Below are 57671 nucleotides of genomic sequence, written 5' to 3' on the forward strand. Positions count from 1 at the left end.
AATACGGCTGGTTTCAGCCACCGCAACACCCCGCCTGTACCCCCGATCGCCACGATTGGGGGTACAGCCATGTCTGCACCCGAACGGGCGCTCGCGTTGTCGCAGGTCTTGCCAACTTCCCACGTTAGGGCGGATGTTGTCGGGGTAAGTGAGTGCTGTGTCCGTGGCTTCCGCAAGTGCCCGGAAGGCCATTTGAGGCGGCAGTTGCACCCTGCGCAGGCGACAACTCGCCCCAGATGGCACAATCTGTGCATGGAACACGACGGCCAACTCCAGCTCTATGCGGCGGTCGCGGGCCAACTCAAGGAAGCGCACACAAAAGTGCGCGCACTGCAAGTCCCGGAGGGCGTACGGATGGCGCTGACCCGGAAGCTGCTGGTCATTACGGCCGCGGCCAAACACGACGTGGCCGACGCGGCGCGGCGGCTCGAGCGGTTCAACGCGGACCTCGACGGGGGTCGATTCCCCGAAGAAGAACGCTGACCGGACCGTCCGAGACGACCGAGTCCGTTGCGGCACAAGGGTGATAAGCCCGTTTCGTGTTTGATTTGCGGTATATATCTGCCTAACGTGCGAAAAAGCTTGAACACATTCGTTCTGGCGATGTCTCCGAAGGGGAAGACGTGAACAAGGCGCAGCTCGTAGAAGCGATTGCCGACAAGATGGGCGGCCGCCAGCAGGCCGCCGAGGCTGTCGACCATGTCCTGGACGCCATCGTCCGCGCGGTCGTCGCGGGTGAGCGGGTCTCGGTCACCGGCTTCGGGTCCTTCGAGAAGGTGGACCGCCCCGCCCGCTACGCCCGCAACCCGCAGACGGGCGAGCGGGTTCGGGTCAAGAAGACCTCCGTGCCGCGCTTCCGTGCCGGCCAGGGCTTCAAGGACCTGGTGAGCGGCTCGAAGAAGCTGCCGCGCGGCGGCGAGGTCGCGGTCAAGAAGGCGCCCAAGGGCAGCCTGACCGGCGGCGCTTCGGCGACGGTCAAGAAGGCGGTGGCGAAGAAGACCACCGCCAAGAAGGCGACGGCGGCGGCGAAGAAGACCACCGCGAAGAAGGCGGTGGCCAAGAAGACCACCACCGCCGCGGCGAAGAAGACCACGGCGACGGCGAAGAAGACCACCGCCAAGAAGACCACGGCGACGGCGAAGAAGACGGCCGCGAAGAAGGCGCCGGCCAAGAAGGTCACCGCCAAGAAGGCGCCGGCCAAGAAGTCGACGGCGCGGAAGGCTACCGCCAAGAAGACCGCCGCGCGCTAGGGCGGGGCCCGCTGCAGGGCGGGGGCGGGACACTCACGCGACGGGCCGGACTCCCTTGGGGAGTCCGGCCCGCGGTGTTTTTGAGGGGCGGGTTGCGTTTCGGGCGCGGGCCGGTGGGGCTTCTCGCGCAGTTCCCCGCGCCCCTGACGGGGCGCCTACGCCTCAGAACGTTTGCAAGGTCACCAGGGTCACGCGAAAGCCCTCGCCTTCGCCCTCAGCCTCGATCCGTACTCGCTGCCCCGGCCTGAGCAGGCGCAGTCCGCCCGCCTCGAAAGCTGCCCCGTCGAACGGCACCGGTGTCCCGTCGTCCAGGAGGACCTGGCCGCTGTGCGTCTCGGGGTCGTACGTGTATGCGGTCGCCTGCATGAGCGCAGCCTACTGGTCCGGGATCAGGAGGCGGGCCGCCACCGCGGCCGTGCGGGGGCCCACGCCCAGGGCCAGGGCGGCGCGCAGGTCGGCGCCGGTGTCCACGTCCTGGCGTACCGAATCCACGCCCGCCAGGCGCAGTTCTTCGGCGCCCGAGGCGGCGTGCCGGGCGCGGGAATCCAGGCCGAATGCGGGCGCCAATTCATGACCGGGGGCCGCCGCCAGCAGGGTGGTGCCGATTGCCGCGGCATCCGGGAGAAAAGCGCGCGGGAATTCCGCGGCCGCATCGAGCACCCGGGCCAATTCCAGCGGGCGTACCGCCGGCAGGTCGGCGTTCAGGGCCGCCACGGGGCTTTCCGGACGCGATGCCCGGACGGTCGCCGCGCCGTGCCGCAGCGCCGCGTTGAGGCCGCTGCCCGGCGGGTCCGGGACGATGCGCGCACCCAGCGCCGACAGCTCGCGACCGGCCAGCGTGTCGTCCGTGACGACCGCCACATCCTTCACCGACTGGCAGGCCAGGGCCGCCGCCACCGTGTCCTGGGCGAAGGCCAGGGCCAGCGACGGACGCAGACCGTCCGCCGCGGTGTCCGCAAGCCTGCTCTTGGCCCGAGCCAGCGGCTTGAGCGGGATGACCAGGGTCCACTGCACAGTCGTACCGTCCCTCCCTTGTTGCCTCATTGTCACCCGGGCTCACGGGGTGGTGACGACGCCGAGGCGTACGGTGTTCTCGACAGGCCGGTGGGCCGGGGCCACACTTCTTCCCGATCCCAGACCGGGAAGAAGTCCTAGAGGAAGGTGTCCGCGTGCCCCGCCGGAGAATCGGCTTCTGGTACCGCTTCGCTGCGGTTCTCTGCAAACCTCCGCTGGTGGTTCTGATCAAGCGGGACTGGCGTGGAATGGAGAACATTCCGGCCGAGGGTGGATTTATCACCGCGGTGAACCACAATTCCCACATCGACCCCTTCGCCTACGCCCACTATCAGTACAACACCGGCCGCGTTCCGCGATTCCTCGCGAAGAGCGGCCTTTTCAAGAAGGGATTCGTCGGCGCCGCCATGCGGGGCACCGGCCAGATCCCCGTCTACCGCGAGTCCACCGACGCGCTCAGCGCCTTCCGGGCCGCGATCGACGCCGTGGAGCGCGGCGAGTGCGTCGCCTTCTACCCCGAGGGAACGATCACCCGGGACCCGGACCAGTGGCCGATGACCGCCAAGACCGGTGCCGCCCGCGTCGCCCTCCAGACCAGGTGCCCGGTGATCCCGGTCGCCCAGTGGGGCGCCAACGAACTGCTGCCGCCGTACGCGAAGAAGCTCAACCTGCTGCCCCGCAAGACGCACCACGTCCTCGCGGGCCCGCCGGTCGACCTCACGCGCTTCTACGGCAAGGACATGACCCAGGACGTCCTCAAGGAGGCGACCGAGGTCATCATGGCGGCCATCACCCGCCAGCTTGAGGAGATCCGCGGCGAGAAGGCTCCCGAGACCCCCTACGATCCACGCCAGGTGCGGATCGAGCAGCGGCGCCGGACGCGTGCGCAGAGCGGTCTGGAAGAGGAGAGCGGCAAGTGAGCAAGCCTGCCAAGGCGGCGGTCTTCAGCGCGGGTTCGTGGGGTACGGCCTTCGGGATGGTGCTCGCCGACGCCGGGTGCGAGGTCACTCTGTGGGCGCGCCGGGCAGAGGTGGCGGAGGCGATCAACTCCGGCCGTACCAACCCCGACTACCTGCCCGGCGTGGAACTCCCCGAGAACCTGCGGGCCACCACCGACCCCGCCGAGGCGGCCGACGGCGCCGACTTCACGGTCCTGTCGGTGCCGTCCCAGACCATGCGGGCCAACCTCGCCGAATGGGCGCCGCTGCTCGCGCCCCGCACGATCCTGGTGTCCCTCATGAAGGGCATCGAACTCGGCACCACCATGCGGATGAGCGAGGTCATCGCGGACGTCGCCAAGGTCGACCCGAACCGCACCGCCGTGGTCACCGGCCCCAACCTCGCCCGGGAGATCGCGGCCCGCATGCCGGCCGCCGCCGTGGTGGCCTGCACCGACGAGACGGTGGCCCAGCGGATCCAGGCGGCCTGCCACACGCCGTACTTCCGGCCCTACACCGAGACCGACGTGGTCGGGTGCGAGCTGGGCGGCGCGGTGAAGAACGTCATCGGTCTCGCCGTGGGCATCGCCGACGGCATGGGGCTCGGCGACAACGCCAAGGGTTCGCTCATCACCCGCGGCCTCGCGGAGACCGCGAGGCTCGGCATCGCCCTCGGCGCCGACCCGCTGACCTTCTCGGGACTCGCCGGGCTCGGCGACCTGGTGGCCACCTGCTCCTCCCCGCTCTCCCGCAACCACACCTTCGGCACCAACCTCGGCAAGGGCATGACCCTGGAGGAGACCATCGCGGTCACCAGGCAGACCGCCGAGGGCGTCAAGTCCTGCGAGTCGGTGGCGGATCTGGCCCGCCGGCACGGTGTGGACATGCCGATCACCGAGACGGTCGTGGACATCGTGCACGAGGGCAAGCCCCCGGTGGTCGCGCTCAAGGAGCTGATGTCGCGCAGCGCAAAGCCCGAGCGACGCTGAGCGAACCCCCCTGTTTTTTGCTCGTTCGCCTTCAGGGCGCCAAAGCCGGTGTCGAGACCACGATCGTGCTCAGCCCTTCGGGCCTCCGCGCGCTCGCGCCCTCGACACCGGCGCGCCCCTTCGGCTCACTCGCGCCCCGCCGACGCTGTCTCGGGGCCCTACCAACGGGTACTCTCAACGCGATATGAGCACCGAGAACCTCCCCCAGAGCCCTGAGCAGCCCGCTCGTAAGCCGCGTGTGGCCGTCGTGTTCGGGGGCCGCAGCTCCGAGCACGGGATCTCCATGGTCACCGCCGGCGCCGTCCTGAGCGCCATCGACCGGACCAAGTACGACGTCCTGCCGATCGGCATCACCCGGGAAGGCCGCTGGGTGCTCACGGCCGACGAACCCGAACGCATGGCGATCACCGAACGCCGTACCCCCGAGGTCGCCGACCTCGCCGAGTCCGCCGAGGGGGGCGTGGTGCTCCCCGTCGACCCCGCCAACCGCGAGGTCGTCTACAGCGAGCCCGGCTCGGTGCCCAAGGCGCTCGGCGAGGTCGACGTGGTCTTCCCGGTGCTGCACGGGCCCTACGGCGAGGACGGCACCCTCCAGGGCCTCCTGGAGCTGTCCGGCGTCCCGTACGTCGGCTCGGGCGTGCTCGCCTCGGCCGTCGGCCAGGACAAGGACTACATGAAGCGGGTGTTCGCCTCCTTCGGGCTCGCCGTCGGCCCGTACCTGGTGATCCGCCCCCGCGAGTGGCAGCAGGAGGAGTCCGCCGCCCGCAAGCGGATCGTCGACTTCGCCGGCGAGCACGGCTGGCCGCTGTTCGTGAAGCCCGCGCGCGCGGGTTCGTCGATCGGCATCACCAAGGTCGACGACCTGTCCGGCCTGGACGAGGCGATCGCCGAGGCCCAGTCCCACGACCCGAAGATCCTGATCGAGGCGGCCGTCCGCGGCCGTGAGATCGAGGTCGGCGTCCTGGAGTTCGAGGACGGCCCGCGTGCCTCGGTCCCGGCCGAGATCCCGCCGCCCTCGGAGCACGCGTACTACGACTTCGACGCCAAGTACATCGACTCCACCCCCGGCATCGTCCCGGCCCCCCTCACCCCCGAGGAGACCGCCGAGGTCCAGAAGCTCGCGGTGGACGCCTTCGAGGCCGCGTCCTGCGAGGGCCTGGTCCGCGCGGACTTCTTCCTCACCGAGGACGGCGGCTTCGTCATCAACGAGATCAACACCATGCCGGGCTTCACCCCGATCTCGATGTACCCCCAGATGTGGCAGGCGACCGGTGTCACCTACCCGGACCTCATCGACCGCCTCCTCCAGGCAGCCCTGAACCGTTCGACTGGCCTGCGCTAGAAAACGCCCCGAGCTGAAGCGCCCCGTCAGGGGCGCGGGGAACTGCGCGAGCAACCACTGACGACCCGTAGCCGACAAGCGACCTTGAGTCCTACGGCGCTTAGTCGGCAATCCCTTCCGGCACCGCTTTTTTGACGGCAGGCGCCAGACTCACCAACGGCGCCATGCCATCCCCGGTCCGCCCCGCGGGAATCGTCACCTCGACGTACGCCTTCCGCAACGTCGTGGTGAACCGAAACGATTTGTCGGCCCGCTGCTCCAGCAGCCACCCCACCCCGTTCACCTCCACCCCGTCGGCTTCCGGGTCGGCCATCTTCGCGGGTCGCGAAACACCGCAGCGCAGTATGATCGCCGGGTCGCCGCCCCAACCGGCGGTCAGCGCGGAGGCCGGTTCCGGATCCCGTCGGCCCAGCTTGTCGACCTTCGCCGGCAGTACCCGGTCAAGGCGATCGCAGAGCGTCGCAACCGCCCCGCCCGGACTGGGAACCGTCGCCGACGGGGCGTCGTCTGCTGATGAGCAGCCCGCTGCCGCGATCATCAGCACGGCGAGCGCGGGCAGACCGGACGGCCGGTGACGGAAGAAGTTCACCGGCCAAGGGTAGACGGGGGCTACAGATGGACGACCGGGCAGGTCAGGGTGCGCGTGATGCCGTCCACTTGCTGGACCTTCGCGACCACCATGCGACCGAGTGCATCGACTGTCTCGGCTTGCGCGCGCACGATGACGTCGTACGGTCCTGTCACATCCTCGGCCTGGATGACTCCGGGGATCTTGCTGATCGTCTCGGCGACGGTCGACGCTTTGCCGACCTCCGTCTGGATCAGGATGTACGCCTGTACCACGGAACCTCCAGGGCGGCCACGAGGATCATGTGGGGAAAAGGAACGCCACGGTATCGCGTCGCCGCACACCGCGGGGAGACCTGCGCGGACAGGGGCTTGCGCGCCAGGGTGCAGGCACGACACAAGTTGACGGTCACCTCGACCGTATCCAGGACCACGGTGACGCGCGAGCGGGCCCGGCAAGGCAGAGAAGGGGCGTAAGGGCAATGAAGGGCACTGTTGGTGAGCTGGGGGAGTTCGGGCTCATCAGGGAGCTCACCTCCCGTCTCACCACCACTCCGGCGGTCCGGGTCGGTCCCGGCGACGACGCCGCGGTGGTCGCCGCGCCCGACCGCCGGGTGGTGGCGAGCACCGACATCCTGCTGGAGGGCCGGCACTTCCGCCGGGACTGGTCCACGGCCTACGACGTGGGCCGCAAGGCGGCCGCACAGAACCTCGCGGACATCGCCGCCATGGGTGCCGTGCCGACCGCCCTGCTGCTCGGCCTGGTGGTGCCCGCCGAGCTCCCGGTGACCTGGCCCAGCGAGCTGATGGACGGCCTGCGCGACGAGTGCCAGGTGGCCGGCGCCTCGGTGGTCGGCGGCGACGTGGTCCGCGGCGACACGATCATGGTGTCGATCACCGCGCTCGGCGATCTGCGCAACCAGGAGCCGGTCACCCGGGCCGGCGCCCAGCCCGGCGACCTGATCGCCGTCACGGGCTGGCTGGGCTGGTCCGCGGCCGGCTACGCGGTGCTCTCCCGCGGCTTCCGCTCGCCGCGGGCGTTCGTGGAGGCGCACCGCCGCCCCGAGCCGCCGTACCACGCGGGCCCGGCCGCCGCCGCCCTCGGCGCCACCGCGATGTGCGACGTGAGCGACGGGCTGATCGCCGACCTCGGGCACATCGCCGAGGCCAGCAAGGTGCGGATCGACATCCGCTCCGGCGCGATCGACATCCCGACCCAGATGAACGACATCGGCCAGGCAGTCGGCGTCGACCCCATCCAGTGGGTGCTGACCGGGGGAGAGGACCACGCGATCGTCGCCACCTTCCCGCCGGACGTGAAGCTGCCCGCCCGCTGGAAGGTCATCGGCGAGGTCCTGAACCCGTCGGCGCTGCCCCAGGTGACCGTCGACGGGGCACCCTGGACCAGCAAGGGCGGCTGGGACCACTTCGGGGACATCGAGTCATGAGCCTGCCGCGCGTGCTGACGGTCGCGGGTTCCGACTCGGGCGGCGGGGCCGGGATCCAGGCCGACCTGAAGACCATGCTCGCGCTGGGCGTGCACGGCATGAGCGTGCTCACGGCGGTGACCGCACAGAACTCCGTGGGCGTGCAGGGCGCCTGGGAGCTGCCGGTGGCGGCCGTCCGGGCCCAGTACCGGAGCGTGGTCGACGACATCGGGGTCGACGCGGTGAAGACCGGGATGCTCGCCACGGCCGAACTGGTCGAGACGGTGGCGGAGTTGATCGCCGGTACCGACACCCCCGTGGTCGTCGACCCGGTCGGGATCTCCAAGCACGGCGACCCGCTGCTCGCCGACTCCGCCCTGGACTCGGTCCGCACCCGGCTCCTCCCGCTGGCCACCGTCGCCACCCCCAACCTCGACGAGGTCACCCAACTCACCGGCGTGCGCGTCGAGTCCGAGGCGGATCTGCGCCGGGCCGCGGCGGCCGTGCTGTCGTACGGCCCGACCTGGGTGCTGATCAAGGGCGGGCACCTGCCCGGCGAGGCCGTCGACCTGCTCACGGACGGCACGGACGAACTCCTGCTGCGCGCCCCCCGGCACGACAACCGGCACACCCACGGCACGGGCTGCACCCTCGCGTCCGCGATCGCCGCGCAGCTCGCGAAGGGGCAGTCCGTGCCGGAGGCGGTCACGGCGGCCAAGGAGTACGTCACCGGGGCGATCGCGGCCGGGTTCGCGCTCGGCGCCGGGATCGGTCCCGTGGACCACGGCTGGGCCCTCAGGCCCGGGACAGCGCCGGGTACTCCCGCAGCTTGATGCCGGTGGCCGCCTTCTCGGTCAGCCGCTTGAAGAAGCGGGCCATCGGCCGCGAGGCGAGCACCCGGTACATCCGGTCCCGGGCGCGGATGCGCCGCTCGGTCGGCGGGGCGAAGAACGGGCCCGCGTTCCCGGAGATCTTCTGGCAGCCTTTGGCGAAGTCCCGGATCCGGGACTCGTACTCCGCGAAGGCGGTACGGAAGTCACCGCCCGCGAGGGCCAGTTCACCGGCGAGGACATAGGCCCCGACGATCGCCACGCCGGTCCCCATCCCGCCCATGGTCGCTCCGTACCCGGCGTCCCCGAGCAGTGCCACCCGCCCCTTCACCAGGCGGTCGACATGGATCTGCGCGATCGCGTCGAAGTACAGGTCGTCGGCCTCTTCGAGGGCCTTGAGGACGGCCGGGGCCTCCCAGCCCATCCCGGCGAAGCGGTCCGCCAGAATCCGCTTGACCGCCGTGACGTCCCGGCGGTCGTACGACAGCTCCTCGGACCGGAAGACCAGCAGCGCGCCCGCTCGGTCCGGGTCGCCGTCGTAGTTGCCGAGGACGAACGCGCGGCCGGGCTCGCTGTAGACGCGGCCGGTGCGGTCCAGGCCCAGATGGTTGGGGATGTCGAAGCCGGCCACGTAGTGGTCGAAGAAGCGCAGGTAGCGGGACTCGTCGCCGAAGACGAGCCGACGGGTGTTGGAGTGCAGTCCGTCGGCGCCGACGACCAGGTCGAAGCGGCGGGGCGCGCCCTTGTCGAAGGTGACGGCCACGCCCTGCGGGTCCTCCTCGACGGACGCGATCGAGTCGCCGAAGACGTACTCGACGTCGTCCCTGGTGCGCTCGTACATGATCTGCGCCAGGTCCCCGCGGGGGATCTCCACATCGCCGCTCATCAGCTCGGCGGGCAGGTCGACGCGCGGGCTGCCGTCGGCGTCGACGACCGTCTGGCGTCCCATGCGGGTCTGGCGGGCGTGGATCTCGTCCCAGATGCCCATCGAGGTCAGGACCGTGCGGTGGACATGGCCGCGGAAGTCGACCGCGAAGCCGCCGCCGCGCAGGCCGGCCGCCTTCTCGACGACGGTGACGCGGGCGCCGAGCCGGGCGAGGTTGAGGGCGAGGGCGGGCCCGGCGACGCTGGCGCCGGAGATCAGGACGCTGAGGTGTGCGAGGTTCTCGGTCGTGTGCTGGGCCGTGTGCTGGGCCGTGTTGTGCGTCGTGTTCTTCGTCATGCGAGGAGCTTCGGCGGGGGCGCTGACCGTCCCCCTACCGTTCGCTGACCGCCGCTGACCGCTGCCGTCGGCCCTGCTCGAAGGCCCGGTCGTACGCCTCGGCGGACAGCTTCGCCCGTGCCTCCCGCTCCACGCGTACGACGTCCGGGTCGCCCTCGGTCCGGCCGCCCCGCAGGCCCGTCGCCGCGCCCAGCAGCACCGCGGCCCGCTCGGCGGAGCCGGCGGCGGCCGCCAGCGCCTCGGCCGTGTCGGCGAGTTCCAGGTCGCCCGGTCCCTCCACGGCCAGCTCGGCGGCCTGCCGGAACCAGTCGCGGGCCTCCTCGGCCTGCCCCTCGGCGGCGGCCGTGCGGCCGAGCCCGATGAGGCTGCGGACGGTCTCGCCGACGCTGAACCAGTTGGCGGCGCACTCCCGGAGGGCGTTCTCGTAGTGCACGCGCGCGCGTGCCGTGTCCCCGGAGAGCCGGGCCGCGTCGCCTAGGCCGCGCCGGGCGGCCGCCACCTTGTCGGGGAGCCCGGCGCCCCGCGCGAGCGCCAGCGCCTCGTCGAAGTGGGCCAGGGCGGCGGCCGTGTCGCCCCGGTGCAGCAGCACGGTGGCCCGGGTGCGCAGCAGGTCGGCGGTCTCCTCGGGGGCGGCCAGTTCCCGTGCGTACGCCAGGCCCTCGTCGAGCAGTTCCAGGGCCCGCCCGGAGTCACCGCGCGTATGGGCGATCATGCCGAGCGGGTCCAGGCAGTTGGCCATGCCCCAGCGGTCCCCGGTGGCCCGGTATCCCGCCATCGCCCGGGCGAAGCACTCCGCGGACTCCCCGGGACGGCCCGCGAACTGCGCCCGGAATCCGAGGCCCACGTCGAGCAGGGCGCGTGCCCAGGGGGAGCCGCCGGCCAGGGTGAGCGCGTGCGCGTCGGTGGCGGGCCGCGGACCGGCCGCGACCGCCCACAGCACGAGGATGTACGGCAGCCGCAACGGCCCCCGATACGCGTCCAGGACGGCGTCCACGCGCGCGATGAGCTCCGGTTCGTCGCCCGCGCCGGAGAGCGCGTTGATCACGCACAGCACGTACTCCTCCTCCAGCCCGGACGGCGGCGCGTCCCCGACGGCGGCGAGCAGCTCCCGTGCCGTCGCCACCCGCTCGCCGTGCACTCCGCGCAGCCGCCAGAACCAGGAGAGGGGTCCCATGAGGCGCAGGGCGCCGCCGGTGTCGCGGCGCATCAGGTGGCGCAGAGCCGTGTCCAGGTCGGCCTGCTCGGCGGCCAGCCGGTCCAGCCAGGGCAGCTGCCCGCCGGCGCGCAGCCGCGGCTCGGCCTCCTCGGCCAGCCGCAGGAAATAGCCCGCGTGGGCGTCCCGGAGGTCCTCCGGGTCGGGCAGGCTCTCCGCGGCGAAGGCCCGGATCGTCTCCAGCATCCGGTAGCGGCCCTCGGACACGTCCAGGAACGACTTCTCGACCAGCGAGGCCAGCACGTCCTCCGGATACGGCAGCCCGCACACCGCCTCGACGGCCGCCAGCGTCGCGCCCCCGGAGAACACCGTCAGCCGCCGCGCCAGCTCCCGCTCCTCCTCGTCCAGCAGATCCCAGCTCCACTCCACGACCGCGCGCAGGGTGCGGTGCCGGGGCGCCTTGGAGCGGTCGCCGCGGGACAGGAGGCGGAAACGGTCGCCGAGCCGGTCGTCGAGTCGGTCGGCGAGTTCGTCGGGGGTGAGGGTGCGCAGCCGGGCCGCGGCCAGCTCGATGGCCAGCGGCAGCCCGTCCAGGGCGGTGCAGATGCCGGCCACGCGCGCGTGCCCGTCGAATCCGGGGCGCACGGCGCGGGCCCGGTCCAGGAAGAGCCGTACCGCGGGTTCCGGCGGCAGCGGGGGCACCGGGACCAGGACCTCGCCGGTGATGCCCAGCGACTCCCGGCTGGTGGCGAGCACCCGCACCCCCGGGCAGGCCGCGAGGAGCAGGGCGGCGACCCCGGCGGCCGCCTCGACCAGGTGCTCGCAGTTGTCCAGGACCAGCAGCAGCTCGCGCTCCTCCAGGGCGGCCAGCAGCCGGTCCGTGATGTCGGCGGCGGGGCTGCGCAGGCCCTCGCGGACACCGAGGGCGGCCAGCACGGCGTACGGGATCCGGGAGCCGTCGGTGAGGGGCGCGAGTTCGACGAAGCAGGCGCCGGGATGGCGCTGGGCGGCCTCGATCGCCAGCCGGGTCTTGCCGGCCCCGCCCGGGCCGGTCAGCGTGAGCAGCCGGGAGTCGGCGAGGCCGGCCGCGATCCGGGCGAGTTCGGGTTCGCGGCCGACGAAGCGGGTGAACTGGGCCGGGAGGCGGGGCCGCTCGGGCGCCGCGCCCCTGAGGAGCTCCAGATGCAGCGCGGACAGCTCGGGGGAGGGGTCGGCGCCCAGCTGGTCGGCGAGCGTGCCGCGGGCCTCCTCGTACACGGTGAGGGCCTCGGCGGGCCGCCCGGCCGTGTGCAGGGCCCGCATCAGCTGCCCGTACAGCCGCTCGTCCAGCGGGTGGGCGGCCAGCAGCGCCCGCAGCTCCGGTACCAGCTCCGGACCGCCGCCGAGGGCCAGGTCCGCCTCGATCCGGTCCTGTACGGCGGCCAGCCGCAGTTCTTCGAGCCGTGCGGCCTCGGCCCGCGCGTCCGGGAGGTCGGGCAGCGCGGGGCCGCGCCACAGGGCGAGGGCCTCGCGGAGCCGGGCGGCGGCGGTCCCGTGGTCGCCGGCGGCGAGGGCGGTGCGTCCGGCCGCCGACCAGGTTTCGAACTGGTGTGCGTCAACGGTGTCGGGAGAGACGGCGGCCCGGTACCCGGTGGCGGTGGCCTCGATCTCCGCGTGCGGGGTCAGCCGCCTGCGCAGCCGGGAGACCTGCGACTGGAGCGCGTTGGCGGCCCCGGCGGGCGGCTCGGTGCCGTACAGCCCGTCGGTGAGGCGCCGGGTGGAGACCGACCGGCCGGCGTCCAGGAGCAGCAGGGTGAGCAGGGCGCGGGGGCGGGGGCCGCCAGGGTCGAGAGGGGTGCCGTCGTCGGTGCGTACGTCCAGGGGGCCCAGGATGCCGAAGCGCATGGGGTCAGCTTGTCAGGGCCCGGTTGGCCGGGGTCCGGAATTTCGGGCATGGCAAAAAGCCGGCCCACCCGGGGGTGGACCGGCTCTGTGCAGCGAACCAGCGGTGGCCGCGCGCTCAGCGACAGTGCGTCAGCGCGAGACCTTGCCGGCCTTGATGCACGAGGTGCAGGCGTTCACGCGCTTCGGCGTCCCACCGACCACGGTACGCACACGCTGGATGTTCGGGTTCCAGCGGCGGGACGTACGGCGGTGCGAGTGCGAGATGTTGTTGCCGAAGCCCGGCCCCTTGCCGCAGACGTCGCAGTTGGCAGCCACGGGTCACTCCAAAGACTTCAGATGCACTTACGGTTGAATCCCGGCATGCCGGGATCGAGATCCAGGAATCTGAGATCTTGAGTGGCGTTGCCAGGGGAATGGCCCGATCAGATCGGGCAACCGGAGCAGCATACAACGGCTGCGTCCGTTAGACGAAACTAGCATGGCAGCTCAGGGGCCCGCCCCCGGCCCTCTTCCGGCGGACACCCCTCCGGGGTCTACGCTGCGTCCACGTCCGGCCAGCTCAAGGAGGCGCAGGTGGCGCAGGTGCCGCAGACATTCTTCGATGCTCTCGCGGTACGCACCTGGTGCGGACTGTCGCTCGGAGCGCTCGGCCGGGCGCGCGAGGAGATCGACGCGATCAACGTCTACCCGGTGGCCGACGGCGACACCGGTACGAACCTCTACATGACGGTGGAGTCGGCCGCGGGGGCCGTGGAGGCCGTCTTCGCGGGCTATGAGCTGGGCGAGGAGGTGCCGACCCTGGCCGACGCCGTCCGCGCGATGGCGCACGGCGCCCTCATAGGCGCGCGCGGCAACTCCGGCACGATCCTGGCGCAGCTGCTGCGCGGCATGGCCCACATCCTCACCGAGGGTGACCCGACTCACATCGACGCCGACGCGCTGCGGCTCGCCCTGCGGCACGCCGCCGACGCCGCCCGCCAGGCCGTCGCCCACCCCATCGAGGGCACGGTGCTGTCGGTCGCGACAGCCGCGGCGGACGCCGCCGACGCGGCCGAGGGCGACTGCGGGACGGTCGCGCGGGCCGCCTACGAGGGCGCGTGCAAGGCGCTCGCGGCGACCCCGGGACAGCTGACCGCCCTGGAGCGGGCCGGGGTGGTGGACGCCGGCGGGCGGGGCCTGGTCGCGGTGCTGGGGGCGCTGGTGGAGGCGTTCACAGGGGAGACACCGACGGCTTTCGACCTGCACACGCACGTGCGGGGCCAGGCCGGGCACCCGCACGGGGACGCCGTTTCCGACGCCCGGGCCGAGAACTGCGCCGAGCTCGCCGGCGGCCCTGCCTTCGAGGTCATCTACCTCCTGGAGGCCGGGGACAGCGCCGTGGACCGGCTGCGGGCCCGGCTCGACGCGCTCGGCGACTCCCTGGTCGTGGTCGGCGGCGACGGCCTGTGGAACGTCCATGTGCACGTCGACGACGCGGGCGCCGCCGTGGAGGCCGGTGTCGAGGCCGGACGCCCCTACCGGATCCGGATCACGCACTTCGGCGCCGGGGACGTGCACACCGGCGGACACCGGCCGCCGCGCGAGCGGGTGCAGCGGGCGGTGGTGGCCGTCGTGCCGGGGGAGGGGCTGGCCGGGCTGTACACCGAGGCCGGCGCGACCACCGTGCTCGCGCGCCCCGGGGAGCCGCCCGCCAGCGGGGAGCTGGTCGACGCCGTACGACGCGCCCACGCGCGCGAGGTGGTGCTGCTGCCCAACGACGCCGACCTGCGGCACACGGCGGCCGCGGCGGCCGAGCAGGCCCGCGCGGAGGGCATCAGGGTCGCCCTCATCCCGACCCGCTCGGCGGTCCAGGGCATCTCCGCGCTCGCGGTGCACCAGCCGGACCGCCGCTTCGACGAGGACGTCGTCCAGATGACCTCGGCGGCCGGCGCCACCCGCTACGCCGAGGTCGTGGTCGCGGAGCGGCAGTCCTGGACCATGGCCGGCATCTGCCAGGCCGGGGACGTGCTCGGCCTGGTGGACGGCGACGTGGCGGTCATCGGCTCGGACGTGACCGCCACCGCCGAGACCGTCCTGGACCGCATGCTCCAGGCCGGCGGCGAGCTGGTCACCCTCGTCCTCGGCGACGAGGCACCCGACGGCGTCGCCGACCGCCTGGAGGCCCGCGTGCGCGAGTCGTACCTCGCCGTCGACACGGTGGTCTACCGGGGCGGCCGACAGGGGGCCCCGCTCCTCATCGGCGTCGAGTGAGCCCCCTGTTTCCTTTTCTTTCTCCCTCTTCTCACTCCTCCGTGGGCTCCAGCAGCTGCCGGGCCTCCGCCCGCCTGGCCCGGACCGTCTCGTCGCCCGGGTCGGCACCCTCGTAGGCGTCCAGCACCGCACGCGCGCGTGCCGCCGCGTCCGCCGGCCGGCTCAGGTCCGCCTCCAGCCAGCCCGCGGCCAGTTCGGCGCCGGTACGGCCGTGCAGCCCCTCCTCGCCCAGCGCGGCGAACACCGAGATCGCCGCCGTCATCTCCGCGAGCGCCGCCTCGAACGCCTCCTGGATCGCCGGGTCGTCCGCGTCCTCCGGCACCGAACGGGCCAGCAGATCCCCGAACTGCCGGTGGGTGTGACCGAGTTCACCGGCCAGCCGCTCCGCCGCGGCCGGGTCCCCGGCCGTCTCCAGCGCCGACCCGCACTCCCGGACCGCGTCCGCCATCAGCTTCCGGGCGCCCTCCGCCCCTGCCTGGGTCCGCAGCGCCAGCCATGCCCGGGCCCGCAGCGAACGCACCAGGAAGTGCACGTTCCCCATCGCCCGCCACAACTCGCCCGCCCGCGTGTACGCCTGGTCCGCCTCGGCGGGCAGCCCTGCGTTGCCCAGCGACTCGGCGGCCAGGTGGGCCAGGGTGGCGTGGTCGTGCTGCTCGGGCCAGTGCCGGGCGATCTCGGCCGCCTGAAGCCGCCGTTCGGCCGCCGCATGGTGCTCGCCCAGCTCGCTCAGACAGTCCCCGAGCCACCACTGCGTCTGGACGACCGCGCCGTCGCCGTGCGTCTCGGCGCTCAGGTCGGCCAGCGCCGACTCCAGCACCTCGGCGGCCTCCGCGAACCGCCCCTGCCGCAGCAGGAAGCCGCCCAGCTGGTGCCGGGCCCAGGCGCCCAGCGTGCCGCTCTCCCCGGCCTCGTCGGCCCAGTGCGCGGCCTCCAGGGCATGCTCGGCCGCCTCCTCGGCCGCTCCCCGGCCGCCGACCACCTCGGCGAGCTGGAGATGCAGCTGCGCCCGCCCGACCGGCTCCACATACGGCCCGCCGTGCTCCAGCGCCGCGCGCAGCGCCCGCTCCGCCTCGGCCAGGTCACCCTGCTCATGGGCGAGCGCGGCCACCCGTACCTCGTACTCGACCGCGAACCACGGCAGCTCCGCGCCCACGAACTGCGCCGTCGCCTGCCGGAACAGCTCGCTCGCCCGCTCCCCGTCCCCGGCGTGCTCGGCCAGTTCGGCGAGCATCGCCCGCCCCTCGGCCGCCCGGGACACCAGCCGTACGTCGGACCCGCCGCGCCCGCCGACCAGCGCCAGCAGCTCCCGTACCGCCTGCTCGGCGTCCCCGGCGCCCGCGGACCGCTCGTGCACCCGGCGCATCAGGATCCGCGCCCGGCTCATCAGCACGGACGCCGTCTGCCGCACCCCGGTCGCGTCCTCCGCGTACAGCGCGAGGATCCGGTCGTACGGCTCGTCGATCGCGGCCAGCGCCTCGTCCAGCTCCCCGGACAGCGCCCGTACGTACGCGGCACGCGCGCGTGCCGCGATCGCCTCGCCCTCGTCGCCCGCCTCCGCGTACAGCTCCGCCGCCCGCTCGAACAGCCCGACACCCTCGGGGCCGCGCCCCATCGCCGTGTGGTCGGCGATCTCCGCGCGGACGTACGTGTCCACCTCGGTCTCCTCGGCGGCCTCCGAGACCGCCGCCCAGGCCTCCAGGGCGTGCGGCTGGAGCGTGTCCGACAGCCGGCGCGCCTCGGCCAGGAGCGCGGGCAGCGAGGGCCGCTCCGACTGCTCCGGCGCGGGCGCCGCGGCAACCGGCGCGTAGGGCCCGGCGGGCGCCGTCCGCCCCGCCCGCACGCCCAGCGGCAGCCGGTCCGCCAGCGGTTGCTGGGCCATCCGCTCGCGCAGCTGGTCGCCGACGTAGGAGGTGCCGTTGCGGGCGTCGAACCGCGCGGCCAGCTCCAGGGCCTCCGCGCGCGCGTGCCCGGCGAGTTCCCCGGCGGTCCACGCCCGCCCGGCGGGCCCCGGCACCTGCTGCCCGCCGAGCCCCAGCCCGGTCAGCCGGTCCATCAGCAGCGCCACCACCGCCAGGAACTCCATCCGGCTGCGCGGCTGCCCGGTGTCCGTGAAGTAGGCGGGACGTTCCGCCAGCAGCTCGAGACCGCGCGCCTCGTTGCCGGTCAGCGCGCAGAACTCGACGTGGTCCGCAAACGCGCCCCGCATGCTCTCCATGGGGCGGACGAGACGGAAACCGCGCAGATGGTGCGCGCGGGCCTCGTCGACGCGGCCGAGCCGCAGCAGCGGGGCCAGGGAGGAAGCCAGGACCGTGTGCGGCTCGTGGGCGCAGCTGAACTCGCCGTCCAGCACCGGCCCCCACAGCTCCAGCGCCTCCGCGTCCCGGCCGTTCTTCAGCTGCCAGCCGCCCTGCCCGTGCAGCTCGCACGCGTGACAGTCGGCCATCCGGTCCCGGTCCGCCGCCAGCCAGGCCGCGTACGCCCGCTCCGCGCGCGGCAGGTCACCGATGTGCCCGGCGACACTGAACTCGGCGCTGCGCACCGCCCGCTCGGAGTGCCCGGCCAGCCGGTAGCGGTGCTCCATCTCGCCCAGCCACTTCTCGATCGAGGCGAGCGGGACGTGCGGCTGGTCGAGCATTCCGGCCGACATCCACTTGAAGACCCAGTGCAGCGAATGCGTCTCGTACTCGTCGAAGTCCTCGGGCCGCTCGTCCCACATCCGCAGCAGCCGCGCGAACGGGACGAACATCCTGTCCTTCTCGGAGCTGTAGTTGTAGACCTTCAGCTGGTGCCCGAGCGCCTCGATCACGGCCAGCGGGATGTTCAGCTTCTCGGCCTCCACCAGCAACAGCTCCGCGCGCGCGTTGCGGGCGGGGCCCTCCGGCTCCTCGGAGTTCTCCGCCATCGCCCGGCGCAGCGAGTCGAAGTCCGTGATCCTGCCGATGTCGCTCATCAGCGGTCCCCCTCCCCGTGAGTGGCCCATTCCAGGAGGCCGATGAACGAGCGGTTGAGCAGCGCCGAGTCGGCCGGCCGCAGCGGGCGCTGGGCCATCAGCAGCGCCTGACCGTAGAGCGATTCGGTCGCGGTGCCGATCAGCTCCGGGTCCTTCAGGGCGCTGATCCGCCGGATCAGCGGGTTGAGGTGGTTGAGCACCAGACGGGCGCGGGGCGCGCTGCCGCGCAGCGAGCCCAGGATGCCCGCCCACAGGTCGTCGGCCTGCTCCTCGGCCTCCGCGCGAGCCTGTTCATGGCGGGCGGCGCGGTCGTCGAGGTGGAGGGCGGGGACCGAGAGGGGGTGGAAGGCGCGCAGTACTATGTCACATTGCAGTGGGTCCAGCTTCGCCCGCGCCACCCCCAGAAACCCCGCCACCGCCAGCTCCTCCGCCGGATCCACCGCGTCCAGATGCGCGGTCACGGTGTCGGCGTCCAGCTCCGCGACCACCGTCCCGGGCCGCACCGACGGCAGCGCCTCGACCAGCTCGCTGTCGTACGTGTAACCGCCGTTGATCACCCCGACGCCCTGTGCGGAGGCGATCGGCGCGACCTGCCGGTACTCCTCGACCGTCCGCGTGAAGTGCACCACCGGGTGCCGCTGCGCGAACTCCTCCAGGGACAGCTGCCCGTCGGTGGTCTCGAAGGGGAGCCACGGCAGCATGGTCCGCAGCATCTCCCTGTCGTGCCGCGCCAGCGACTTCACACCCAGGTGGTGCACGGACAGGAACGCGGAAAGCCGTTCCGGGTCCCCGGCCGCCAGCCCGGTCAGCCAGGACCGAATCCTTTCGCCGAGCGCCTCCCTTACCGCGGCCAGCGTCTCGTCCTCGTACAGCGACTCGCGCGAGGCGGTGGGCCGCAGACTGTCCGTGTCCAGGACACAGCGCACGAAGAACGCCCAGTCCGGCAGCAGCTGTTCGGCCCGCTCGGTGAGCAGCATGCCCTTGAGGTGCACACGATGCGTGGCCCGCTGGGCGGGACTCACCGCCGACGGCAGCACGTACGCCACCCCCCGGATCCCGGCCAGCGGCACGTCCAGCGCGATCGAGTCCAGCGGTGCGAACCCGAACAGCTCCTGACAGTGCCGGGCCAGCGCCACCCGCCGGGTGCTGGGGGAGGGGTACGGCCGGTCCCAGGGCGCCGGCAGGTCGGTGACCGCCTCGTCGCCCACCCGGACGTCGTACGGCAGCAGCGAACCGAAGTCCCGTGCGAGCGCGAGCACCCGCCGCTCGTCCAGCCACTCCGCCGCACCCGCCCGCGCCACCAGATACACGGTGGTGCCGGGCTCGGGCCGGGCCTCGGGCGCCAACGTCCGTACGGTGTACGACCCGTCGTCCCGGGCCGTCCACTCCACGGGCGGCGCGTCCGGCGTCCGGGCGCTGCGGCTGACCACTCTGATCCGCTCGGCGACCACGAAACAGGCCAGCAGCCCGATGCCGAACTGGCCCAGGAAGTCGGAGCGGGCCTCCTGAAGCCCGTCGCCCCGCTTGGAACTGCGCCCGATGGTCGCGAGCAGGCTGTGCACGTCCGACTCGGTGAGCCCGACGCCGCTGTCCTCCACCCGGAGGGCGCTGCCGTCGGCGTACAGCCGCACCCGCGCCGGGGCGTCGGGCTGCTCGGCCCGTCTCGCGGTGATCGCGTCCACCGCGTTCTGCAACAGCTCGCGCAGGTAGACCTTGGGGCTGGAGTACAGGTGATGGGAGAGCAGGTCCACCAGACCACGCAGGTCGACCTGGAACGAATGAGGTGGCTGTGATGCCTGGGATGACTGTGAGGTCTGGGAGTCCATCGTCGCTGCGCCGGAGGGGGGAAGACGTGGTCGGCGCGGGGTCGGGCGGTCCCGGGTGGGGTGGTGACCGCGGAAGGATGGCCGGAGCGCGCCATCCTATGACTCAAAACGGCCGCCTGACCAGGGGTTTCCCGAGACATATACGGCATTGTCAGTGGTGTGGTGTGCAATGGATCTCGTGCCCGCACTGGAAGAACCACTGAAGAAGGTGCTCGGCCCAGCCACCGCCAAGGTGATGGCCGAGCATCTCGGCCTGCACTCCGTCGGCGACCTCCTGCACCACTACCCCCGCAGATACGAGGAGCGCGGCCAGCTCACCCACCTCGCCGACCTGCCCATGGACGAACACGTGACGGTGGTCGCCATGGTCGCCGACGCCCGCCTGCACACGTTCGCCTCCGCCAAAGCGCCCCGCGGCAAGGGCCAGCGCCTGGAGGTCACGATCACCGACGGCAGCGGCCGGCTCCAACTGGTCTTCTTCGGCAACGGCGTGCACAAACCCCACAAGGAACTCCTGCCGGGCACCCGCGCGATGTTCGCCGGCAAGGTCTCGGTCTTCAACCGCCGCCTCCAACTGGCCCACCCGGCCTACGAATTGCTACGGGGCGACGACCCGGCCGAATCCGTGGAGAGCTGGGCAGGAGCCCTGATCCCGCTCTACCCGGCCACCGCCAAACTGGAGTCCTGGAAGATCGGCAAGGCGGTCCAGACGGTCCTCCCCAGCGCCCAGGAGGCCCTGGACCCGCTCCCCCCGACCCTCCGCGAAGGCCGCGGACTGCTCCCTCTCCCCGAAGCCCTCCTGAAGATCCACCGCCCGCACACCAAGGCGGACATCGCCGCGGCCCGCGACCGCCTCAAGTGGGACGAGGCCTTCGTCCTCCAGGTCGCCCTGGCCCGCCGCCGCCACGCGGACGCCCTGCTCCCGGCGGTGGCCCGCAGACCGACCCCCGACGGCCTCCTCACGGCCTTCGACGACCGCCTCCCGTTCACCCTCACGGACGGCCAGCAGAAGGTCTCGAAGGAGATCTTCGACGACCTGGCGACGGAACACCCGATGCACCGGCTCCTCCAGGGCGAGGTCGGCAGCGGCAAGACGATGGTCGCCCTCCGCGCCATGCTCGCCGTGGTGGACGCGGGCGGCCAGGCCGCCATGCTCGCCCCCACCGAGGTCCTGGCCCAGCAGCACCACCGCTCGATCACCGAGATGATGGGCGAGCTGGCCGAGGGCGGCATGCTCGGTGGCGCGGACCATGCCACCAAGGTCGTCCTCCTCACCGGTTCGATGGGCACGGCGGCCCGCCGCCAGGCGATGCTGGACCTGGTCACGGGCGAGGCGGGGATCGTGATCGGCACGCACGCGCTGATCGAGGACAAGGTCCAGTTCCACGACCTCGGCCTGGTGGTCGTGGACGAACAGCACCGCTTCGGCGTGGAGCAGCGAGACGCCCTCCGGGGCAAGGGCAAGCAACCACCCCACCTCCTCGTCATGACCGCCACCCCCATCCCCCGCACGGTCGCGATGACGGTCTTCGGCGACCTGGAGACCTCCGTCCTGGACCAGCTCCCGGCCGGCCGCTCCCCGATCGCCACCCACGTCGTCCCCGCCGCCGACAAACCCCACTTCCTGGCCCGCGCCTGGGAGCGGGTCAGAGAGGAAGTCGGCAACGGCCACCAGGCCTACGTCGTCTGCCCCCGCATCGGCGACGAGGAGGAGGACCCCAAGAAGGCGAAGAAGTCCGCCGAGGACGAGGCGGAGAAGCGCCCCCCGCTCGCCGTCCTGGACGTGGCCGACCACCTCGCCAAGGGGCCGCTCAGCGGCCTCCGCGTCGAGGTCCTGCACGGCCGCATGCACCCCGACGACAAGGACGCGGTGATGCGCCGCTTCGCGGCCGGCGACACGGACGTCCTGGTGGCCACCACGGTCATCGAGGTCGGCGTGAACGTCCCCAACGCCACGGCCATGGTGATCATGGACGCCGACCGCTTCGGCGTCTCCCAGCTCCACCAGCTGCGCGGCCGGGTGGGCCGGGGCTCGGCCGCCGGCCTCTGCCTCCTGGTCACGGAGATGCCGGAGGCGAGCGCGGCCCGCCAGCGCCTCACGGCGGTGGCCTCCACCCTGGACGGCTTCGAGCTCTCCCGCATCGACCTCGAACAGCGCAGGGAGGGCGACGTCCTCGGCCAGGCCCAGTCGGGCGCCCGCTCCAGCCTCCGCGTCCTGGCGGTGATCGAGGACGAGGAGATCATCGCGGAGGCGAGGGAGGAAGCGACGGCGTTGGTGGCCGAGGACCCGGAGCTGACCACCCTCACCGGCCTCCGAACGGCCCTGGACGCCCTCTTGGACGAGGAGAGGGAGCAGTACCTGGAAAAGGGCTAGAGGTGACCGACCAAGGGACGCGGGGAACTGCGCGACCGGCCACATTGCACCCGCAGCCGCTGTCCCGGACCAGGCACCCACCCCCGTGGGCCTGCCAGACTGAACGCGTAAAGCCGCCCTCGAAGAAGGACCCCCCATGACCCGCGTGATCGCCGGCCAGGCAGGCGGACGGCGCCTCTCCGTGCCGCCCGGCACAGGAACCCGGCCGACGTCCGACCGCGCACGCGAGGGCCTCTTCTCCACCTGGCAGTCCCTCCTCGGCGGCGCCCTGGACGGCGAACGCGTCCTCGACCTCTACGCCGGCTCAGGCGCCGTAGGCCTGGAGGCCCTCTCCCGGGGCGCCGGCCACACCCTCCTCGTCGAGGCCGACCCCAGAGCCGCCCGCGTCGTACGTGAAAACGTAAAGAATCTGGGCCTTCCCGGCGCCGAGGTAAGAGCGGGCAAGGCCGAGCAGGTCATCCAGTCGCCGGCGCCGACCCCGCCGTACGACCTCGTCTTCCTCGACCCCCCGTACGCCGTCTCGGACGACGATCTTCGGGAGATTCTCCTCACACTCCACTCGCAGGGCTGGCTCGCGCCCGATGCCCTCGTCACCGTGGAGCGCAGCACCAGAGGCGGCGATTTCCACTGGCCGACCGGCTTCGAGGCCCTCCGGTCCCGTCGCTACGGCGAGGGAACGTTTTGGTACGGTCGCGCCGCCTCTACGTGCGAAGACGCACGATGACCGGACCGGAGAGCGAGGGATCTCAAGTGCGCCGCGCCGTCTGTCCCGGGTCGTTCGACCCGATCACCAACGGACACCTCGACATCATTGCCCGTGCGTCACGTCTCTACGACGAGGTCTACGTCGCGGTGATGATCAACAAGTCCAAGAAGGGCCTGTTCGAGATCGACGAGCGGATCGACCTGATCCGCACGGTCACCGCCGACTACGGCAACGTCCGGGTCGAGGCCTTCCACGGCCTCCTCGTCGACTTCTGCAAGCAGCGCGAGATCCCCGCCATCGTGAAGGGCCTGCGGGCCGTCAGCGACTTCGACTACGAGCTGCAGATGGCCCAGATGAACAACGGCCTGTCGGGTGTCGAGACGCTCTTCGTACCGACCAACCCGACCTACAGTTTCCTCTCCTCCTCGCTGGTCAAGGAGGTGGCCCAGTGGGGCGGCGACATCGCCCACCTGGTTCCGCCGGCCGTTCTGGAGGCCCTCAACAAGCGTCTCGGCAAGGACTGATGGGGCTACAGTCGTCCCGTCCGTCTCCAACCCAGCTGTAGAGAGTGGCGAGCACAGGTGGACGTGCAGAAGAAGCTCGACGAGATCGTGAGCACGGTCTCCGGCGCCCGGTCCATGCCCATGTCGGCGTCGTGCGTGGTCAACCGCGCCGAACTGCTCGCGATGCTCGAAGAGCTGCGCCAGGCGCTGCCCGGCTCGCTCGCGCAGGCCGAGGAGCTGATCGGCGGCCGGGACCAGATGGTCGAGCAGGCCCGTATGGAGGCCGACCGGATCATCGAGACCGCGCACGCCGAGCGCGGCTCGCTGATCTCCGACACCGAGGTGGCCCGCCGCTCCCAGGCCGAGGCCGACCGGATCCTCGCGGAGGCCGGCCGGGAGGCCGAGGAGGTCCGCGCCGACGCCGACGACTACGTCGACTCCAAGCTCGCCAACTTCGAGGTGGTCCTCACCAAGACCCTCGGCTCGGTCGGCCGCGGCCGCGAGAAGCTGCTCGGCACCGGCCCCGGCCTCGACGAGCAGGGCTACGAGGACGAGGACGCCCCCGAGCGCAGCCACGACCCCGAGACCCTGCGCCGGGACGCCGACGCCTACGTCGACGCCAAGCTCGGCGCCTTCGAGGCGGTCCTCGCCAAGACCCTGGAGGCGGTCGGCAAGGGCCGCGCCAAGCTGCACGGCCGGATCGCCAGCGACGACCTCGGCGCCCTGGCCGACGACAACACGACGTTCCAGCACTCCAGCGACGCCGACTACCTGGCCGACCTCGCGGCCCTCGCCGACCAGGACGCCCAGGCGGCCCAGGCGGCACCGGCCGAGCAGCCCGTGATCCCGTCCCAGCAGCAGCCGCAGTACGACCAGCAGCCGGTGGCCCAGGACCCGTACGGCTACCCCCAGCAGCAGCCCGCCTATGCCCAGCAGGACGCGTACGGCTACCAGCAGGACCCCTACGGCTACCAGCAGGCCGATCCGTACGCCGCCGCCTACCAGGGCTACGACACCGGCCAGCAGCCCGTCTACGACCCCCAGCAGCAGCCGGCCCAGCACCAGCAGCACCAGTCGTACGCGCTCGACGAGACCAGCCTCTTCGACACCGGCATGATCACCCCGGAGCAGCTGCGCGCCTACGAACAGGGCCGGGGACTGTAGGAACCGGGGCGGATTGGGCCGACAGCGAAAGGTCCAGTATCCTGGCTCTTCGGTCGCGTCTACGTCCGCGATCCACGCTGCCCGGAGACATCTCCGGACGGCGTCCCTCTGAACTCGAAGATCGAAAGCAGGAATGGCTCCTCACGCGCGCCTCGACCACCGCAACCCGTTCGTGTTCGACACACACGAGCTGGGGCGGCGTCCCGGTGCCTTGCAGCGCCTGACCCGCATGATCGACGCTCCCGAGGACTTCGGTATCAAGGGAGTCATCGGAGTGCCGCAGGGCGCCCCGGTGGAGCTCGAACTCCGGCTTGAGTCGGTCATGGAAGGTGTGCTCGTCACAGGCACCGCCCGTGCACAGGCCGAGGGGGAGTGCGTAAGGTGTCTGGAGCCGCTCGGGCAGGAGCTCGAAGCGGACTTCCAGGAACTGTTCTCGTACCCTGACGCCGACGACCGGGGCCGCGTGATCGCGGAACCGGGCGACGACGCCGAGGACGACGAGGACAGGTTCTTCATCGAGGACGGCCTGTTCGACCTCGAACCCGTGCTGCGTGATGCGGTGGTGCTCGCACTGCCGATGCAGCCGGTGTGCCAGGACGACTGTCCGGGCCTGTGCTCCGAGTGCGGAGCCCGGCTCGCGGACGACCCGGACCACCACCATGATGCCGTCGACATCCGTTGGGCGGCTTTGCAGGGACTCGCCGGTCCCACCAGGGACGGCGAGAAGGACGAGATGAGCGGCGCTGACGCGGAAGCGGGCGTCGACGAGAAGCAGGAGAAGTAGCCGTGGCTGTTCCGAAGCGGAAGATGTCGCGCAGCAACACGCGCCACCGCCGGTCGCAGTGGAAGGCTGCGGTCCCCACCCTGGTTGCGTGCGAGCGCTGCCACGAGCCCAAGCTGCAGCACATCGCGTGCCCGTCTTGCGGCACCTACAACAAGCGCCAGGTCCTCGAAGTCTGAGCGGCCAGGTGAGAGGCACTGTGTCCAGTCCCAAGAAGGGCGAAGAGCCCAAGGCGGACCCAACCGCCAAGAAGAAGGCGGACAGCACGGCCTCGTCCCACACGCTTCTGGAAGGGCGGCTCGGCTACAAGCTCGAGTCCGCCCTTCTGGTGCGTGCGCTGACCCACCGTTCCTACGCGTACGAGAACGGCGGCCTGCCGACGAACGAGCGGCTGGAGTTCCTCGGTGACTCCGTCCTCGGCCTCGTCGTCACGGACACGCTGTACAACACCCACCCGGACCTGCCCGAGGGCCAGCTGGCCAAGCTCCGGGCCGCGGTGGTGAACTCGCGTGCGCTCGCGGAAGTGGGCCGCGGTCTCGACCTGGGCTCCTTCATCCGGCTCGGCCGTGGTGAAGAGGGCACGGGCGGCCGGGACAAGGCGTCCATCCTCGCCGACACCCTGGAAGCGGTGATCGGTGCGGTCTATCTCGACCAGGGCCTCGATTCGGCGTCCGAGCTGGTGCACCGGCTCTTCGACCCGCTGATCGAGAAGTCCTCGAACCTCGGAGCCGGCCTGGACTGGAAGACCAGTCTCCAGGAGCTCACCGCGACGGAGGGCCTCGGCGTGCCCGAGTACCTGGTCACGGAGACCGGCCCCGACCACGAGAAGACCTTCACTGCTGCCGCCCGCGTCGGAGGCGTCTCGTACGGCACCGGCACCGGCCGCAGCAAGAAGGAGGCGGAGCAGCAGGCCGCCGAGTCCGCCTGGCGCGCCATCCGCGCCGCGGCGGACGAACGCGCCGAGGCCGCGGCTGCCGAGCAGGCCGCCAAGGCCGAAGCCGAGGAGGACGACGGCCCGTCGTCGTCCGCCGCCTCCGCCTGACGAACAGCGCAGCCCGAGCGCCCGCCACCTTCCACGGAGGCGGGCGCTCGGATCGTCCACGGTCCTGCACGGGAGTCCCGATGCCTGAATTGCCCGAGGTCGAGGTCGTACGGCGCGGCCTGGAGCGGTGGGTCGCCCACCGGGTCGTGGCCGAGGCCGAGGTCCTGCACCCGCGTGCCGTACGCCGGCACCTGGCCGGCGCCGACGACTTCACCCACCGGCTCAAGGGCCACCGCGTCGGCACCCCGAGCCGGCGCGGCAAGTACCTGTGGCTGCCGCTGGAGGACACGAACCAGTCGATCCTCGCGCACCTCGGCATGAGCGGCCAGCTGCTGGTGCAGCCGCACGAGGCACCGGACGAGAAGCACCTGCGCATCCGCGTCCGGTTCGCCGACGGCCTGGGTACGGAACTCCGCTTCGTCGACCAACGCACCTTCGGCGGGCTGTCGTTGCACGACAACACCCTCGACGGGCTGCCGGACGTCATCGCGCACATCGCCCGCGACCCCCTCGACCCGATGTTCGACGACGAGGCCTTCCACGAGGCGCTGCGCCGGAAGCGGTCCACCATCAAGAGGGCGCTGCTCGACCAGTCGTTGATCAGCGGAGTCGGCAACATCTACGCGGACGAGGCCCTCTGGCGCGCCCGCATCCACTACGAGCGGCCGACCTCCGGCTTCACCCGGCCGCGCACCGCCGAACTCCTCGGCCACGTACGGGACGTGATGAACGCGGCCCTGTCGGTCGGCGGCACCAGCTTCGACAGCCTGTACGTCAACGTCAACGGCGAGTCGGGGTACTTCGACCGCTCGCTGGACGCGTACGGCAGGGAAGGGCTGCCCTGCCGGCGGTGCGGTACGCCGATGCGCAGGCGGCCCTGGATGAACCGGTCCAGCTACTTCTGCCCGAAGTGTCAGCCCATTCCCAAGAGCAGCAGAGCGCGTTTGCCCAGGTGAGACGCGGTTCTACTTCATTGGCGGCGTAGGTTCGACGTCGCCGGAGTCCAACTCCAATGAGGGCCCGCATCCTCAAGGACGGTGTCGAACAGGGCGGGGTACTTCCCGTCGCGGTCGCGGATCATGAACCGGGTCCGGCAGCCGGTGTCATCGAGGTCCATGACGAGGTTCCTGGCGGCCTGTGCCGCCCAGGAGGCGGTCGGGTGCGCCATCGTGCCCAGGATGCGGATGCGCCGGTCGGCGTGCCCGGTCACCGCGAACACGTACAGCCGCGCCCCGGACGGGGTGACCGCTTCGAAGAAGTCACATGCCGGCAGGGCATCGGCGTGGGAGCGCAGAGAGTCCGTCCAGGTGCTGGAAGCCCGCTCGGGTGCCGGGTCGATCCCCGCCTCCTTCAGGATCTCCCGCACCGTGGAGGCGGCCACCTGCACGCCCAGAACCAGCGGCTCGCCGTGGATGCGCCGGTAGCCCCAGCCGGGATTCTCCCGCGCCAGACGCAGCACAGTGTCCGGGCGCACCAGCAGCCGTGCCCGGCGCAGCACACCGCGCGGGAGCCGGTGCGGCAGCGCGGCCGGGAACACCCGGTCACTCGGGGTGAACCGCACCCGATCCCGGCCGAGCCGGCGTTCCAGCACCGTGATCTGATGACGCAGCGCGAGGATCTCCGCGTCCTTGTCCTGGTTGCTCACCGGCAGCAGCCGCAGCAGGGCGAACACGTTCGCCACACCCAGACAGGCAAGTCGAAGCAGCACGACAGATCATCCTGCCGGGGCACTCACCAGGTGCCCAGAGCACCCGCCCGAGCGCCCGCGCTCGACACCACCCGTACACCAGCCCCCACCAGGACGGATGAGTTTTTCGGCAGGTGCAAGGCCGAGGTCGCCGGCCTGCGTGGTCGGGGTCTTGCCGCGGTGCCCGTTGCCGTAGGCGGTGCGAGTCTCGGTGTGCTCGTTCCACTCGGCGCCGATCCGGGCCGCGGCCTCGGACTCGATCAGCTCCTGTAACATCCGCTCGGCCACGTTCCGCACGAGTTCGAGTCCGTCCGCCGAACGTAGTGGCTCCAGCAGGCGGAGTAAGCCGGACTGGGACAAGGCCACCGCGCACCTCCTGCGTTGAACTGCCCGTTCACCACGGAGAGTTGCACGGTGGCTGCCTCATGCGCAGGGAGCAGAAGCCTCTCGCGGGCGTGCGCCCCGGGAGCAAGCCCGCGCACACCTCACCCTTGATCGCCTACACCACACGGCGGGACGCCATCGGCCCTCTGGCCCGTGCCGTGCTCGACCTTCTCTCTGGCACCCACCTCATCCCCGCCATGGGCGGCGGCTTCGAGGTCGCGCGACAGGAACGCACGAAGGACACCTGCCGGAAACTTCGCAGACATCCATTGCCAGGTTCGGATGGTCGCCTCCTGATTCGGACAAGGCGGAGCGATGGCGGTTCATACGGTGGACACGAATCGGCGCTCAGGAGGCGTACATGAAGACTTATCGCGATGCGCGGACGGCTTTGATCGTGGGCGCGGGAGTGGCAGGTCTGACCGCAGGCATTTCTCTGGCTCGCTCGGGGTGGCAGGTCGAGATCGCCGAGATCAGCCCGGCCGCGGCGACGTCCGGGTGGGGGTTGTGTCTGACCGGGCCGTCGCTGCGCGCGCTGGACGAGATGGGGCTGGCCGACCTGTGCCGGGCCGAAGGCTACGGCATGAGTGCGATCACGCATGTGGACGTCGACGGTGTCGCAGTGGACGAGGTGCAACTGCCGCGTCTCATCGGTGCACGACGTCCTGCGATGGTCGGTATCGCGCGCCCGAAGCTGCACCAGATCCTGCACAGGGAGGCTGAGCGGTCGGGTGTCGTGCTCCATCGCGGGCTGACTGTCACGGCGGTGGACCAGGGGGACCCGGTCGGCGTGGAACTGTCGGACGGCTCGGTCCGGCATCCCGATGTCGTGGTGGGCGCGGACGGTATCCGCTCGTCGGTGAGGGGTCTGCTGGGCTTCGAGGCCTCGATCGAATACCACGGCCAGATGGTGTGGCGGGCCCTGGTGCCGCGCCCGGTGTGGGCCACGGGTGTCCATCAGTTCGCCGGCAAGGTGAACACGGCCGGGCTCGTGCCGATCTCGGGGAGCCAGGCGTACGTGTTCCTGACGGAGAACGGGGTGGAACCGAGCGTCATCCCCGACGCCGAACTCGCCCCGCGCCTGCATCAGTTGCTGGAGGTCTTCCCGGGCCGGGTGGAGGAGTTCCGCGCCCTGGTGTCCGCCTCGGAGTCGGTGGTACGCCGTCCGGTTCAGACGGTGTTCCTGGACGGTGCCTGGAACCGCGGGAACTGCGTTGTCATCGGTGACGCCGCACATGCGCCCGCGCCGCAGATGGCCAGCGGCGCGGCCTTGGCCATCGAGGACGGGCTGGTGCTGGCCCGGGAACTCGAGCGACACCAGTCGGTCGGCGCGGGGCTCAAGGCGTTCGTCGGTCGGCGCGCGCCGCGGTGCCGCACGCTTGTCCGGACCTCGGTGAAGATCGCCGACCTGGAGCAGGCGCAACGCCACCACGAGGCGTACCCGCTGGTCGACGCCTGCCATCGGCAGATGGCCGAGCCCGTGTGACCACCCGTGCAAACACCCGGGAGAGGGCGCACACGCGGCCCGCCGTCGGCACGACGCACAAGGAGAGACAGATGCCTGCCACAACTTCCCGAACCCTGCCCGAGGCCCAGCAGTGGCTGCGCGAACACCTCGAACAGCGCAAGAACCCGTTCAACGCCATCGGCCATGACGCCGCCGCGCGGCACATCGAGACGCTGCCGGGGCTCGATCCCGAAACGTGGGCGAGGCACTGGCTGGCGGGAGCCGAGGACTTCGCGGCGCGGGCGAGCAAGGCGGAGGAGAGCGGTGACCGCGAGGACGCCCTGGAGAACTGGTGGCAGGCCTACCAGTTCGCGTTCCTGGGCCGTTACCCCTCCCCGCTGCACCCGGCCAAGCTGGCCGCCTACCACCGGGCCGTGGAGTACTTCGGGAAGGTGTCCGCACTGGAGCACACCCGCGTCCGGCACGTCGAGGTGCCCTTCGAAGGCCGGGCCGGAGAGGGAGACGTGCTGCGCTTCTTCGTGGCACGCCCGCCTGGGGAAGTGACCCGGCCGCCGGTGGTCATGATGTGGGGCGGGATCGACGTGTGGAAAGAGGAGAGCTACGCGCGCGGCAGGCTGCTGCGCGAGCGAGGCTTCGCCACCCTGCACATCGACAAGCCCGGAGTGGGGCAGTCGCCGCTGCACGCCGGCCCTGACGCCGAGCGGCAGTGGGACCCGGTCTTCGCCTGGCTGCGCGATCAGGAGGACCTGGACGCGGACCGAGTGGCGGCTTTGGGGCTGTCGTTCGGGGGTTACTGGGCGATGAAGCTCGCACACACGCACCGTGACCAGCTGGCCGCGGCCGTCAACTGGGGAGGCGGCGTCCACCTGACGTTCCAGCCCGAGTGGCAGGAGCGCAGCCGCAAAGCCTCGTCCTATCTGATGGACCTCATGCCGGCCAGGGCGCGCATCTTCGGCGGCACGACCTTCGAGGACTACGTCGCCCGCTGCCCGGAGCTGTCCCTGCTCGACCAGGGCGTCCTGGACCTGCCTTCCTGCCCGCTGCTGATGGTCAACGGCAAGGACGACCTGCAGAACGCCTCCGCCGACATCCACCTCGCCCTGGAGCACGGAAGCCCCAAGACGGCCCGGATGTTCCCCGGCGGTCACATGGGAGAGGGGCCCGTGCTGCCCACTGTCGCCGACTGGCTGGCCGAACACCTCAGCTGACCCAGCTGGTCCACCCAGCTCATCCAGGGAGAACAACCATGAGCAACAGCAGCCTGATCACTCACCTGCGGCACGTCGATGTCGCCATGCCGAACTTCGCCGAGCAGCGCCAGTTCTACACCGAGCTGTGGGGACTGACCGAGACCGCGAGTGACAGCGGTGTCTCGTTCCTCGCAGCCGAGGGATCACCGGAACAGTACGTGGTACGGCTGCGCAAGGACGCGCAGAAGCGCACCGACCTCCTCGCGTTCGGTGCCGCCGACGCAGCCGATGTCGACGCCCTGGCCACGCAGCTGACCAGGCAGGGAGTGCGGCTGGTCCACGAACCGAAACTGCTGGACACCCCCGGGGGAGGCTACGCGGTCCGCTTCTTCGACAACGAGGGCCGCGTGGTGGAGGTCTCCGCCGATGTCACCCCGCGCCGCCACCGCAGGATCGAGGCCAGGGAGTCGATCCCGGTGCGCCTGTCCCACGTGCTGATGAACTCACCCACTCCCGAGGCCACCGTGGCCTGGTACATCAAGCACCTCGGCTTCCGGCTCTCGGACACCATGTGCGTCGGGGGTCGCGGCGAGATCATGTGGTTCCTGCGCTGCAACACCTTCCACCACAGCTTCGGCATCGTCCGCGGCCCGCACGCGGCCTTCCACCACGCGTCCTTCGAGATGCGCGGGGTGGACGAGTTCATGCGCGGCACGGGCCGGATGAAGCGCCAGGGCATCGAGCGACTGTGGGGCCCGGGACGCCACCGAGCCGGCGACAACTCCTTCAGCTACTTCCTCGACCGGGCCGGCAACACCGTCGAGTACACCACCGAGCTGGAGGTCATCGACGAGGACACCTGGCACCCGCACGTCTTCGACCTGAAGGATCCCGCCAACGCCGACCAATGGGGCACGGCGGACGAGATGAACGAGTTCATCGCCGCCAAGTCCCACAACGACATCGACCCCGCGCTGTTCGTCGCCCCGCCGATGTGACTGGCCCGCAGAGACAAGGAACCGCCCTCATGGAACGACTGCGGTCGCAGCTCGTCGGCAGCTGGACGTTGGCCGACTGGAAGGTCTTCACCCACGACGGCCCCGTCGATCCGCCACTCGGGCCGGCCGAACGCTGCTCCGGACTGCTCATCTACACCCCCGAAGGCACGATGAGCGCTCACCTGACGCTGACGGACCGACCGCGTTTCGCCGACGCCTCGCTCGACGGCGGCAGCCTCCGGGAAAAGGCTGACGCCTATGGCTCGATCATCTGCTACGCGGGCACCTGGGAGGTCGACGAGGCGGCACGTACGGTGGCCCACCACGTGACGATCGCGACCTTCCCCAACCTCGTGGGCTCGGACCTGACCCGTCTGTGCGTCTTCGAGGACGGCGACACCCTCAAGCTGGACACACCGCCCATGGTCATGGGAGGGGAGGCCCGCCCCAGCCACATACTCTGGCGGCGCCTGCAAAGCCTTCCGAGGAAGGACAGCTGATGCGCCGCGTCCGCCGGATCGTCACCGGACACACCGCGTCGGGACAGGCCGCCATCGTCGTGGACGCCGAGTGCCCCCACGTGCAGACCACCGCCGGCGCGCAGGTGGCCAACCTGTGGCTGCACGAGGGAACGCCGCGCAACGACGCCGCGTACACCGATCCGGTCGGCCCCGATGTTCCCCTGCCGCCCCCGCGCGGCGGAGGGGTGCTGCGGGTCGTCGAGTTCGGACCGCGGGAACAGGGCAGCGTTCCTTACCTGCACCGGACCGAATCGCTCGACTACGCCTTCGTCGTCACCGGTGAGATCGTCGCCGTCGTCGGTGAGGACGAGGCGGTGATGCGGCCGGGCGACGTACTGATCCAGCGTGGTACGACCCACGCCTGGGACAACCGGTCGGATGCTCCCTGCACCGTCCTGTTCGTCCTGCTGGACGCGGAACCGCTGGTCAGGCTCCCGCCGGGCAGTCCTCCGGTGGCACACTGACACTGGGCGCTGTCGGGGGTCACGGGACACAGGCACCGAGCAGGACCGAAGGGAGGCAAGACTGTGAGCACTCCGCTGCGCGGCTTCCGTATCACCAGATCCCAGAACCCCGTCGACCTGCTCAACGCTGCCACACGGCTGTTCGGCGGCTCGATCACCACCGCCCCTCTGGGCGGTCTGAGCAGCGGTGACCACGAACTGCGCGGCGTAGCCGCCCACGACTTCGCGGTCGGATACTTCGCCTCGCCACTCGACGTTCGCGTCGCTTCGGTACCTGGTCGTCGCGGCTCCTACTTCATCAACATCGGCGTTTCCGGTGAGATCGAGGCGTCCTGCGGCAGCCTGCGCGCGACGCTCGACAAGACCACCGGAGGAGTCGTCAACCCCGGCGACACCCAGGAGCTGCGGCCCCGCCGCACGCAGACGCGGTTTCTGGGGCTGAAGATCGACGCCGCCCTGGTCGACCAGGAGTTCGCCGCGCTGACCGGGCACACACCGGTGTCCACGGTGCGCTTCGACTTCGCTCTGGATCTCGCCAAACCCAAGGGCCGGGCGGTACGGCTGCTGGTCCGTTCCCTCGTGGAGCAACTGGACTCGGGAGACCCCCTGTTCCAGCGTGCGGACCTGCAGCGCAGCCAGTTGCGGTGCATCGTCACCGCCCTGCTGCTCGCTCAGCCGCACTCGCACACCCGCGAGCTACGGGACAGCCCTCAACCGGGCTACCCGCGCTCTTTGCGCGCAGCCCTCGCGTTCATCGAAACGCACCTGACCGAGCGCATCACTCTGGGTGACATCGCAGCCGCTGCCGACTGCAGTCCGCGGACCATCAGCTCCGCGTTCTGCGACCGGCTCGGCCTGTCCCCGATGAGCTACGTGCGCAACCTGCGGCTGGACCGGATCCGTGAGGACATCCTCACCTCCACCGACCAGGTCGGCACCATCGCCTACCGGTGGGGCGCATCCCACCTGGGCCGCTTCGCCGGCGAGTACCGCGACCGTTTCAACGAGCTGCCCTCCGACACCGCAGCCCGCCGGTAAACACCACCACTCGCCTGTATCCCTCGCGTACGGACACGGTCCGAGGCGTACGGGACGTGCACCAAGCTGCCCGTGACCGGGGGCCGGGGCGCCGCCCACACCCACCCACGGCCGGACGCAACAGCGCCGGCCTGCGCCTCCTCGCGCGCCACGCCACCAGTCACCCGCACCTCTCCAAGGAGACGACATGACCTCGCAGCCGGACACGCCCACGCGCTGGGACTTCGACATCATCCAGATCGGCTTCGGGCCCGTCGGCCAGACCATGGCCGCACTGCTCGGCCGGCGCGGCCACCAGGTCGGCGTCTTCGAGCGCTGGCCCACTGCCTACCCGCTGCCCCGTGCCGGCCACGTCGACCACGAGGTCATGCGCGTCCTGCAGGCAGTCGGCGCTGCTCACGAGTTCGAGCCGTACGCCATCCCCGTACCCGACTACGACTGGCTCAACGGCAACGGTGACGTTCTGCTGCACTTCGACTGGAACCAGCCCACGCCCTCGGGCTGGAAGTCCGACTACCTCATGTACCAGCCGGACCTTCAGGACGTACTGCTGGCGGCCGTCCAGCGCCGTCCCTCCGTCGAAGTGCACGGGGGATGGAACGCCACCCGGATCGAACACCACGACGACCACGTCGAAGTCACCCTCGCCCACGGTGCCGTCGTCGACGGCACCTGGAGACCCGACGGCCCCACCCGTACGGTCACCGCGGCATGGCTCATCGGGGCCGACGGCGCCAACTCCGTCGTCCGGCAGGCCGCCGGGGTGAGCTGGGACGACCTCGGATTCGAGGAGGACTGGCTCGTCGTCGACCTCGAACTCCACGATCCCGACATCCACATCGACATGCCCGAAGCGGGTCAGTACTGCGACCCCGACCGCCCCGTCTCCCTGTTCCGCCGGCTCGGCCGCGCGCACAGCCGCTGGGAGTTCATGCTCCTGCCGGGCGAGGACGCACACCACATGACAGAGGAAGCCCGCTGCTGGGAGTTGCTGGCCCGGTGGAAGATCACCCCGGCCGAGGCCACCATCATCCGCCGCACCGTCTACACGTTCCGCTCCCTGCTCGCCGATTCCTTCCGCCGCGACCGTACCCTGCTCATCGGTGACGCGGCGCACCTCATGCCGCCCTTCCTGGGGCAGGGCATGTGCTCGGGCATCAGGGACGCCGCGAACCTGGCATGGAAACTGGACCTCGTCCTGGCCGGACGGTTCGGCGACTCCCTCCTGGACACCTACACCCAGGAACGCCGGCCCCATGTGCACAGCGTCATCACCACGTCCATGGAACTCGGTCGCATCGTGTGCATCTCCGACCCCGAACAGGCTGCCGCCCGCGATCACGCCTTCCTCACCGGCGACGTTCCTCCGCCCCCGCCGTTCCCCGTGCTGACCGACGGGCTGCTCCACCGTGACGGTCGAGGCACGCCGGCCGGCCCGGCAGGCACCCTCGGTGTCCAGCCACGCGTCCACTGGCACGGTCGCACCGGCCTGTTCGACGACCTCGTCGGAAACGGCTGGACACTCATGACCGCCGTCCCGCCCGGCCGGCTGCCGCTCGACGACGACCAGCACGCCTTCCTGCGGACACTGGGCGCCCGCATCGTCCACGTCACTCGCGCCAGGATTCCCGGAGCCGTCATCGACATGGACGCCGACGCCACCCGCTGGCTCACCGAGAACAACGCCGACCTCGCCCTCGTGCGCCCGGACTTCTACGTCTTCGGCACCGCCCGCGCCGACCGGGCGGACGTACTCGTCGACTCCCTGCGCCACCAGATGCGACCGCACCTGCGGGAGGGGAGCCGCACATGACCACCGGCGAACCGTCCCGCAGCCGCACCACCCTCGCCTCCGCCGCCCTGCTCGCGGCCAACCAGGCCCACAAGCGCGCCATGCCGATGCAGCGCCTGCTGGGCAACGGCATGGAATGGGCCGACGCGGTGGAACTGCACGCACGTGCCGACCAGGGCGAAGCCTGGCAGCACGTCGCCATGGCCCTGGGCCGGCGCGACGCGGAGCGCGCCGACGCCGCCCTCGCGGCCGGACATCGTACGACCGCCCGCGCCTGGTATCTCGCTGCCGCGGCCTGCTACCGCTTCGGGCAGGTCCCGCTGCCCGACGGCGACCCGGACAAGAAGGTGCTGTACCGGCACCTCATCGAGGCATTCGGACACGCCGGCGCGTTGCACGACCCCCCGGTGGAACACGTGTCCATCCCCTGGGGCGATGGGCAGCTCTACGGGTGGCTGCTGCTGCCCTCTCACGAGACCGCACCCGCGACCGTGATCGTCGTCGGCGGCTTCGACGGGTGGCGCGAGGAGTACTACACCGGCGCGCTCCACCTGCTGGAGCGTGGCATGGCGGTACTGCTGGCCGACGCCCCCGGCCAGGGCGAGACCAGGCTCTTCGGCGGCCTGTCCCTGGCCGCCGACTTCACGAACGCCTTCTCAGCCATGGTCAGTTGGATCGTCGACGATGTCAGGCTCGGTGACCGCGTCGGTGTCTGGGGCAACAGCATGGGCGGATTCCTCGCGGCCTCCGCGGCGATCGCCGACCACCGTATCCAGGCCTGCTGCGTCAACGGCGGAACCGTCAGCCCCGTCGAGTTCCCGACCCGCTACCCGCGCATGGCGGAGAAGGCCCGGCTCCTGCTCGGCATCGCCGACACGGCCAAGGCACTGCGGTCCCTCGGCGAACTCGCGCTGGGCGAGGACGATCTGGCGCGGCTGGTATGTCCGCTGCTCGTCCTGCACGGCATCCCGGACAAGGTCTTCCTCGTGGAGAACGCCCACGCGCTGTTCACCGGCGCCGCCAGCAGGGACAAGACCTGGCTCGAGTGGGCCGACGGCGACCACTGCCTCTACAACCACTCCTTGGAGAAGCACACCACGGTCGCCGACTGGTTCGCCGACCGTCTTCTGCCGGCTCCTGCGGACCTGCCCACTGAGCGGGTGACTTCGATGCGGGACAGGGTCAGCGGCGGGTGACGAGTTCATCGGCGGTCTGCTGGGAGGTGTGGTGTTCGTGGATGAGACGCAGTGCCTCCTCCCGGTCACGGCGCTCCAGCGCGTCGACGAGGGACCGGTGCAATGCGTACCGCTGCGCGATGTACTCGCCGAGCGGTTGGTCACCAGTGGGCAGTACCGACAGGGTGTGGCTCTCGATCAGGTCGAGCAGGTGCGTGTAGAGCGAGCCGAGCAGGGTGTTCGGGCTGATCGAGGCGATGGCCGCGTGCAGGCGCCAGTTGGCGTGCACGAAGGCGACCGGGTCGGTGCCGTCGACGGCGTCCTTCATCTCGGTCACATGCTGGTGCAGGCCGGCGATGTCGGCCGGAGAGCCGTGCCAGAGCGCATCCTCGATCAGCAACGGGTCGAGAGCGTCGCGGATGCGGATGGCGTCGGCGACGCTGCTCGCCTGCGCGTCCAGCGCGAGGACGGAATTGCCGAGGCGGACCATGGGGGACTGCTCGGAGCTGAACAGCCCACCGCCGGGGCCGGGTTTGACCGTGACCAGGCCGCGGGCCTGCAGCAGGCGCAGCGCCTCGTTGAACGTGCCTACGGACACCTGGCAGAGCGTCCGCAGCTCCTCCTTGGTGCCGAGCCGGGTGCCGGCGGCCACGCCCTCGACCAGCTGCGTGACCCGTTCCGCAGCCCGCTCCGCGCGGCCCGATGCCGCCCGCTGGGGCGAGCCTGCGGGACGGTCCGGGGTGGCAGTCACGTCAACTCCTCGAGGTCACGATATTCATCGTGACGATTTTACGCGCTCTTCTTGACGCTGCGGCCAGGCGAGCGCAAATATCGAGATAATCATCATGCTGAATTCAGAGGGCTGGCAGAGGCACCGGCGCCACTCCGCGGCGCGGCCCCGGACGGCCGGCCCTCCGTTCCCTGCGGGAGACCCATCGTGCGTATCGCCAATCTCTCCGGCCGTCTGGTCCTCGTCGTCGACGGCATGGCCGTCGACGTCGAACGGGCCAGTGACGGCAGCTTCTCCGCCGACCCGCAGGCTGTCTACGAGCGGTGGGAGGTGTTCCGGAGCTGGGCCGCGGCTGCCGACCTGCCCAAGGGCGTGCCATTCGATCCGGCGGATCTGGGGTCCCCCGTCCCGGCCCCGCGGCAGATACTGGCGATCGGCCTGAACTATCGGGACCACGCCTCCGAGTCCGGATTCGCCGTGCCCGAAGGGCTGCCGCCGGTCTTCACCAAGTTCGTCACCAGCATGAGTGGCCCCGTCACCGAAGTGCGGCTGCCGGCCGGCGGCAACACCGACTGGGAGGTCGAACTGGTCGCCGTCATCGGCCGTCACGCCAAGGACGTGTCCGAGGAGAACGCATGGGACCACGTCGCCGGACTGGCGGTCGGTCAGGACATCTCCGAGCGTGTCTCCCAACTGGCGGGACCAGTACCCCAGTTCAGCCTGGGCAAGTCGTTCCCCGGCTTCACGCCCATAGGACCCTGGCTGGTCACACCCGACGAGTTCGACAACCCCGACGACCTCGAGCTGCGCTGTGCCGTCAACGGCGAGGAGGTCCAAAAGGGCCGTACCCGCGACCTGGTCTTCTCTGTCCCCGCCCTGATCAGCAAGCTGTCCGCCGTACTGCCGCTGCTGCCCGGCGACGTCATCTTCACCGGCACCCCGGCAGGCGTGGGCCTCGGACGCGACCCGCAGCGCTGGCTGTCCGCCGGTGACGAACTCGTCAGCGGCATCGAGGGCATCGGCGAACTGCGCCAGACCTTCGTCGCCTGAGTCGCCCGGACCCGACAGACAGAGAAGTCAAGGAGTCCACCGTGGCACTGCACCGTCTGACCTCCATCACCATGGGGGTCCCCAACGTCGCCGAAACCGGCGCCTACTACACCGACTTCGGCCTCACCCCGGACGGTGACGGCTGGTTCGCCAGCCTCGACGGCGGACGCCAACTGCGCATCGTCCACGCGCCGACCCGCCGCCTGGGCGGGGTGAATATAGGCGTCGACACCCCGGACGACCTGGCGGCGGCCGCCTCCCGGCTCAAGAGGCTCGGCGTCGAGTCCATCGTCGAGAAGGGAACGCTGACCGCGTACGACCGGGCGACCGCCGTGCGGGCAGTCCTGGAGGTCACCCCCAGGCTGGCCCAGGACCCGGTCGCGGCCACCGTCTACAACGGGCCCGGCCGCCCCGACCGCGCCGGCAGCCGTGCCGCCGGCGTCCTGCGCACCGGTCGCGTACGGCCCCGCAAGCTGGGTCACGCCGTCGTCGGCACCACCGACTTCGAGACCACCACCGCTTTCTTCCGTGACGGGCTCGGCTTCAAGGCGTCCGACCACATCAAGGATCACGGGGCCTTCCTGCGCTGTTCCACTGACCACCACAACATCATGGTCCTGGCCGCCCCGGTGGCCTTCCTGCACCACTCCTCCTGGCAGGTCGACGACATCGACGAGGTGGGCCGCGGAGCGTCCTCCATGCTGGAGGACCACCCCGAACGGCACGTCTGGGGTCTGGGCCGCCACCACGCCGGCTCGAACTTCTTCTGGTACCTGAAAGACCCGGCGGGCAACTTCAGCGAGTACTACTCCGACATGGACTGCATCGTCGACGACCAGCTGTGGACGCCGGAGGATCTGGAAGGCGCCAAGGGCCTGTTCAGCTGGGGCCCGCCGCCCCCGCCCTCATTCCTCGCACCCGAGGACCTCGCCGCCCTGATGACCGGTACGCACAGCGAGGCGCGGTAACGCCGCGAGCGGAAGTCCTTCGAGGGCGCGACGTCACCGCTCTGGCGCGCCGGCCCAACCCACGGCCTACTCCGCGCCGTCCGCTTTGACCACGAGACCGGCTGGATCTTCCAGGCCGCCGGAGTGCCGGAGGAAGTGCGCGTCACCGACTCCGTGATCGACTTCTAGGTCCTGTCGTCACATTCCCGTCGTCCGCCCGAAGGGCGGGCCCTGCGGCGTCAGGTGCGTGCTCCGGTGCGGCGAGTGGGGGCGCCTCCCATCCCGCCGGCGCCCGCTTCACCACGCCCCGCAGAAAATCTCCCAGCGGGGTCCCGCCCACACGGCCTCTCCCCATGCCTGCATGCGCCTGCGATACCCGCCGCGCGAGGGCATCAAGCCCGACGCCGCTGAGGCAACGCCTCACCACATCCGCCCAAAAGATCATTCCGGGACAGCCCTTATGCAGGGCCGTGTCCTCCTCACGGACTACGTGAGCCTGCCAGACAGGACCGAATCTCCTGAATCGGCAGTAGCCGCGACTGAGTGCCGAGCGACGATGCCGATGAGTTACCGCTCCCCGAAGGATGGCCCCATACACCCGCCTCGTCACAGACGGTGAATTGCCGCACGTCGCCCGTTGGCGATATCTAGACTGGAGAGCCTTCCTCGTGGCCACGTTTCTCTATCGACTGGGCCGAGTGTCGTTCCGCAAGCGGCACTGGTTCCTGTTGCTCTGGACGGCGATACTCGCCGTCGCCGTCTTCGGCGCGGCCAAAGCACCGGCCGCGCCCGAAGACTCCTTCAGCATTTCTGGTTCGGAATCCCAGAAGGCCTTCGACCTACTGGACGAGCGCTTCCCCGACAGCGGCAGCTCCGACGGGGCCACCGCCCGGCTCGTCTTCGTCGCCCCCGACGGGCAGAAGATCACCGCGGCCGACAACAAGGCGGCGATCGAACACACGGTGAGCGAACTCGCCGACGGCAGCCAGGTGCAGAGCGCCCTCGATCCCTTCACGACGCATGCCGTGAGCAAAGACGGCACCACCGCCTACGCCACCATCACCTACGAGACGTCGAACAGCGACCTCACCGACACCACGACCTCCGCGCTCAAGGAAGCCGCGCAGGACGCCCGTGACGCCGGCCTGACCGTGGAGATCGGCGGCGACGCGCTGTCGTCGATGGAAATGTCCGCCGCCACCGAGCTGATCGGTGTCGCCGCTGCGGCGATAGTCCTGCTGATCACCTTCGGGTCCCTCGTGGCGGCGGGCCTGCCGCTGATCACCGCGTTGCTCGGCATCGGTACGGCGGTCGCCGCCATCACGGCGCTCGCCAGCACCATCGGCTTCTCGTCCACGACCACCGCGCTGGCGCTGATGCTCGGACTCGCCGTGGGCATCGACTACGCCCTGTTCATCCTTTCCCGCTACCGGGCCGAACGGGCGGAGGGCCGGGATCCGGAGGAGGCCGTCGGGCGGGCCGTCGGCACGGCGGGTTCCGCGGTGGTGTTCGCCGGCCTCACCGTGATCATCGCCCTCGTCGGCCTGTCTGTCGTCGGCCTCTCGATACTCACCAAGATGGGTCTGGCCGCAGCGTTCACGGTCCTGATCGCGGTGCTGATCGCCCTGACGCTGCTGCCCGCGCTGATCGGCTTCGCCCCGAGGGCCGTGTTGTCCCGATCCGCGCGCAAGAAGGGCAAGAAGGGCAAGAAGGTCAGGTCGGCCGAGACTCCTGCGCACGAGGCCCACCCGCACGAGAAGCCGGGCCTGGGCACACGCTGGGCTCGCTTCGTGATCCGCCGGCCACTGCTCGTGCTCCTGTTCGGGGTGGCGGCTCTGGGTACCTGCGCGGTGCCGGCGCTCGATCTCGAACTGGGCAATCCGGGCGACGAGTCGAAGTCCACGTCGACCACCGAGCGCCGCGCCTACGACGCCTTGTCCGACGCCTTCGGTCCCGGCTTCAACGGTCCGCTGACCGTTGTGGTGGACGCCAGGGGATCCGGCGATCCCAAGGCCGCTGCCACCACCATCGCCGACGATCTCAAGGCGACGGACGGCGTGGTCAGCGTGACGCGGCCCATGTTCAACAAGGCGGGCGACACCGTCATGCTCACGGTCACCCCGTCGACCGCTCCCAGCAGCACCGAGACCAAGGATCTCGTCCACACCATCAGGGGCGAGGCCGACGGCATCAAGGCCGCCACCGGCGCGGACATGCTGGTCAGCGGTAACACCGCCGTCAACATCGACATGGCCGACAAGGTCACCAGCGCGATCCTGCCCTACCTCGCGGTGGTCGTCGGTCTGGCCTTCCTGCTCCTGATGGTGGTCTTCCGCTCGATCCTCGTTCCGCTGAAGGCAGCGCTCGGCTTCCTGCTGTCGGTGTGCGCGGCGTTCGGCGTGATCGTGGCGGTCTTCCAGTGGGGCTGGCTGGCCGACCTGCTCGGCGTCGAGACGGTGGGGCCGATCTCCAGCATGCTGCCGGTCTTCCTGATCGGCGTGGTCTTCGGCCTGGCCATGGACTACGAGGTCTTCCTCGTCACGCGCATGCGCGAGGCGTATGTCCACGGAGAGCGGCCCGGACAGGCGATCGTCACCGGGTTCCGGCACAGCGGCAAGGTCGTCGTGGCCGCGGCCGTGATCATGATCTCGGTCTTCGCCGGGTTCGTCGGGATGAGCGAATCGATGATCAAGATGATGGGGCTCGGCCTCGCCTCCGCTGTCTTCTTCGACGCGTTCCTCGTCCGCATGGCCATCGTCCCGGCCCTGCTCGCGCTGCTCGGGGACAAGGCCTGGTGGCTGCCGCGCTGGCTGCAGAAGGTCCTGCCGAACGTGGACGTCGAGGGTGAGAAGCTGAACCGGACCCTCGAGCCCGCACGGACCTCCGGGATCGATGAGGCCGAGCACGAACCGAGCCGCGTCTGACCGACTGCTCCCGTACGGAGCGGTAGGCCACCCCCGGCAGGGGGCCTACCGCTCCGCTTGGGGTGACGACCAGCATCGAGGATGCTGGTGAGACAGAGCAAAAGGGACACGGCGGAGATACCCATCATGATCATTGACTGGCGGAACACCTCCCGCCGGTACCAACGTGCGGTGGACTGTGCCCTGGCCCTGGGCACCTTCGCCCTGGGGGCCATCGGGATCACTGTTCCCCCCGAGGGCCCGGCGACCCCGAGCGTGCCCGATACGTTCGTGGTGGTGATCAGCGCCGTAGGGGCGGCGTCCCTGTTCCTGCACCGCGATCGCCCGCGGCTGACAACGGGGCTCACCACGATGTGTGCGTTGGTTCTGGCGCTCGCGGGTGTCCAGCTCAACCCCCTGCTCCAGGCGCCGTGTCTGGCGTCGCTCTTTCTCCTCGCGCTCCGCACCGATCGGCGCACGGGCCGTATCGGAGCAGTCGCGGCCACGATGATCTTGCTCGCGGCTTCGCCGGCCCACGACCTGGAAGTCCCCTGGGGGGTCTTCACCATCGGGCTGATCTCGTGGACGCTGCTGCCCGGGGCCGTCGGAGACGCGATGCGCAGCAACGCGGAGTACCTCGCCGCCGCCGAGGCCCGGGCCACACTCGCCGAGCACACACGGGAGGAGGAGGCCCTGCGCCGTGTCAGCGAGGAACGCATGCGGATGGCCCGTGAGCTCCACGACGTGGTCGCCCATCACATCGCGCTCGCCGCCACACAGGCCCGTGCGGTCACGTACCTCATGCGTCACCACCCGGAGCGCGCGCCGGAGATGCTGGAGAACCTGTGCGACTCCACCGACGAAGCGCTGGGAGAAATCCGAGCAACCGTCGGCCTGCTGCGCCAGCGCAGTGACACCGACTCTTCGCGGGACCCGGCTCCCGGACTCGCTCAGTTTCCGGACCTGCTGGGTTCCTTCGAACGTGCGGGTCTGAGTGTGGAGGTCACCACGGAGGGGGAGAGGCAGCCGTTGTCGCCCGGTGTGGATCTGACGGCCTACCGGATCATCCAGGAAGCGCTGACCAACGTCACCAAGCACGCGGGTACCGCCAGCGCCCGAGTGCAGCTCGCGTACACCCGGAGCTGGGTGACGATCACCGTCGTCGACGACGGCCGACCCGACGTCCCGGCATCCCGTCCTGGTCGTGTGCCCGGCTACGGGCTGATCGGCATGCGGGAACGCGCACAGTCCGTGGGCGGCTGGCTGCAGGCCGGACCCAGGGCGGAGGGCGGCTTCAGCGTCACCATCGGACTGCCGATGCACAGTACGGCACAGCATCCGGCCCACGAGGAGGGAGCACACCGGTGACCATCCGCGTACTGCTCGCCGACGACCAGGCACTCATCGTCGGGACGTTCCGCATGCTGATCGATCTGAGCCAGGACTTCGACGTCGTGGGAGCCGCCGCCAATGGCAGAGAGGCCGTCGACCTGGCCCGCGCCACGCGCCCTGACGTCGTCGTGATGGACATCCGTATGCCGGTCCTCGACGGGCTCGCGGCAACGGCCGAGATTGCGGCGGACGATACGTTGCGCGACACGAAGGTACTCGTGCTCACCACGTTCGAGACCGACGAGTACGTCGCCGAGGCCATCCGCGCGGGAGCATCCGGGTTCCTCGGCAAAGGCATCGGACCAGAGGAACTCCTCGCGGGCATAAGGACGGTGGCCGGCGGGGACGCACTCCTGTCGCCCACCGCCACTCGGGCGCTGATCTCCCGCTTCCTGGCCGCTCCCGAGGCCGGCAGGCCCGCTGCGCAGAGCGCGGATGCACTTCCCGAACTCACCGCGCGCGAGCGGGAAGTGGTCGCCGAGATAGCGGGCGGCCTGTCCAACGACGAAATCGCGGAGAAGCTCTACGTGAGCCCGCTGACCGTCCGCAGCCACGTCCAGCGCGCCTTCACGAAGCTCCACGTGCGGGACCGGGCCCAACTCGTGGTACGGGCCTACCAGTCCGGCCTGGTCCGGGCCTCGCGCGAGTAGAGCGGGAGCGAGCGGGCCCCGAACGGCGTGTTCCCGCCTGCCGGGAGTTGGCGGCGCTCCTGAAGGCGTCGATCACCCGGCGCGATCTCCGCCCCGATGACGCGATATTCGTTCTCGACGACGGGCGACCGCTGACCGCCCCGGTCTACCGGAAGATCTGGCGGCAGGCGCAGGCGGCGGTTCTGGAAGCGCACGAGGTCGACTCGTCGCTCGGCAGGAATATCTCTGCTCTGCGCGACACGTGCATCGCGGCGTGGCTGAAGAACGGTGACCAGACCGCGGCGCACATCCTCACGGTGGCCGAGTGCGCCGGAATGAGCGCTCCTCGCCTTACCGAACGCTCCGCGCACTGCCTACACCACCACGCGGGACGCCATCCCTGCGGGACAACCCCAGCGGTCGTACGTGGCCGCCGAAACCGCCGCGGCCGGAAGGCGAGGAGGACGGCCCGACGGAGGACTGAACCAGAAGGGGCGGTACGCAGACCCGTACCGCCCCTGAGTGGTCGGAGGCCAATACCGCCGATGGCCGCCTGCCGTCAAAGTCCTGTCGAAGCCTTCCGGTCCGTCGAACCCGTCAGGTTAGGCTGACGCGTCGGGGCTGCCTGGTCCATCGGGCCGTCTGGAGCTGCCTGACCTGTCACGTCCATCAGAGCTGCCGACTCATCAGGCTCATCAGAGATACCCGACCCATCACTTCCGTCCGGCCGGAGCGAGCTGGTCCACCGACACCACGTCTAGCGGCGCGGCCGATGTCCGCGGGCCACCGATCCGATTGTTCGGCAGATACAGCTTGTTCTTCCATGCGGCGACCGTCGTCGGGACATCGAAGCGCGAGTCGGTGATCCGCCCGATCTTCTTGCCCTTGGTGCCGACGTCGTTCACCAGGAACACGTCGATCAGGTTCTGCATCGGCTGAGTGATGTACACGATCCGGCCGACAAGCAACACGCCGTCTCCGCCGGGGAGTTTGGCATCGCCGAGGTCCACGACGGTTGTCGCTCCCGTACGGGGATCCATCCGAATCAGGCAGCCTCCGTCCAGGTAGTTGTTCGCCATGAGCAGCGCGCTGCCGTCGGGGGTACGGCAGATGCCGTTGGCGGTGCGGGCGGGACCCTGCACCCAGTCGCCGGTGAGCGGCACGGTGGTCATCGCTCCGGGCTTGCCGTGTTTACCCAGGGCGAGCCGGAAGACCTGCGCATTGAGAGAGTCAGTGAACCAGGCGGCGTCCGGGGTGACGGCCACGTCGTTCACGAAGCCGCCGACTTCGTACACGTTCTCGATCTCACCCGTGCGGGCGTCGACCGTACGGATTTCACCACTGTCGATGCCGCAGAGGAAGAGCCGCCGTTCGTACCGGTCCATGTGCACGCCCGCGGTGCCGTGGCCGGCACCCAGGCCCCTACTGAGCACGGAGCCTTGCCCGGTGATGAGGCTCGCCCGGTAGATGTCGCCATTGACGAGAGAACTGATGTACGCGTGCGGGCGCGATCCGATGCAGATACCCTCCGGCATGAAGCCGTCGGGCAGCTGGAATCCGGTCAGCTGGCGTGATCCGTCCGCGTGCGCCGTGGCCGTCTGGACCGTACCGCCCAGAAGGGCCGCGCCTCCCAGTGCGGCGGCCGAGGAGAGCAGGCTTCGACGGGTGACTGAGGGGGACATGGAGCGTCCTTACGTGAGGGGCGACATGCGTCCGGCCGAATGGTGACTGCATCCACTCTTCGCGAGCAGGGCCCTGGTCGGCATCGTGTCTGTGCACGCAATGCGTTCTACTGCCAGTGCAGTAGACGGCCATGGGCCACAGGCCGCTCGCGACGTCTGGGGGACTTCAGAGCCTCCGCCGATCCCGGAGCGGTTCAGTCAAGCGGAGGAGCTTGTGCGTGCCGCCAGTGGATGGATCGATCTGATCGACGCTGCCGAGCGTCAAGGTTGCTGCAGGCGGACCCTTCTAAAACGCATCAGAAACGGAATGCTGCCTGTCGTCAGCAAAGAGGTCATCGGCAGGAACGGTCGCCGCGTCACTAAGATCATGATGAAGGTCGCAGATCTTGAGGCTGCGTTTTTTCGTCCGGACCCTAAGATCCACATCGACGCGATCGAGGCTTCCGCCCCTCCGCTGGCAGAAGGGCAGAAAGCGCGTATTGCTGTGGCCCTTCGAGCTGGAAGCCGAAGGCGTACCGAAGCTGGTCGCGCTTTGACGTAGAGCAGCAGAGCCCGCTGACGAGCCTTCGACACGACCTGGTGGGGATCGCAGTGGTGAGCACGCGGCAACCGGCCTGACCCAGCTCGACGGTGAGATCAACGGATTCGCCACAGGTGTACGACCACGTTGTCCTCATCCAGGCGCCTGATTGCGGCGCCACGGGCCACCAGCATCGCTGTCAGCGGGCTAGCGTCGGCGCACAGTCAGTAATGCCCGGGATGAACGTCAATTACTTTCGTAGTCCGGGTACTTCGACCGCTCGCTGGACGCCTACGGCAGGGAAGGGCTGCCCTGCCGGCGGTGCGGTACGCCGATGCGCAGGCGGCCCTGGATGAACCGGTCCAGCTACTTCTGCCCGAAGTGTCAGCGGGCGCCGCGCGTCTCGTCGTAACGCCCGCGGGCGGCCAGCACCTCGTCCATCCGGCTCTCCACGAAGTGCACGACGGCCAGCAGGCGTTCGGCGACCTCGCGGCCGAGCGGGGTGAGTTCGTAGTCGACGCGCGGGGGGTTGGTCGGCTGCGCCTCGCGGTGCACCAGACCGTCGCGCTCCAGCGCCTGGAGCGTCTGGGAGAGCATCTTCTCGCTGACGCCGTCCACGCGCCGGCGCAGCTCGTTGAACCGGAACGATCCCTCGTGCAGTGCGCTCAGCGTCAGCCCGCCCCAGCGGCCCATGACGTGCTCAAGGGTGGTGCGGGAGGGACAGGCCCGGGCGAAGGCGTCGTACGGAGGCTGCGGCTCCGCGACGCTGTCCTGGGTGATGGTCATACGTCAAGCGTACGGGAGCGCAGCGCTAACCGACAGGGTGCGCTAACCGATGGTTAGCGCTCGCGTGCCTTTCCCCGATGGCCGGGTACGCCTAGTACCCGAAGTCCTGCGTCCACCACGGCCCGCCCTCGCCGAAGTGCACCCCGACCCCGAGGGTCTTGAAGTCGCAGTTCAGGATGTTGGCGCGGTGGCCCTCGCTGTTCATCCAGGCGTCCATGACGGCCTGGGCGGTGGCCTGGCCGCGGGCTATGTTCTCGCCGCCGAGGTTGGATATGCCGGCCGCCGCGGCCCGGTCCCACGGCGTCTTGCCGTCCGGGTCGGTGTGGTCGAAGAAGTCCCGCGCGGCCATGTCGTCGCTGAACGCCTCGGCCAGCTTGGTCAGCGAGGAGTTCGCCGACAGCGCGCTGCACCCGACCTTGGCCCGCTCCTCGTTCACCAGCTTCAGCACCTCGGCCCCGACGACGGCCTCCTCGGAGGAGGTGATCGGCGCGGCGGTCTGCGCCGGCGCCTTGGTGGCCGTCCTGCTCGGGGTGGCCGTCGCCTTCCTGGACGGCGTGGCGGTGGGCGTCGGCTTCTCGGTCGCCGTCTTCGTCGGGGCGGCCGAGGCCGAGGCGGACGCGGAAGCGGAGGCCGACGCGGACTTGGAGGCGGACGCCGTCGGGGTGGGCGACACGGAACGCTGGGTGTCCCGGCTGGTCGAGGAGCCGGTGCCGCGGCTCTCGGCGCTGCCGCTGGTGCCGCCCTGCTCGCTCGCCGTGTTGGTGGGCGCGCCGTCGGCCTGCACCCGCTCGCCGCCGGTCGTGTTGCTGCCGCCGCCGAGCTTGTAGTTCTCCAGGCCCGGCACCACGCCGGTGGCCACCGCGACCGTGCCGATGGCCACGGCGGCGGAGACCCCGAGCAGCCCGGTGGCCACGGGTCGCCCGGCCTTCTTCCGGCGCCGGTGCCCGCGGCCCGCGGGGCCGTCCCCGGCCGGCGAGAACTCCTCGACCGAGAAGACGGTCGTGCCGGAGGTCCGGGCGTGGTCGGCGGCGGTCGCGTACAGATAGGAGGAGCTGCGCGCGTTGGCGTCGGCGTACTCGTCCTGGTGCAGGTAGGCCGCCGTACCCGTGCCGAAGCGGAGGCCCGCGTACGAGTCCTGCGGGTCGTGGCCGCCCGGGTACGGGCCGTTGTCCTCTGTGACCCCCGTGGCGCGGCCCGTGGCGGCGCGGCCGGCGGCGGAGCGTCGGTGGCGTCCCATGTCCTTGCCTTCTTCCCTCGTCCTCGCGGTCGGGGTCGACCAGGGGCCGGTGTGGCCAGCGACTCCTTCTGGTCAACCAGACTCACTCGATCGAGTGAGTTTCATATGAGATTCGTTGGGTGGGGACGGTACCCCATACCGCCGGGAGAGGAAGTGTCCCGAGTGACATTGGCCGGTTAGGTTGCACCCATGAGCGAGGATGTGCGACTGGTCGCCTGGGTCCGCGGACGCGTACAGGGTGTGGGTTTTCGCTGGTTCACGCGTGCCAAGGCCCTGGAGATCGGCGGCCTGAGTGGTTTTGCTCTCAATCTGGGCGACGGACGCGTCCAGGTGGTCGCCGAGGGCTCCCGGGCGGGCTGCGAGGGGCTGCTCGACTGGCTCCAGGGCGATGACACGCCCGGGCGTGTGGAGGGTGTCACCGAGATCTGGGACACACCCCGCGGTGGCTACGACGGCTTCGCCATCCGCTGACCCCGCTCCGCGAAGTCGCGCAGGCGCAAGCGGAGCGATCTGCCACCGGCATGTGCCCCGAGCAGAAATGGCCTGGTGGTTGCCAAGAATCGAGTGTCGTGGCAGGCTCCGCAGTTACAGATGATCGCCACGCCCTGAGGGCCCCGCAGGAGTCGCAGCGCCGCCCGCCCGGGGCCGCCCGACGTCGGGTTCACCCGCCAATACAGGGCGTGATCGTGTTGACCGTCAAACTTTTTGGTGAGACGCTGAAAGCCCCGCGCACCTTAGCTGTTTGGCATGGCGCAACAGTCGAGCAACACTCGGATGTGTCAAGCACCGCGGGTGCGAATCCCTCACGACCCACACCGCTACGGTCGGTCACTCAGTGTGGAGGACCATCCATCATGGCAAAGGCGCTTCTCGGTTACGTCGGCGGCTCCGACCCGCGACTCCTCGCCGAGATGCGACGGCTCCAGCAGCGAGTCCAGGACCTCGAATCCGAGCTGGTACGGATCCAGGCCGAGAACGACGAGCTGACGGCTGCCGCTTCTCCCGACAGGATCATGGAGAGCATCGACGCACACCAGGCGGAGCCTGCGCTCACCTGATCGCTGCATCGCTCCACAACAGCACATGCGGCGGTTGGGCAGCCCTTTCAACCGCTTAAGTTGTCAAGATTTGCAAGGGACGCTCCGGCGTCCCTTCTTTCTTGCGCCCCCGCTCCCCGCCCCGTTCAAGCCCCGCGCATCCTTTCACCTTCTTTAACGTCTGGTGTGCCCTGCATGTTCATGCGCGAAACCGCGAGGTTGCGAGGGGTCGTGGAGTGCGGTAGCGGCGCCGGGTAGAGTCCGGCGGCGTGCACCTCAAGGCCCTGACCCTCCGCGGGTTCAAGTCGTTCGCCTCGGCGACCACGCTCCGGTTCGAGCCGGGGATCACGTGTGTCGTCGGTCCGAACGGCTCGGGCAAGTCCAATGTCGTGGACGCGCTCACCTGGGTCATGGGCGAACACAGCGCCAAGTCGCTGCGCGGCGGCAAGATGGAGGACGTCATCTTCGCCGGCACCACCGGGCGCCCCCCGCTGGGCCGCGCCGAGGTGTCCCTGACCATCGACAACTCCGACGGCGCCCTGCCCATCGAGTACGCCGAGGTCACCATCACGCGGATCATGTTCCGCAACGGCGGCAGCGAGTACCAGATCAACGGCGACACCTGCCGCCTCCTGGACATCCAGGAACTCCTCTCCGACTCCGGCATCGGCCGCGAGATGCACGTCATCGTGGGCCAGGGCCAGCTCGACTCCGTCCTGCACGCGGACCCGATGGGCCGCCGCGCCTTCATCGAGGAGGCGGCCGGCGTCCTCAAGCACCGCAAGCGCAAGGAGAAGGCGCTGCGCAAGCTGGACGCGATGCAGGCCAACCTCGCGCGCGTGCAGGACCTGACCGACGAACTCCGCCGCCAGCTCAAGCCCCTCGGCCGCCAGGCCGCCGTCGCCCGCAGGGCCGCCGTGATCCAGGCGGACCTGCGGGACGCGCGCCTGCGCCTGCTGGCCGACGATCTCGTACGACTCCGCCAGGCACTCCAGACCGAGGTCGCCGACGAGGCCGCCCTCAAGGAACGCAAGGAAGCCGCCGAGCAGGAGCTGAAGAAGGCCCTCCAGCGGGAGGCGCTCCTGGAGGACGAGGTACGCCGGCTCACCCCGCGCCTGCAACGGGCCCAGCAGACCTGGTACGAGCTCTCCCAGCTGGCCGAGCGGGTCCGCGGCACCATCTCGCTGGCCGACGCCCGGGTCAAGAGCGCCACCTCCACGCCCCCCGAGGAACGACGCGGCCGCGACCCCGAGGACATGGAGCGCGAGGCCCACCGCATCCGTGAGCAGGAGGCCGAACTGGAGGCCGCCCTGGAAGCGGCCCAGCACGCCCTCGACGACACGGTCGCGCACCGCGCCGAACTGGAACGCGAACTGGCCGTCGAGGAACGGCGCCTCAAGGACGTCGCCCGCTCCATCGCCGACCGCCGCGAGAGCCTGGCCCGGCTGAACGGCCAGGTCAACGCGGCCCGCTCGCGCGCCGCGTCCGCCCAGGCCGAGATCGACCGGCTGGCCGCCGCCCGCGACGAGGCCCAGGAGCGGGCGGTCTCGGCGCAGGAGGAGTACGAGGCGCTGAAGGCCGAGGTGGACGGCCTCGACGCCGGCGACGAGGAACTGGCCGAACAGCACGACCAGGCCAGACACCGGCTCGCCGAGGCGGAGACGGCCCTGACCGCGGCCCGCGAGGCGGTCACGGCGGCGGAACGCAGGCGCGCCGCGACCCAGGCCCGCCACGAGGCGCTGGCAATGGGCCTGCGCCGCAAGGACGGCACAGGAATACTGCTCGCCGCCCGCGACCGCCTCACCGGCGTCCTGGGCCCCGCGGCGGAACTCCTCACGGTGACCCCGGGCCACGAGATCGCCCTGGCCGCGGCTTTCGGCACAGCGGCCGACGCCATCGCGGTGACGACCCCGGCATCGGCCGCCGACGCGATCCGCCTGCTGCGCAAACAGGACGGCGGCAGGGCAGCACTGCTGCTGGCGGGGTCCCCCGAAGCGCCCTCGTCCGAAGCGCCCCAAAGGGGCGCGGGGAACGGCGCGACCAGCCACGACGGCGTCGCACCCGACCGACGACTCACCACGGCCTTCGAAGAAACCGCCGGCGCGGTGGCGCCCCAAAGGGGCGCGGGGAACTGCGCGACCGGCCCCGACGGCGCCGCACCCGACCGACGACCCCCCACGGCACCCCCGTCAGGGAACTTCGCGGCCGACCTGGTCCGAGGCCCGTCCGACCTGATGCCCGCCGTACGACGGCTCCTCAAGGACATCGTCGTCGTCGACACCCTTGAGGCCGCCGAGGACCTCGTCTACCGCCACCCCCACCTCACCGCCGTCACCGCCGAAGGCGACCTCCTCGGCGCCCACTTCGCCCACGGCGGATCCGCCGGCGCACCCAGCCTGCTCGAAGTGCAGGCCTCCGTGGACGAGGCCGCCGCCGAGCTGGAAGAGCTCGCCGTCCGCTGCGAGGAGCTGTCCGAAGCCCAGGAGTCGGCCCAGGCGCTCCGCAAGGAGTCCGCCGCCCTCGTCGAGGAGCTGGGCGAGCGGCGCCGCGCCGCCGACCGCGAGAAGTCGGCCGTCGCCCAGCAGCTCGGCCGCCTCGCCGGCCAGGCCCGCGGCGCGGCCGGCGAGGCCGAACGCTCCACGGCCGCCGCCGCCCGCGCCCAGGACTCCCTCGACAAGGCCCTCGAAGAGGCCGAGATCCTGGCCGAGCGGCTCGCCGTGGCCGAGGAGATGCCCGTCGAGGAGGAGCCCGACACCTCGGCGCGCGACCGGCTGGCCGCCGACGGCGCCAACGCCCGCCAGACCGAGATGGAGGCCCGCCTCCAGGTCCGCACCCACGAGGAGCGCGTCAAGGGACTCGCCGGCCGCGCCGACTCCCTCGACCGGGCCGCCCGCGCGGAACGCGAGGCACGCGCGCGTGCGGAACAGCGCAGGGCCCGGCTGCGCCACGAGGCGGCGGTCGCGGAGGCCGTCGCCGCCGGCGCTCGGCAACTGCTCGCGCACGTCGAGGTCTCGGTCGGCCGGGCGGAGCAGGAACGTGCCGCCGCCGAAGCCGCCAAGGCCCGCCGCGAACAGGAGCTGACCGCTGCCCGCAGCACCGGCCGGGACCTCAAGGCGGAGCTCGACAAACTCACGGATTCAGTTCACCGGGGTGAGGTACTCGGCGCCGAGAAGCGGCTGCGGATCGAGCAGCTGGAGGCCAAGGCGCTGGAGGAGCTCGGTGTGGAACCGGCGGGGCTCGTCGAGGAGTACGGTCCGCACCAGCTGGTGCCGCCCTCGCCCCCCGCCGAGGGCGAGGTGCTGCCGGACGACCCCGAGCACCCGCGCAACCAGCCGAAGTCCTTCCACCGGGCCGAGCAGGAGCGCCGGCTCAAGGCGGCCGAGCGGGCCTACCAGCAGCTCGGCAAGGTCAACCCGCTCGCCCTGGAGGAGTTCGCGGCCCTCGAGGAACGGCACAAGTTCCTCAGTGAGCAGCTGGAGGACCTGAAGAAGACCCGCGCCGACCTGCTTCAGGTCGTGAAGGAGGTCGACGAGCGCGTCGAGCAGGTCTTCACGGAGGCGTACCGGGACACGGCGAGGGAGTTCGAGGGCGTCTTCAGCCGTCTCTTCCCGGGCGGTGAGGGGCGGCTGATCCTGACCGACCCCGACAACATGCTCACCACGGGCGTGGACGTCGAGGCCCGCCCGCCGGGCAAGAAGGTCAAGCGGCTCTCCCTGCTCTCGGGTGGCGAACGCTCGCTGACCGCCGTCGCGATGCTGGTGTCGATCTTCAAGGCACGCCCCAGCCCGTTCTACGTCATGGACGAGGTCGAGGCGGCCCTGGACGACACCAACCTCCAGCGGCTGATCCGCATCATGCAGGAGCTCCAGGAGTCGTCCCAGCTCATCGTGATCACCCACCAGAAGCGCACGATGGAGGTCGCCGACGCGCTGTACGGCGTCTCCATGCAGGGCGACGGTGTGTCGAAGGTCATCAGCCAGCGGCTGCGCTGACGCTGGGTCCTGGCCGACGGTTCCGGGTGCGGCGCCGTTGTGGCTGGTCGCGCAGTTCCCCGCGCCCCTAGGTAGATCATCTCCTTCTCTTCTTCAAGAAGTGAACGCAACTTCGGTGCGTGGTATCTGCAACTTCACACCTCGCCGCCTATTGACTTCGAAACTTGAAGGCATAGTCTCTGCAGCGTTGCTTTTACCTTCAGGTGTGAGCGGTGTGAAGTTGTGCGCCACTTAAACCTGGGAGGGCTCACCCCCACCCCCGGCAGCGTTGCCGGTGGCCCGAGGAGTTTCTTGTGACCAGCACTGCGCAGGCACCCCAGTCAGGAGCCGGGACGGCTCACCCCGATCACCTCGGGCATGTCATCTTCATCGCGGCGGCGGCCGCGATGGGCGGTTTCCTCTTCGGCTACGACAGCTCCGTCATCAACGGTGCCGTGGAGGCGATCCGGGACCGTTACGACATCGGGTCCGCGGCCCTCGCCCAGGTGATCGCCATCGCCCTGATCGGCTGTGCCATCGGCGCCGCGACCGCCGGCCGGATAGCCGACCGCATCGGACGTATCCGGTGCATGCAGATCGCTGCCGTGCTGTTCACCATCAGCGCCGTCGGCTCGGCGCTGCCCTTCGCCCTGTGGGACTTCGCCTTCTGGCGGGTCATCGGCGGCTTCGCCATCGGTATGGCCTCCGTCATCGGCCCCGCCTACATCGCCGAGGTCGCCCCGCCCGCCTACCGCGGTCGCCTCGGCTCCTTCCAGCAGGCCGCGATCGTCGTCGGCATCGCCATCTCGCAGCTGGTCAACTGGGGTCTGCTCAACGCCGCCGGCGGCAACCAGCGCGGCAAGCTGATGGGCCTGGAGGCCTGGCAGGTCATGCTCGGCGTCATGGTGGTCCCGGCCGTCCTGTACGGCCTGCTCTCCCTCGCGATCCCCGAGTCCCCGCGCTTCCTGCTCTCCGTCGGCAAGCGGGACCGTGCCCGCGCGATCCTCGAAGAGGTCGAGGGCAAGGGCGCCGACCTGGACGCACGCGTCGCAGAGATCGAGCACGCGATGAAGAGCGAGCACAAGTCCACGTTCAAGGACCTGCTGGGCGGCTCCTTCTTCTTCAAGCCGATCGTCTGGGTCGGCATCGGCCTCTCGGTCTTCCAGCAGTTCGTCGGCATCAACGTGGCGTTCTACTACTCCTCCACCCTCTGGCAGTCGGTGGGCGTCGACCCGACGGACTCGTTCTTCTACTCCTTCACGACGTCGATCATCAACATCATCGGCACCGTGATCGCGATGATCTTCGTGGACCGCATCGGCCGCAAGCCGCTGGCCCTCATCGGCTCGGTCGGCATGGTCGTCGGCCTCGCCCTGGAGGCCTGGGCCTTCTCCTACCACCTGGTCGACGGCAAGCTCCCGTCCGCGCAGGGCTGGACCGCGCTGATCGCCGCCCACATCTTCGTCCTCTTCTTCGCCCTGTCCTGGGGTGTGGTCGTCTGGGTCATGCTCGGCGAGATGTTCCCGAACAAGATCCGCGCCGCCGCCCTGGGTGTGGCCGCCGCCGCGCAGTGGATCGCCAACTGGGCCATCACCGCGAGCTTCCCGTCGCTGGCCGACTGGAACCTCTCCGGGACCTACGTGATCTACACGGTCTTCGCGGCCCTCTCCATCCCGTTCGTCCTCAAGTACGTCAAGGAGACGAAGGGCAAGGCCCTGGAGGAGATGGGCTGAGCCCGCCCCCGACTCGGGGAGAAGGGCCAAGTCCCCGCTGCCCCTCTCCTCGTACTCCCCGCCGCCCCGCCCGGTCACTGCCCGGGCGGGGCGGCGGTCTGCCCGCTCCGACGATTCTTGATCCACCCCCAGCGCCGTGGGACCTTGCTTCGCGACCGGCCGCAGAACTCCAGGTCCTGAACTCCGCCGCATGATTTCTCTCCGCCGCAACGGCGATCAGCCCCGACGGCGCTGCCCGGCGGTGCCGCCCGCTCCCGCACCCACGCGCCGCACGGACTCCCTGTTTCTTGATCCGCCGCCTGATCTTTCTGCCGCCGCAACGGCGATCAGCCACGACGGCGCTGGCCGGCGGTGCCGAACTCTCCCGCAGTCCGCGTCGGCCCACCTCGCCCCGCTACGCCGGCAGCGCCGGAAGTACGGTCTCTGCGAACAGCCGTAGGCTCCGCCACCCTTCCGCCACCGGCATCCCGCCCGCCAGCGGATGCAGGACCAGGTTGTCCAGTCCCGCCGTCACGCACTCCTGCGGGGTGAGGATGCGGTAGACGCCCTCCGCGCGCAGTTCCCCGACCGTCGTCGCCGCGGAGCGCACCGCAGAGCGGATGTCGCCGGACTGCCAGGACGCGTAGGTCCGGGCCTCGTGCAGGAAGTGCTCGCCGTACTGCGCCCACGCCCGGTCCGGGTCCTCGGCGATGTGCAGCAGCGGCGTCTCGGCCGTGGGCATCATGGTCCAGCCCTCCGTGCCGTACTCGGTGAGCTTCTCCTTGTAGTACGCCTCCAGCTCCGGCAGATGCGCGCTCGGGAAGAACGGCAGGCCCAGGCGGGCGGCGCGGCGGGCGGCGGCCTGGGAGGAGCCGCCGACCAGGAGCAGGGGGTGCGGGTCGGTGAGGGGGCGCGGGGTGATCCGTACCGTACGGCCCCGGTACTCGAAATCCTCCCCGGTCCACGCCTTCAGCAGCGTCTCCAACAGCTCGTCCTGGAGCCGGCCCCGTCGCTTCCAGTCCACGTCGAACAGCGCGTACTCCTCCGGCCGGTAGCCGATCCCGGCCACCGTCACCAGGCGGCCGCCGCTGAGCAGGTCGAGGACCGCGATGTCCTCCGCCAGCCGCAGCGGGTCGTGCAGCGGGCCGATCACCGCCGACACGGTCACCGCGATGTTCCGCGTCGCCCCGAACACCGCGCCCGCGAAGGCGAACGGCGACGGCAGCCAGTTGTTGTCGACGCCGTGGTGCTCCTCGGTCTGCACGGTGGTGACCCCGTGCTCGTCGGCGTACGCGGCCATGTCGAGGGCCGCTCGGTACCGGGCGCCCAGGTCCACCGGGGAGGCGCCGGGCTCGACGAGGTTGAAGCGGACGACCGAGACGGGCATGGGAGTTCCCCTTCACCTTGGCTGGCCGGGCGGGTGTGCGGGGACAGTAGCTGACGGTACGTCAGACAGCCAGGGGTGCGGGCTTCCCGGCCGCCGCCGGCACCACCGCCGGCTTCGGCAGCACCGCGTACAGCAGGCCCGAGACGACGATCGTCGCGATCCAGCCGAGGCCGTACCGGCCGACGGGGTTGCCGGCGGCGAGCGGCCCGGTGAACCAGTCGCACCTGGTGAAGACCAGGCCGGTGGCGAGGCCCAGCGCCCAGGCCGCGACGGCGGCGGGGGAGAAGCCCGCCCGGTACCAGTAGGCGCCGGCCGGGGTGGTGTCGAGGAGCGCCTCGGCGTCGTACTCCCGGCGGCGGAGCATGTCGACGCCGAAGACGCCCACCCACGCCGAGAACGCCACCGCCAGCAGCGACAGGAAGGCGATGAAGGAGGCCATGAAGGAGGTCGCGGCCAGCATCAGGACACCGCCGAGGGCCAGCGAGATCCCCGCGTTGACGGCTACCGCCCAGTGGCGGTGGACGCGGAAGCCCAGCGTCTGCGCGGTGAAGCCCGCCGAGTACATCGACATCGCGTTGATCAGCAGCATCCCGACCAGGGCGACGAGGAGGTAGGGGACCGCGAGCCAGAGCGGGAGGATCTCGCCGAGGAAGGAGACCGGGTCGGACGTCTTCGCCAGGCCCGGCGCGGCGGACGCCGTCACCGCACCCATCAGGACCAGGGGGAGTACGACGATCCCGGCACCGCCGACCGTGTTGC

At 70.7% G+C, this 57671-nt stretch carries 49 protein-coding genes and 3 pseudogenes (1 of these 52 running past the window's edge); 35 read left to right on the forward strand and 17 right to left on the reverse strand.

The genetic code is table 11. The features are described 5' to 3' along the window. Positions 1 to 252 precede the first annotated feature (252 nt). Entirely contained in the window at positions 253 to 483 is a 231-nt protein-coding gene (locus tag ACWGKQ_RS24080; RefSeq protein ID WP_189264089.1) for an SCO5555 family protein, read from the forward strand. A gap of 140 nt (positions 484 to 623) precedes the next feature. Continuing rightward, positions 624 to 1250, forward strand: coding sequence for an HU family DNA-binding protein (locus ACWGKQ_RS24085; protein ID WP_453293995.1), 627 nt, complete (start codon positions 624 to 626; stop codon positions 1248 to 1250). A 162-nt stretch (positions 1251 to 1412) separates the two neighbouring features. Here ACWGKQ_RS24085 and ACWGKQ_RS24090 read toward each other — a convergent pair whose 3' ends face one another. After that, entirely contained in the window at positions 1413 to 1616 is a 204-nt protein-coding gene (locus tag ACWGKQ_RS24090; RefSeq protein ID WP_453293996.1) for a hypothetical protein, read from the reverse strand. 9 nt (positions 1617 to 1625) lie between these two features. Beyond that, the gene (cofC, locus tag ACWGKQ_RS24095) at positions 1626 to 2264 is read right to left on the reverse strand and encodes a 2-phospho-L-lactate guanylyltransferase (RefSeq protein WP_453293997.1); all 639 of its coding nucleotides are present in this window, start codon (positions 2262 to 2264) and stop codon (positions 1626 to 1628) included. Positions 2265 to 2419: 155 nt separating this feature from the next. Here cofC and ACWGKQ_RS24100 point away from each other — a divergent pair, with 155 nt between their 5' ends. The 3 genes from ACWGKQ_RS24100 to ACWGKQ_RS24110 all read left to right on the forward strand — a co-directional run bounded on the left by ACWGKQ_RS24100 (position 2420) and on the right by ACWGKQ_RS24110 (position 5533). Next, complete coding sequence (locus tag ACWGKQ_RS24100) at positions 2420 to 3184, forward strand: lysophospholipid acyltransferase family protein (RefSeq protein WP_453293998.1); 765 nt, start codon at positions 2420 to 2422, stop codon at positions 3182 to 3184. Continuing rightward, positions 3181 to 4191 (forward strand): NAD(P)H-dependent glycerol-3-phosphate dehydrogenase, encoded by a 1011-nt coding sequence (locus ACWGKQ_RS24105; RefSeq protein WP_453293999.1) that lies wholly within the window; start codon positions 3181 to 3183, stop codon positions 4189 to 4191. The genes ACWGKQ_RS24100 and ACWGKQ_RS24105 overlap by 4 nt, the downstream gene beginning before the upstream one ends. A 184-nt stretch (positions 4192 to 4375) precedes the next feature. Further along, positions 4376 to 5533, forward strand: a complete 1158-nt coding sequence (locus ACWGKQ_RS24110; RefSeq protein ID WP_453294000.1) for a D-alanine--D-alanine ligase family protein — start codon at positions 4376 to 4378, stop codon at positions 5531 to 5533. Positions 5534 to 5633: 100 nt separating this feature from the next. Here the strand turns inward: ACWGKQ_RS24110 and ACWGKQ_RS24115 are convergent, their stop codons facing one another. Then, positions 5634 to 6122, reverse strand: a complete 489-nt coding sequence (locus tag ACWGKQ_RS24115; RefSeq protein WP_453294001.1) for a DUF3515 domain-containing protein — start codon at positions 6120 to 6122, stop codon at positions 5634 to 5636. 20 nt (positions 6123 to 6142) lie between these two features. Further along, positions 6143 to 6376, reverse strand: coding sequence for an Lrp/AsnC family transcriptional regulator (locus tag ACWGKQ_RS24120; RefSeq protein ID WP_387001931.1), 234 nt, complete (start codon positions 6374 to 6376; stop codon positions 6143 to 6145). 206 nt (positions 6377 to 6582) lie between these two features. On the opposite strand from ACWGKQ_RS24120, the gene ACWGKQ_RS24125 reads away from it, so the two are divergent. Together ACWGKQ_RS24125 and thiD are read left to right on the forward strand one after the other, a co-directional pair. Then, positions 6583 to 7548, forward strand: coding sequence for a thiamine-phosphate kinase (locus tag ACWGKQ_RS24125; protein ID WP_089098531.1), 966 nt, complete (start codon positions 6583 to 6585; stop codon positions 7546 to 7548). Further along, a complete protein-coding gene (thiD, locus tag ACWGKQ_RS24130; protein ID WP_453294002.1) occupies positions 7545 to 8360 on the forward strand; it encodes a bifunctional hydroxymethylpyrimidine kinase/phosphomethylpyrimidine kinase in 816 nt (271 codons plus the stop codon). The genes ACWGKQ_RS24125 and thiD overlap by 4 nt, the downstream gene beginning before the upstream one ends. Here the strand turns inward: thiD and ACWGKQ_RS24135 are convergent. The 3 genes from ACWGKQ_RS24135 to rpmB form a co-directional block, all read right to left on the reverse strand. Continuing rightward, on the reverse strand, positions 8323 to 9579 hold the full coding sequence (locus tag ACWGKQ_RS24135) for an FAD-dependent monooxygenase (protein ID WP_453294003.1): 1257 nt from the start codon (positions 9577 to 9579) through the stop codon (positions 8323 to 8325). The two genes, thiD and ACWGKQ_RS24135, sit on opposite strands and share 38 nt — an antisense overlap. 34 nt (positions 9580 to 9613) lie before the next feature. Continuing rightward, the gene (locus tag ACWGKQ_RS24140) at positions 9614 to 12616 is read right to left on the reverse strand and encodes an ATP-binding protein (protein WP_453294004.1); all 3003 of its coding nucleotides are present in this window, start codon (positions 12614 to 12616) and stop codon (positions 9614 to 9616) included. A 129-nt stretch (positions 12617 to 12745) separates the two neighbouring features. Beyond that, on the reverse strand, positions 12746 to 12931 hold the full coding sequence (gene rpmB, locus ACWGKQ_RS24145) for a 50S ribosomal protein L28 (RefSeq protein WP_003993230.1): 186 nt from the start codon (positions 12929 to 12931) through the stop codon (positions 12746 to 12748). A gap of 258 nt (positions 12932 to 13189) precedes the next feature. On the opposite strand from rpmB, the gene ACWGKQ_RS24150 reads away from it, so the two are divergent. Next, entirely contained in the window at positions 13190 to 14866 is a 1677-nt protein-coding gene (locus tag ACWGKQ_RS24150) for a DAK2 domain-containing protein (protein ID WP_453294005.1), read from the forward strand. A gap of 31 nt (positions 14867 to 14897) precedes the next feature. On the opposite strand, the gene ACWGKQ_RS24155 is transcribed toward ACWGKQ_RS24150, so the two are convergent. Continuing rightward, complete coding sequence (locus ACWGKQ_RS24155) at positions 14898 to 17807, reverse strand: tetratricopeptide repeat protein (protein ID WP_453294042.1); 2910 nt, start codon at positions 17805 to 17807, stop codon at positions 14898 to 14900. A gap of 8 nt (positions 17808 to 17815) precedes the next feature. Further along, positions 17816 to 19642 (reverse strand): HSP90 family protein, encoded by a 1827-nt coding sequence (locus ACWGKQ_RS24160; protein ID WP_453294006.1) that lies wholly within the window; start codon positions 19640 to 19642, stop codon positions 17816 to 17818. A gap of 169 nt (positions 19643 to 19811) precedes the next feature. Here ACWGKQ_RS24160 and recG point away from each other — a divergent pair, with 169 nt between their 5' ends. The 8 genes from recG (at position 19812) to mutM (ending at position 27168) form a co-directional block, all read left to right on the forward strand. Next, positions 19812 to 22016: an ATP-dependent DNA helicase RecG gene (recG, locus tag ACWGKQ_RS24165; RefSeq protein ID WP_453294007.1), complete on the forward strand. Its 2205-nt coding sequence runs from the start codon at positions 19812 to 19814 to the stop codon at positions 22014 to 22016. Positions 22017 to 22152: 136 nt separating this feature from the next. Then, positions 22153 to 22740, forward strand: a complete 588-nt coding sequence (gene rsmD, locus ACWGKQ_RS24170) for a 16S rRNA (guanine(966)-N(2))-methyltransferase RsmD (RefSeq protein WP_453294008.1) — start codon at positions 22153 to 22155, stop codon at positions 22738 to 22740. 26 nt (positions 22741 to 22766) lie between these two features. Continuing rightward, positions 22767 to 23246 carry a pantetheine-phosphate adenylyltransferase gene (gene coaD / locus ACWGKQ_RS24175; RefSeq protein ID WP_453294009.1) on the forward strand — a complete coding sequence of 160 codons (480 nt, stop codon included), beginning with the start codon at positions 22767 to 22769 and terminating at the stop codon, positions 23244 to 23246. A 57-nt stretch (positions 23247 to 23303) separates the two neighbouring features. Then, positions 23304 to 24389 carry a cell division initiation protein gene (locus ACWGKQ_RS24180; protein ID WP_453294010.1) on the forward strand — a complete coding sequence of 362 codons (1086 nt, stop codon included), beginning with the start codon at positions 23304 to 23306 and terminating at the stop codon, positions 24387 to 24389. A 133-nt stretch (positions 24390 to 24522) separates the two neighbouring features. Next, positions 24523 to 25173 (forward strand): YceD family protein, encoded by a 651-nt coding sequence (locus tag ACWGKQ_RS24185; RefSeq protein ID WP_453294011.1) that lies wholly within the window; start codon positions 24523 to 24525, stop codon positions 25171 to 25173. Between the two features lie 2 nt (positions 25174 to 25175). Further along, complete coding sequence (gene rpmF, locus ACWGKQ_RS24190) at positions 25176 to 25349, forward strand: 50S ribosomal protein L32 (RefSeq protein ID WP_007493396.1); 174 nt, start codon at positions 25176 to 25178, stop codon at positions 25347 to 25349. A gap of 8 nt (positions 25350 to 25357) precedes the next feature. Continuing rightward, positions 25358 to 26212, forward strand: a complete 855-nt coding sequence (gene rnc, locus ACWGKQ_RS24195; RefSeq protein ID WP_453294012.1) for a ribonuclease III — start codon at positions 25358 to 25360, stop codon at positions 26210 to 26212. 80 nt (positions 26213 to 26292) lie between these two features. Then, positions 26293 to 27168, forward strand: a complete 876-nt coding sequence (gene mutM / locus ACWGKQ_RS24200; RefSeq protein ID WP_453294013.1) for a bifunctional DNA-formamidopyrimidine glycosylase/DNA-(apurinic or apyrimidinic site) lyase — start codon at positions 26293 to 26295, stop codon at positions 27166 to 27168. A gap of 62 nt (positions 27169 to 27230) precedes the next feature. Here mutM and ACWGKQ_RS24205 read toward each other — a convergent pair. Continuing rightward, a pseudogene (locus tag ACWGKQ_RS24205) lies at positions 27231 to 27920 on the reverse strand (integrase); the annotation flags it as partial. A gap of 114 nt (positions 27921 to 28034) precedes the next feature. Then, positions 28035 to 28265, reverse strand: a pseudogene (locus ACWGKQ_RS24210) (transposase); the annotation flags it as partial. Between the two features lie 379 nt (positions 28266 to 28644). Here ACWGKQ_RS24210 and ACWGKQ_RS24215 point away from each other — a divergent pair. From ACWGKQ_RS24215 to ACWGKQ_RS24250, 8 genes are all read left to right on the forward strand, one after another. Beyond that, complete coding sequence (locus ACWGKQ_RS24215) at positions 28645 to 29769, forward strand: FAD-dependent monooxygenase (protein WP_453294014.1); 1125 nt, start codon at positions 28645 to 28647, stop codon at positions 29767 to 29769. Between the two features lie 71 nt (positions 29770 to 29840). Next, positions 29841 to 30959 (forward strand): alpha/beta hydrolase family protein, encoded by a 1119-nt coding sequence (locus tag ACWGKQ_RS24220; protein ID WP_453294015.1) that lies wholly within the window; start codon positions 29841 to 29843, stop codon positions 30957 to 30959. A 38-nt stretch (positions 30960 to 30997) separates the two neighbouring features. Then, positions 30998 to 31939 carry a VOC family protein gene (locus ACWGKQ_RS24225; protein ID WP_453294016.1) on the forward strand — a complete coding sequence of 314 codons (942 nt, stop codon included), beginning with the start codon at positions 30998 to 31000 and terminating at the stop codon, positions 31937 to 31939. A 29-nt stretch (positions 31940 to 31968) separates the two neighbouring features. After that, complete coding sequence (locus tag ACWGKQ_RS24230) at positions 31969 to 32439, forward strand: lipocalin-like domain-containing protein (protein ID WP_453294017.1); 471 nt, start codon at positions 31969 to 31971, stop codon at positions 32437 to 32439. Then, a complete protein-coding gene (locus ACWGKQ_RS24235) occupies positions 32439 to 32924 on the forward strand; it encodes a cupin domain-containing protein (RefSeq protein WP_453294018.1) in 486 nt (161 codons plus the stop codon). Before ACWGKQ_RS24230 ends, ACWGKQ_RS24235 begins: the two co-directional genes overlap by 1 nt. A gap of 63 nt (positions 32925 to 32987) precedes the next feature. Continuing rightward, positions 32988 to 33962 (forward strand): AraC family transcriptional regulator, encoded by a 975-nt coding sequence (locus ACWGKQ_RS24240; RefSeq protein ID WP_453294019.1) that lies wholly within the window; start codon positions 32988 to 32990, stop codon positions 33960 to 33962. 187 nt (positions 33963 to 34149) lie between these two features. Next, positions 34150 to 35775, forward strand: coding sequence for a bifunctional 3-(3-hydroxy-phenyl)propionate/3-hydroxycinnamic acid hydroxylase MhpA (mhpA, locus tag ACWGKQ_RS24245; protein WP_453294020.1), 1626 nt, complete (start codon positions 34150 to 34152; stop codon positions 35773 to 35775). After that, positions 35772 to 36950 (forward strand): alpha/beta hydrolase family protein, encoded by a 1179-nt coding sequence (locus ACWGKQ_RS24250; RefSeq protein WP_453294021.1) that lies wholly within the window; start codon positions 35772 to 35774, stop codon positions 36948 to 36950. Before mhpA ends, ACWGKQ_RS24250 begins: the two co-directional genes overlap by 4 nt. On the opposite strand, the gene ACWGKQ_RS24255 is transcribed toward ACWGKQ_RS24250, so the two are convergent. Beyond that, a complete protein-coding gene (locus ACWGKQ_RS24255) occupies positions 36937 to 37680 on the reverse strand; it encodes a FadR/GntR family transcriptional regulator (protein ID WP_453294022.1) in 744 nt (247 codons plus the stop codon). The genes ACWGKQ_RS24250 and ACWGKQ_RS24255 overlap by 14 nt on opposite strands. A 186-nt stretch (positions 37681 to 37866) precedes the next feature. Here ACWGKQ_RS24255 and ACWGKQ_RS24260 point away from each other — a divergent pair, with 186 nt between their 5' ends. The 5 genes from ACWGKQ_RS24260 to ACWGKQ_RS24280 all read left to right on the forward strand — a co-directional run bounded on the left by ACWGKQ_RS24260 (position 37867) and on the right by ACWGKQ_RS24280 (position 44601). Then, positions 37867 to 38709, forward strand: a complete 843-nt coding sequence (locus tag ACWGKQ_RS24260; RefSeq protein ID WP_453294023.1) for a fumarylacetoacetate hydrolase family protein — start codon at positions 37867 to 37869, stop codon at positions 38707 to 38709. Positions 38710 to 38750: 41 nt separating this feature from the next. After that, complete coding sequence (locus ACWGKQ_RS24265) at positions 38751 to 39677, forward strand: VOC family protein (protein WP_453294024.1); 927 nt, start codon at positions 38751 to 38753, stop codon at positions 39675 to 39677. 647 nt (positions 39678 to 40324) lie between these two features. Next, a complete protein-coding gene (locus ACWGKQ_RS24270; RefSeq protein ID WP_453294025.1) occupies positions 40325 to 42580 on the forward strand; it encodes an MMPL family transporter in 2256 nt (751 codons plus the stop codon). 126 nt (positions 42581 to 42706) lie between these two features. Then, on the forward strand, positions 42707 to 43927 hold the full coding sequence (locus ACWGKQ_RS24275; protein ID WP_453294026.1) for a sensor histidine kinase: 1221 nt from the start codon (positions 42707 to 42709) through the stop codon (positions 43925 to 43927). After that, entirely contained in the window at positions 43924 to 44601 is a 678-nt protein-coding gene (locus tag ACWGKQ_RS24280; protein WP_453294027.1) for a response regulator transcription factor, read from the forward strand. The genes ACWGKQ_RS24275 and ACWGKQ_RS24280 overlap by 4 nt, the downstream gene beginning before the upstream one ends. Positions 44602 to 45293: 692 nt before the next feature. On the opposite strand, the gene ACWGKQ_RS24285 is transcribed toward ACWGKQ_RS24280, so the two are convergent. Then, on the reverse strand, positions 45294 to 46262 hold the full coding sequence (locus ACWGKQ_RS24285; RefSeq protein WP_453294028.1) for a superoxide dismutase: 969 nt from the start codon (positions 46260 to 46262) through the stop codon (positions 45294 to 45296). A 214-nt stretch (positions 46263 to 46476) separates the two neighbouring features. On the opposite strand from ACWGKQ_RS24285, the gene ACWGKQ_RS24290 reads away from it, so the two are divergent. Both ACWGKQ_RS24290 and ACWGKQ_RS24295 read left to right on the forward strand, forming a co-directional pair. After that, positions 46477 to 46803: a hypothetical protein gene (locus ACWGKQ_RS24290; RefSeq protein WP_453294029.1), complete on the forward strand. Its 327-nt coding sequence runs from the start codon at positions 46477 to 46479 to the stop codon at positions 46801 to 46803. A gap of 241 nt (positions 46804 to 47044) precedes the next feature. After that, positions 47045 to 47194: pseudogene (locus ACWGKQ_RS24295) on the forward strand (bifunctional DNA-formamidopyrimidine glycosylase/DNA-(apurinic or apyrimidinic site) lyase); the annotation flags it as partial. Here the strand turns inward: ACWGKQ_RS24295 and ACWGKQ_RS24300 are convergent. Beyond that, on the reverse strand, positions 47167 to 47568 hold the full coding sequence (locus ACWGKQ_RS24300; protein ID WP_453294030.1) for a winged helix-turn-helix transcriptional regulator: 402 nt from the start codon (positions 47566 to 47568) through the stop codon (positions 47167 to 47169). The pseudogene ACWGKQ_RS24295 and the gene ACWGKQ_RS24300 sit on opposite strands and share 28 nt — an antisense overlap. Before the next feature lie 91 nt (positions 47569 to 47659). Continuing rightward, positions 47660 to 48805 carry a CAP domain-containing protein gene (locus tag ACWGKQ_RS24305; protein ID WP_453294031.1) on the reverse strand — a complete coding sequence of 382 codons (1146 nt, stop codon included), beginning with the start codon at positions 48803 to 48805 and terminating at the stop codon, positions 47660 to 47662. A gap of 189 nt (positions 48806 to 48994) precedes the next feature. Here ACWGKQ_RS24305 and ACWGKQ_RS24310 point away from each other — a divergent pair, with 189 nt between their 5' ends. The 4 genes from ACWGKQ_RS24310 (at position 48995) to ACWGKQ_RS24325 (ending at position 55546) form a co-directional block, all read left to right on the forward strand. Next, positions 48995 to 49276: an acylphosphatase gene (locus ACWGKQ_RS24310; protein WP_352219379.1), complete on the forward strand. Its 282-nt coding sequence runs from the start codon at positions 48995 to 48997 to the stop codon at positions 49274 to 49276. 383 nt (positions 49277 to 49659) lie between these two features. After that, positions 49660 to 49863, forward strand: a complete 204-nt coding sequence (locus ACWGKQ_RS24315) for a hypothetical protein (RefSeq protein WP_089099736.1) — start codon at positions 49660 to 49662, stop codon at positions 49861 to 49863. A 248-nt stretch (positions 49864 to 50111) separates the two neighbouring features. Then, the gene (locus ACWGKQ_RS24320) at positions 50112 to 53834 is read left to right on the forward strand and encodes an AAA family ATPase (protein WP_453294032.1); all 3723 of its coding nucleotides are present in this window, start codon (positions 50112 to 50114) and stop codon (positions 53832 to 53834) included. A 293-nt stretch (positions 53835 to 54127) separates the two neighbouring features. Beyond that, complete coding sequence (locus tag ACWGKQ_RS24325; protein ID WP_453294033.1) at positions 54128 to 55546, forward strand: sugar porter family MFS transporter; 1419 nt, start codon at positions 54128 to 54130, stop codon at positions 55544 to 55546. Positions 55547 to 55940: 394 nt separating this feature from the next. Here ACWGKQ_RS24325 and ACWGKQ_RS24330 read toward each other — a convergent pair whose 3' ends face one another. Both ACWGKQ_RS24330 and ACWGKQ_RS24335 read right to left on the reverse strand, forming a co-directional pair. Continuing rightward, complete coding sequence (locus ACWGKQ_RS24330) at positions 55941 to 56912, reverse strand: LLM class flavin-dependent oxidoreductase (protein ID WP_453294034.1); 972 nt, start codon at positions 56910 to 56912, stop codon at positions 55941 to 55943. Positions 56913 to 56973: 61 nt separating this feature from the next. Further along, on the reverse strand, positions 56974 to 57671 hold the 3' end of the coding sequence (locus ACWGKQ_RS24335) for a cytosine permease (RefSeq protein WP_453294035.1). It continues 775 nt past the right edge of the window; 698 of the gene's 1473 nt are visible here — the last part of the coding sequence; its start codon lies beyond the right edge, outside the window; the stop codon is at positions 56974 to 56976.

It is taken from the genome of Streptomyces sp. NPDC054770, from assembly GCF_053611985.1.

Bases quoted from the DNA above. Each gene is read 5' to 3' on its own strand.
- ACWGKQ_RS24135 (WP_453294003.1), bottom strand. From the start codon at position 9,579: ATGACGAAGAACACGACGCACAACACGGCCCAGCACACGGCCCAGCAC.
- ACWGKQ_RS24285 (WP_453294028.1), bottom strand. From the start codon at position 46,262: ATGTCCCCCTCAGTCACCCGTCGAAGCCTGCTCTCCTCGGCCGCCGCA.
- ACWGKQ_RS24235 (WP_453294018.1), top strand. From the start codon at position 32,439: ATGCGCCGCGTCCGCCGGATCGTCACCGGACACACCGCGTCGGGACAG.
- ACWGKQ_RS24305 (WP_453294031.1), bottom strand. From the start codon at position 48,805: ATGGGACGCCACCGACGCTCCGCCGCCGGCCGCGCCGCCACGGGCCGC.
- thiD (WP_453294002.1), top strand. From the start codon at position 7,545: ATGAGCCTGCCGCGCGTGCTGACGGTCGCGGGTTCCGACTCGGGCGGC.
- mhpA (WP_453294020.1), top strand. From the start codon at position 34,150: ATGACCTCGCAGCCGGACACGCCCACGCGCTGGGACTTCGACATCATC.
- ACWGKQ_RS24310 (WP_352219379.1), top strand. From the start codon at position 48,995: ATGAGCGAGGATGTGCGACTGGTCGCCTGGGTCCGCGGACGCGTACAG.
- recG (WP_453294007.1), top strand. From the start codon at position 19,812: ATGGATCTCGTGCCCGCACTGGAAGAACCACTGAAGAAGGTGCTCGGC.
- ACWGKQ_RS24330 (WP_453294034.1), bottom strand. From the start codon at position 56,912: ATGCCCGTCTCGGTCGTCCGCTTCAACCTCGTCGAGCCCGGCGCCTCC.
- ACWGKQ_RS24275 (WP_453294026.1), top strand. From the start codon at position 42,707: ATGATCATTGACTGGCGGAACACCTCCCGCCGGTACCAACGTGCGGTG.
- ACWGKQ_RS24160 (WP_453294006.1), bottom strand. From the start codon at position 19,642: ATGGACTCCCAGACCTCACAGTCATCCCAGGCATCACAGCCACCTCAT.
- ACWGKQ_RS24225 (WP_453294016.1), top strand. From the start codon at position 30,998: ATGAGCAACAGCAGCCTGATCACTCACCTGCGGCACGTCGATGTCGCC.
- ACWGKQ_RS24300 (WP_453294030.1), bottom strand. From the start codon at position 47,568: ATGACCATCACCCAGGACAGCGTCGCGGAGCCGCAGCCTCCGTACGAC.
- ACWGKQ_RS24220 (WP_453294015.1), top strand. From the start codon at position 29,841: ATGCCTGCCACAACTTCCCGAACCCTGCCCGAGGCCCAGCAGTGGCTG.
- ACWGKQ_RS24110 (WP_453294000.1), top strand. From the start codon at position 4,376: ATGAGCACCGAGAACCTCCCCCAGAGCCCTGAGCAGCCCGCTCGTAAG.
- ACWGKQ_RS24230 (WP_453294017.1), top strand. From the start codon at position 31,969: ATGGAACGACTGCGGTCGCAGCTCGTCGGCAGCTGGACGTTGGCCGAC.
- ACWGKQ_RS24215 (WP_453294014.1), top strand. From the start codon at position 28,645: ATGAAGACTTATCGCGATGCGCGGACGGCTTTGATCGTGGGCGCGGGA.
- ACWGKQ_RS24090 (WP_453293996.1), bottom strand. From the start codon at position 1,616: ATGCAGGCGACCGCATACACGTACGACCCCGAGACGCACAGCGGCCAG.
- rsmD (WP_453294008.1), top strand. From the start codon at position 22,153: ATGACCCGCGTGATCGCCGGCCAGGCAGGCGGACGGCGCCTCTCCGTG.
- ACWGKQ_RS24250 (WP_453294021.1), top strand. From the start codon at position 35,772: ATGACCACCGGCGAACCGTCCCGCAGCCGCACCACCCTCGCCTCCGCC.
- ACWGKQ_RS24080 (WP_189264089.1), top strand. From the start codon at position 253: ATGGAACACGACGGCCAACTCCAGCTCTATGCGGCGGTCGCGGGCCAA.
- mutM (WP_453294013.1), top strand. From the start codon at position 26,293: ATGCCTGAATTGCCCGAGGTCGAGGTCGTACGGCGCGGCCTGGAGCGG.
- ACWGKQ_RS24185 (WP_453294011.1), top strand. From the start codon at position 24,523: ATGGCTCCTCACGCGCGCCTCGACCACCGCAACCCGTTCGTGTTCGAC.
- ACWGKQ_RS24125 (WP_089098531.1), top strand. From the start codon at position 6,583: ATGAAGGGCACTGTTGGTGAGCTGGGGGAGTTCGGGCTCATCAGGGAG.
- ACWGKQ_RS24140 (WP_453294004.1), bottom strand. From the start codon at position 12,616: ATGCGCTTCGGCATCCTGGGCCCCCTGGACGTACGCACCGACGACGGC.
- ACWGKQ_RS24315 (WP_089099736.1), top strand. From the start codon at position 49,660: ATGGCAAAGGCGCTTCTCGGTTACGTCGGCGGCTCCGACCCGCGACTC.